This is a genomic window from Sphingobacterium prati (assembly GCF_013167215.1).
Taxonomy (GTDB): domain Bacteria; phylum Bacteroidota; class Bacteroidia; order Sphingobacteriales; family Sphingobacteriaceae; genus Sphingobacterium; species Sphingobacterium prati.
On record NZ_JABJWY010000016.1, the window covers coordinates 134 to 57,804 of the forward strand.

A 57,671-nucleotide genomic window follows, 5' to 3' on the forward strand; every position below is an offset into this window, starting at 1 on the left:
CTGGAAACAGTCAAGGGCTTCTTGCGTTTGCATACTTTTTTAGATTTCTTTTCAGAAGAGACACCGGGTCGGAACGATGGAAAAGATCTGCTCGGTTCACTTAACTCCTGCAACATTATTATTGGACAATCGTTTGCATTTCGCAATCCCTTTTTTACTTGGATTTACTATTGTATTATTGTTATGTTAATTTAACGGCATTTTGCCAGCGTCTTAAGGATGAAAATGCAGCAATGCTATTTATTATTATAAATCATACACATGAGGATATCTTTTTGGAGTACAAAGGCGCAGTTTAGTTTATTGGTGGGATTGGCTTCTCCGTTTATTTTTCAATTGAATAAGGCCAGTGCGACGACTCATCTGACTGCTAATTATAAGATAGAACAAACTGCTGCTGTTAGTAAAATTATTGCTGTACAGCAAATTAATCCAACAACAGTGGAGATTGTATATGAAAACAACCAAAGAGTCACATTGGATTTCTATGGAGATCATATTTTCAGAATGTTTCAGGATATACACGGTGGTATTGTCCGTGATCCGGAAGCAAAACCTGATGCGAAAATCCTTGTTGAACAACCTCGCAAAGCAGTGAATGAGCTGAAGGTAAAAGACGAAGGAAATCGTGCTACAATAACAACCAAAGACATTGTGTTCGCTATAGATAAACAGACGTCTTATTTTAGTATCATAAACCTTAAGACCAATAAAGTTGTCGTAGAAAGTTTAAAACCTATTGTTTTTGAACCTAAACAGGTAACCTTAGAATTGAAAGAAAATAAGGATGAGTACTTTTTCGGCGGGGGCGTTCAAAATGGGCGGTTCTCCCATAAAGGAAAGACAATCGCAATCGAAAATCAAAATAGCTGGACTGACGGTGGGGTCGCATCGCCTACACCTTATTTTTGGTCAACCAATGGCTATGGGTTTATGTGGCATACATTCAAAAAAGGGAATTACGCTTTTGGAGCGAAGACGAAAGGTACCGTAAGATTATCTCATGAAACCGATTATCTGGATGTCTTTTTTATGATTGATGATGGTATGGTACCCTTACTCAATGATTTTTACCAGTTAACCGGTAATCCAATACTTCTGCCAAAATTTGGCTTGTATGAGGGGCACCTCAATGCATATAATAGAGATTTTTGGCAGGAGGATGAAAAGGGGATTCTGTTTGAGGATGGAAAACGCTATAAAGAAAGTCAAAAAGAAAATGGTGGCACAAAAGAATCCTTGAATGGCGAAAAGGGAAATTACCAATTTTCGGCCCGTGCTGTTATAGATCGCTATAAAGCGCATGATATGCCTTTGGGTTGGATTCTACCAAATGATGGCTATGGTGCGGGCTATGGTCAGACTGAAACATTGGATGGTAACATTAGGAACCTCAAAGAATTTGGCGATTACGCTCGTAAAAATGGCGTGGAAATTGGTTTATGGACGCAGTCTGACTTGCATCCTAAAGACAGTATTAGTGCATTACTGCAAAGAGATATTGTAAAGGAAGTACGTGATGCGGGTGTCCGGGTATTAAAGACAGACGTCGCCTGGGTGGGGCCTGGTTATTCCTTCGGCTTAAATGGTGTTGCTGATGTGGGCCATACAATGCCTTATTATGGTAACAATGCACGACCGTTTATTATTTCATTGGATGGTTGGGCAGGAACACAACGCTATGCCAGTATTTGGTCGGGAGATCAGACTGGCGGGGTTTGGGAATATATTCGATTCCATATTCCGACGTATATTGGTTCAGGACTTTCCGGACAACCAAATATCACTTCGGACATGGATGGAATCTTTGGTGGAAAAAACTTTAAGGTGAACATTCGGGACTTTCAATGGAAAACCTGGACACCGATGGAATTGAATATGGATGGCTGGGGATCCAACGAAAAGTATCCACATGCTTTGGGAGAACCTGCGACTTCCATCAACCGTCTTTACCTGAAACTGAAATCTCAATTAGTTCCTTATAGCTATAGTATAGCCAAACAAGCCGTCGATGGCCTGCCGATAATTCGTGCGATGTTTTTGGAGCAGGCAAATCAGTACACACTTGGAAAGGCGACACAATATCAGTATTTGTATGGGCCGAACTTTTTGGTAGCACCGATCTATCAGGAGACTCGTGTAGATGAGAAAGGCAATGACATCCGAAACGGTATCTATTTACCTGACGGAGAATGGATAGATTACTTCAGCGGTGAAAAATATACCGGTGGACGTATCATCAATAATTTTGATGTACCAATTTGGAAACTACCGGTTTTTGTCAAAAATGGAGCCATTATTCCGGTTACGAACCCGAACAATAACGTGCAGGAAATCAAAAAGGATCAACGTGTTTACGAGATATATCCCTTTGGAAATTCTGAATTCACGGAATATGATGACGATGGAAAAACAGAAGCTTATCGTTATGGAAAAGGCGTCAATACAAAGATTTCTTCCATACAGAAAGACAGCAAAGTGCTGTTTACAATAGCGCCATCAGAGGGTGAATTTGAGGGATTCGAAAAAGTGAAAGGGACCGAAGTTCATTTTAATGTAACCGCTGCTCCGAAGAAAGTGACTGCTAAAGTCAATAAAAAAGCGATAAAACTTCAAGCGGCACATTCACTGGATGAGTTTAAGGCATTGGAAAATGCCTACTTTTATGATGCACAACCCAATCTGAATCAGTTTGCAACAAAAGGATCCGAATTTGAAAAGGTTAACTTGATCAAAAATCCGATGATATTGGTGCGTATCGGTAAGCAGGATGTGTCATCAGCAGCACTTGAAATACAAGTAGATGGATTCAGATTCAAGCCTAATGACACGTATTTGGCACAAACAGGAGCGCTTACACCTCCCACGGCAAAAGTAACGGATAGTAATACCGAAGCCTACACATTAACGCCAACATGGGAGAAGGTTGCCAATGCAGACTATTATGAGATTGGGTTTAATGATCTGATATACTCGACCATTAAAGATAATCAATTGTTGTTTGAAGGGCTGGATGCAGAGACTGAATATAATTTTAAAATTAGATCCGTTAACAAAGCTGGTGTTTCTGATTGGCGTACATTTAGTGCAAAAACAAAAGCTAATCCGTTGGAGTTTGCGATCGAAGGTATTAAAGCAGAGACCTCTGTAGACAATCAAGGGGGGAACGGTATCAATAAACTGTTCAACTATGACGAAGGCGATATATGGCATACCAAATGGGGCCAAACTGCCGTTCCGTTTGATATTACGCTAGATCTGAAATCCGTCAATCAGCTGGATAAGTTCGAGTACCTTCCTCGGACAGATGGTGGTAACGGTATCATTTTAAAAGGTAAAGTATTCTATAGCAACGATAAAGATACCTGGTCTGAGGCTGGAAATTTTGAGTGGAAACGCGATGGTGAAATGAAAGGCTTTAGTTTTGGTCAGCATCCTGTTGCGCGCTTTATTAAGATTTCGGTTTCGGAGGCTGTCGGCGGCTTCGGTTCAGGCCGTGAGCTCTATGTCTTTAAGGTGCCTGGATCGACTAGCTATTTACCCGGCGATATCAACAACGATCGCCTGATCGACCATAATGATCTGACTTCTTATATTAATTATACCGGATTAAGAATGGGGGATGGTGATTTTGAAGGCTATGTGAGTAATGGTGATGTTAATAAAAATAATTTGATTGATGCCTATGATATCTCAAATGTTGCCGTGTCGATCGAAGGCGGGGCCAAATCAGGCAAAGAGGAGAAAGTTGGCGGTAAGCTGAAATTGACGGTATCCAAGACAGCTATGAAATCTGGTGATATCGTTGAAATTGCAGTGAGCGGAGAAAACCTTAAAGCAGTGAATGCGCTTAGCTTCGCATTGCCTTATAATCAGGGTGATTTTGAGTTTATGGGAATAGATGCGCTACATTTGAAGGAAATGAACAACTATACCAATGACCGTCTTCATACAAACGGAAGTAAAGCGTTGTATCCTACTTTTGTGAATTTGGGCAATAAAGAAACACTGAATGGCTCGGAAGTGCTTTTTAAGATCAAATTGAAAGCCAAACGTAATGTTAACTTTAATTTAAAAGCGATAGACGGTATTCTAGTTGATAAAAAACTCAATTCGATCAGTTTTTAAGGTATATTTTGCAATGCGAATAAATGAAAGGGGAATGTTAACATTCCCCTTTCTTATGCAGTAGTAATCCGATCAGCAGCATAGCTTTATTGGGGCTTACTTCTAACCTGACCGATAATAGCTATAAAACGATTCTATCAATGGATATTTTGTAGCTTCAAAACTATTTCATTAATTTAATATCATGTTGAGGTCCATCAGAAGGATTTCAGTATCGGCCGAAGTAGCCGTGAGTTTAATTTCCGAAACATCCCAAATGCCAAAGCCATCTCTCGTCCCCAATTCTTGTCCCGCTACGTTGGCACTTCCGCTGATGACGAAAATATAAACACCATTTCCAGCTTGTTTAACTTTGTAATTTGTTTCGATACCTTTGTCGAAATTACCCATATGAAACCAAGCATCCTGATGTATCCACACGCCTTCATCTGCCGGATCAGGGGAAAGGATCTGTTGAAATTTATTGTGTCTTTGTGATCTATCCAATGTGATCTGATCGTATCGTGGTGCTACATTGCGTTGGTTTGGATATACCCAGATCTGTAGAAATTTAACAATTTGATCAGTGTTTTTATTGTATTCACTATGCATGATGCCTGTTCCCGCACTCATTACCTGAATATCACCTTTCCGGATGATCGCCTGATTGCCCATACTATCTTCATGTTCGAGATCACCTTCCAAAGGGATACTGATGATTTCCATATTGTCGTGCGGGTGCAATCCGAATCCGCGGCCTTCGGCAACAATATCATCATTAAGCACCCGGAGTACACCGAAATGCATACGTTCGGGATTATGGTAATTTGCAAAACTAAAGGTATGGTTACTCTGCAACCAGCCGTGATCTGCATAACCTCGGCTCGTTGCTTTATGTAATACACTATGGTTTTCCAATTGATCTGAATTATAATGTACAGTGTCAGCATCCAGTGTTTCCAAAGGTTGTATTTCGTCGATTTCATTTCTTAGAACACCTGCTGAAGCAGCGCTCGCTGCAAATATTCCGGAACCTAAAAGCCCTTTTTTTATAAAGTTTTGTCTATTCATGGTTTTGCAATTTATGAGTTCAAAATTAGCCTGCTAAGGATTAATTATCATTGAACTAGTTTAATAAATAAGATGTATTGAGAATTTAAAGCTTGCTGTGTTTTACAAAAAGAATAGAGATCGTTAATAATAGCTTTTCTAAAAAAATCGAGCTCTTTTTCTCGAATTCAATTATTTGTTAAGAACCAAATCTGGGAATAAACTATATATTTCGTTTTTTAAAAGCCCGCTTCCACCACCATAATGTTTTATCAAGCCAATTGTATGGTCTAAATAAGCAAGATGATTTACGATTTCAGTTTCATCCTGATCCGATAAACCAGAACTCAACAACAGTATGTCGCTTGGGTAATTGGAGAGGTATTCTTTACAAGTGGCGAGATCCTGATGAATGATGGCCTGCCAACCATTTGTACCCCCTATGATACGCTTCAGCGTTTGGAGAATTTCTTCGTTTTTGCCAAACACAATAATGATTAAATTCTTCATCTGCTAGTTTGTTTTCATGATTGTATTCACAACGGCATTCCCCTTTAATATCTTAGAAATCGGACATTCATCAGCAATTTGTTGTAGTCGTAACACCATGTTTTCTTCTACCGCCTGCCCGAACGAAATTTCTCGTTCAAAATAGGTTACCACTTGCTCCTTTTCAATTCGTAAGTACATATTGGCTGTGACCTGAATTTCATCAATAGGAAGTCCTTTTCTGTCAATATACATCCGTAAGGTTGCCAATGTACAGGAAACGAGGGAAGAAACCAGTAGAGTGTATGGGTCAGGACCGAGATCTTTTCCACCCAATTTTTCCGGTTCATCGGTAATAAATTCGCCGTTGCGCCACAGGATGGTCGTTTTATATTTTTGTCGGCCAATATGACCGCTGACAGGATTCTCTAAGATATATTTCATATGATGTATTCCTTTGATTCTAATACAACAAAATTAAGGTCCATTTGATTCAATTCCATTGATGTAGTTCAAGAAATGTGAAAAGAAGGACTTATTTCACTACCTGAATTTGACAGAATATACTGCATGATGGAACAAAAAATAATAGTATAAAAAATAAAATGGCAATGTAACTTGAATCGCCTAAATTTTCTTAATTTTAGATTGTTTTTATATTTTTTATGATGAAGAGATTTTTACTTCTTGCATGTATAGCCTGTACCGTGCCCTTTGCGGCTTTTTCACAATCTCATGAACTTCGTCTCGGTGTAACTTCTGGTGTCTCCAATTTTACGGGATCTGGAAGCATCGCTAAAAGCACTTTAAATGGTTCTGGTCAGCAGGATTATTATACCAATAATCCTTACGGTAAAAAATATGGAATCAATTTGGGTGGCGCAGTGAATTACCGTTATGTTTTTGCAAATAATTTTCTTTTAGGCGTGGAAGGAGCTTTTGAACGATTGCAAACAAAGGTTGACCTAGAAGGTAGCGAATTTGTAAATGGTAGCCGTGGGCTGACTAAACTCAATCAGCAATTTTTGAATTTTAATCCCTTCCTTGGCTATCGTGTAATATTTGAACCGATGACAATGGATATGCAATTCGGCGTTGATATAGCGAAGACGTTGAGTATCAATGAAGATGGAAGTATTGAGGAAAAGAATGGCGATAAAACAAGTTTTACCCACGATCGAGGGAAGGTAATCGATGTGGATATCCGTCCACGACTACAATTTAATGTTAATTACGAGCACTATACAGTTTTTGCAGGCTATTCTTGGGGCTTGAAGGATTATCACGATGGAATACTTGGCGCCAATCTCGGACCGGCACGATTGAATGTATTTCGTCTAGGTTTGCAATATCAATTTTTAAAACCGATGTATAAAAATGACTAAAAGCCGGCTGGAGGCATTCAGTGATGGTGTGCTGGCCATCATTATTACCATTATGGTACTTGAGCTAAAAGTACCAGAGGGGTACACTTTTGCGAGTTTAAAACCGCTGTTCCCAAAAATCATTTCCTATGTGGTCAGTTTGTCTACGTCGGGTTGTATTGGAATAACCATCATCATTTGTTTCAGATTGTTCAGAAAGTCAATGGGAAAGTACTATGGGGGAATTTACACCTTTTATTTTGGCTCTCCTTGATGCCTGTGACCACCAACTGGATTGGTGAATCCCATTTTGAACGTGATCCAATTATTGCTTATGGAGTTGTATTGATCATGTGTTCCATAGCCTACAATATTGTTGAATATTTTGTGATCCAGACGGAAGGTGAAGAGTACGCTTTAAAACGAGCTGTCAAATCAAAGACCAAAGAAAACATTTCTACAGCATTGTATTTTCTTGGAATCGGCATATCTTTTATAAATCCATACATTAGTCTGCTGATGTACGGTACGGTGGCCGTTATGTGGCTAATTCCAGACCGTCGCATAGAAACGCTAATGAAAGATCAATGACCGACTAACCCGAGCGATTTACATATAAATTGATAACGTTGTTCGACCGTTGTTTTCGGTACTTCTGTGACCTCATATCCAAGTCGCTTATATACACTTTTCATCTGTTTGAATGCCGCTTCAGCTTCTTCCCAGGTTTGTTTTCGCTCATGATCAGTTTCATAAATTTCTTGCCATGGCGGAAGGATAAAGATTTTTTTATGATAACGATATGTTCTAGCCTCTTCAAGTAGTGGTGCTGCAACAGTAAGGTTCTCCATTTCGATATAGGCCAGTGTATCAGGAATACCACGGTCAAAAAAAACATACTGTTGCTGTTGGGCGTTTTCTGTTATTTCATTCCGAAAACTAGCATTGGATGCAATCAGCATGAGTGTGGCATAGTATTGCTTATTTTTCCAAGGTAAGCCATCGCTATTGCTCTGCGATTGTTCTCGAATGATTCTACGTGCTTCTTCGGGCACGGTTCTATAGCCTTCTTTTTGTAGTTTATTGAGTAAGGTGGTTTTGCCGACACCGGGCCCTCCGGTTAGGACAATAAAATAGTTTGTCTGATCCATATAAAAAATGTCATGGTCCTGCAATGCTCCAATAAAGGTGCTTAATTGAAGGATGTAAAGATTGAAAATGATTATGTGTATTGCTTGGCGATTTTCTTCTCGGGTTCTACATATAGCATATAGAGAAAGAAGAGAAAAATGTATTCCAGTGGTTTCATTGCCCTATATGTTAGGTTTGATGCCCAGGTAGAGTTGATTTTAATGGAGATGTTATATCCGTATCTGTCGTAAAAATAACGTACATAACGATGCAAGCTTGGGGATAGATCACTTAAAATCTCTTCAAAGGCGTTGGCTATCAATAGTTGACGGTTAACGATGATCGTATTCCCGTGCCGTTTGCCCAAACGCAACGGTTTTACAATTGTTGGATTACCTTGTGCAGCTACGGTACAGAGGTAATGTCCACGGTGATCTAACACTGGTGGGTGCATTTTTTGAGAAAAAGCCCAGGTGGTGGTTTCTGTAAATACTTTGGCCATTGAGTCGCTGTCCTGACCAAATAGGATCAGAAGAGCGGTCATGATGGCAAAACAAGGAACGAGCAAGATCAGCGCCCATACAGGATAGTCGAGCTTGGATGCAAGCTGCTCATTGACCTTGTTTAGTATAGGATTTCGATAAGTTCTGTGGATCGCTGTTGCCTTCTCCTCCTGAATGATCTTCCAGATAAAACCTATACCAAAGCAGAAGCAGAAAAGTGGTGTGAAAATAAAATAGAATGTTCCTTCATTACCGACATAACTACTCAAGGTGGATGTATCGTGATAGCTCACCTGAGTCAGTACAAAGATACTGATTATAGATCCTAACATCAAAATAATAAGGGCCAGGACTAAAGGAATCGGAGGTATTTTTCGGCCTTTTATCCAAATAGCGAGTATAGCGACGTTGAAAGCAACAAAATAGATAAACAATGATAAGGCATGTTTTCCACCGAAAGGTAAGTAACAGTCGCCATCAACAGGATCGACAGCCTCATGAAATTGACTGGAATGTGTGAACAGACCAGCTCCAAAGAGCGCCATGGACAGGATGTAGCCAATGATCACAGTATATTCAACAGAAGATATCTTTTTATGTTGTTTTTTGATAGCGGAACGAAGTAAATAATTTAATCCTGCGAAAAAAGCAACGATTAGGACAAAGGCAATGTACATGGCAGTAAATAAAATTATTGGACGAAAATAATCAAATCATTGTTTTTAATTCACGTTCAAGGCGATCAAAGTTTTCTTCATTTTTATTGATAACAAAGCTTTTGATCTTGTTGCATTCTTGTGGGCTATCAAAGATCATTCGGAAGCCGAATTTCGTTTTACCCGGAGCAATATCAGATAGGGAGAGCTCCATTCGAAAAAGAGGTTTAGATAGCCGATCCCAGGTAATTAATTTGGGGTAAATGATTTCTGAAAAAATACATTCATTTTGATAGTTTCCATTATCGGGGGCATGCATGATAAATTTCCATCGCCCACCAGGCCTAAAGTCAAATTCTTCAAACGTATTGGTAAATCCGTCCGGGCCCCACCAATTTTCCAAATGAACGGGATTGGCGCATGCCTCAAAGACCTTGTCTATCGCTGCATGTACGATCCTGGAGCTGACGATTTCATTGTCAGGTGAATGTGTGGCAGGAATTTGGCTCATCGTTTCTTTTTGTGCTAATATTAACCAAATAATCGTTTCCAAAAGTTTTCCTTTTTGGCGACTCTAGTTGTCTTCTGTGTATCGGATTCTAGCGGTTCTACGTGTACCTTTTCGATTTTTACATTGTGCAAGACTTCATTTTCGGGGAGACCATCACGCTGTTCGATGTTTTTGATCTGTTCGTATGCTGCTGTTTGATAGAGTAGCGGGCCTTCTTTATCGCAGTTAAAAAGATTAGAATAGCTTTTAGACTCATTTAGATCAAAAGGCTGAGGCTCCACAACTTCTGTAGCTTCCAGGAGGCCTAGACCACGCTCTTTGGCAAAATTCAATGCCTTTAAAAAAATGACAATGCGCCCCTCAGAAAATAATTGATCCAATTCCGATTTAATTTCTGGATTGTGCTGATAGTCATCTAATAAGCGCACTACCTGATCGGCAGCAATATACACACCTGAGCAATAATTTTCAACCAGCCTATTTTGTATTTTTGTTGTGAGTGATTCTACTGGAATAAATTCTTCCCATCTTTTGTAATAGGAATCTAGCTGTTTATTCGCCGAGAAAGATAATGCGCTGCCGCGGACATAAAAGTAAGTTTCGAAAAAACCTTGAACAATGGCGATAAAGAAACCGTGTGTCTTGTCGAAATAATCATTTTGATCCGTTTCCCGACCGGCATTTACTGTATCCTGAAATTTTGTTTTATAGAAATCCTCAATTTGATACTCGGATGCTAGCTTTTCTATTTTTTCTGGATTTGCAATCAATTCAAAGTACCAGGCATTAATCTGTTCTTCAGAAATAGGATGGTAACTAATATCAAAGCCCATAATCAGCGGTTTTTAATCTGTTGTTCTCTCATTGCTAAAATATTAAAAATTAGCGTGTTGGTCAAGTGAAATGCAAAAGATAATATCAGGGTTAGCTCGATATATGGTCGTTTTAGCTTATTATGGAGGCAATAGTGAAGCATGGGATGGTTTGCCGGTTTAAGTAATATTAGGTAATTTCGGACAAAATAAAAATTTATATGAAGCACTTACTATTTGTTATTTTCATGTCGGCGAGTCTATTATTTACCGCTTGTCAGGCTCCAAACCCAGAAAATTTTTTCGGAAAAGTTGTTCTAAATACCAATCTTGTAGCCGATTTTGCTCCTGACCGTTTTGGTAAACGCCTCGAACAGGAGACCGTTGAATTTGCCGACATCCCCTCAAGTAAAAAAACAGGTGATGAGGCGCAAAAATCCGTAGACATAAAGATCCAAACAGTAGAAAAAGCATTAAAAGACATCAATGCACTCAATGTTTCGGATGATGATGCAAAAGCACTAAAAGAAAAATCTATTGCCTTATTTGAAAAGGTGCTGCCAGTCTATAAAAATGAGTATACTGCATATGCTAAACTTTGTGATACAAAGGGATCTGCTGAAAAAAAGCAGGAGTTGCTTCAGAAAATACAACAAGATTACATGCCCGGGATTGATAAAACATTTGACGAAGTATATGTTTTAGGAAAAGCCTATGCTGAAAAACATAATCTCAATGTAAACTGGGGCAACTAAGATGGATCAGGAGACTAACTTATATAGAAATAGAAGCAAAACTGCTAAGCTTCTAAGTATGTCCGGTGTAATTTGTATCGTTCTTTTATTGATCTTGTTGTACTGTATTGGACTCTTTGACGGTGAATTAAAAGTTAAACCCGCTGTATTTTCGGGCGGAGCATTGCTTATTATGCTAATCCTTTTGGTGAGCAGCTTATTAAACCTTCGAGACAAGTCCGCTCAGATTACATTAAATAAAAGTCATTTCTCAGGAAAAACAACTCCATTGGCAAAAGCATTCGGTATAGGAAATTGGCATGATGTCACAGGGATAAACTTACAGAAAGTGGGGGGAGATACCTTAGTGGTTGTCACATTAGATAATGCTCCGAATTATAAAGACCGGCTTCCATCCTTGTTATGGAAGATGGCTTATGAGGCAGCATCACAACAGCTAAATATCATGTACTCAGCTTCTGTCATAGCGATCGAACCTAACGAACTTTATGATTTATTTATAACCTATTGGCAAAGCTCCAAAGAGAGCCGCTGATTGGCTGACTGTCGGCTTAGCCGAGTTGAAAGTGTATAGCAATCGCGAACTTCAAAGCATAGCGATCTTGCGTTGGATAGTTTCCTGTTCCAGGGAGTTTTTTGCCAATGCCTGTGCGCGCTGAAAGTTCGCGATTGCTTTTTGTCGATCTATATCTTTATAAAGTTCTCCTAAGAGTGCGAAATAAAAGTGGCTGTCTGCTAGATTTAACTTTTTGGCTTCGGCCAACGCAGTTTTTGCACCTTTCGCTTTAGATAAGGCAAATAGTCTGTTGAGTGCGGCGCTAGGCGAGTAATTGACCAATAGCAAACGATCATACAGTTGAAGGATTTCGCTCCATTTTTCCACCGTATCTGCTTTTGCACAATGCCATTGCGCAATTTTTGCTTCGATATGGTACGAGGTCAGCTGATCTCCAATGGCGGACTGATTCAAAAAATAAATTCCCTGATTGATTAACGCTTGATTCCAAAGCTTCTCATTTTGCTGTTCATACAGAATAAATTCACCGTCATTACTGTGCCGGGCATCGAAGCGTGAAGAGTGAAAACAGATTAAGGCGATGAGCGCGTTTGTTTTTGGGACATTCGTCTTTTCATATGCGGCCAACATTAACGCCAGGCGCAATGCTTCTATACAAAGATCTTTTCTTAGAATCTGATTCTGGGTCTTGGAGTAGTACCCTTCGTTAAACAGGAGGTATATAATATGCAATACGTTGTCCAGCCTTTGGATGATTTCCTGTTCTGATGGCAGTTCAAGCTGGATTTTTTCTGTGCGAAGTTTCTCCTTTGCCCTAAACAACCGCTTGTTGATGGTTTCTTTGTTTGAAAGAAAGGCTTCGGCAATTTCTTCAATACCAAAACCGCAAAGAATCCGCAGTGCCAGACCTATTTGGGCCTCACTTGCAATCGCAGGTGTACAGATAGCAAATAACATCTTTAATTGACTGTCTTTGATGTTTTCCTGCGTGAAACTAAATTCATCGGTATAATCCACGGCAATCTGATTTTGATGTATTTCCGGAACTACCTTGTCATCGAAAATTTTATTCCGTCTAAAGTGACTTAAGGTTTTTTGTTTGGCTACTGTGTAAAGCCAAGCGGTTGGGTTTGCAGGCAAACCCTTTGCCTGCCATGATTCCGTAGCCAGCAAAAAAGTCTCACTGACAATATCTTCGGCAATTTCAATATGTTGTAGGCCAAAGCCCTTTGAAATCACAGCAACAATTTTGGTGAATTCTTGCTGAAAAAGCTGTTTTAAAAAGTTGGAGTCCATTATGCAAAATAAGGCAGTTGTATCTTATACAACTGCCTAGCTTTTTTTAAACCAAAAGTGCCCTGATTTCAACACTGCCGCTAGATTCTAAAATGGGACAACCATGTGCCAACGTTGTCGCTTCTTCAAGATTTTCTGCGGATATAACAATAAATCCACCCAGACTTTCTCTAATCTCTACAAAAGGACCATCTGTAATAACTCCACCCGGTTTTAATACCTTTCCAGTTTTTTCGAGCCTTGAACCATGGTCGGACAGTTTGCCCTGTGCTTCAATCTCACCGATCCAATCCTGCCATTTTTTGTTTATTTTGGAAATCTCTTCCTCGGTCAAAAGAGCTTGTTCATTGCCTGCCTGCCGAAATAATAAGATGAAATCTTTCATGCTTAACGTTTAATTTGTTAAATAAATTTATTTACCTCTTGTTATGTTGTCTGCACTTTATGTTGGCCGACCTTGTACCCACCGGCCTCTGTACGGAACGAAATATTAAAACGATTGTATGCATTGATTGTTGTTATGGCCAAAGTCAGGTCTATGAGTTCTTCTTCAGAAAACTCCTGGTTAGCAATAGCATAAACCTCGTCAGGTACATCGCCATTCGTTATTTTTGTTACTGCTTCGGCCCATTCCAAGGCAGCACATTCGCGTGCGCTGTAGAGTGGTGCTTCACGCCAAGCGTCTAATAAAAATAGACGTTGTGGATTTTCGCCAGTGGCAAGCAGATCTTTTGAATGCATATCCAGGCAGTAAGCACAACCATTAATCTGTGATACTCTAAAATAAACGAGGTGCAAAAGCTCTTGCTCGATTGCACATTTACCTAAATAAGCACCCAATCCAAACATAGCTTTCATAGCATTTTGGCCTTTCGCGAAAAAATTGATCCGTTGTTTCATTTTAATTATTGTTTTAAGTGTAACTGTTTTACACTACAATAATGATTGAAGTTAAAGAAATTGGACATAAGGCTTTAAATATTTTTTCATTTCTTTATAAATATCTGTTTATTAGTTGTTTATGTTTTATTTTTTTTATAAAATTCTAATAATTTATGAGATCTTCAAGATCTATCCGAAGGCGACTATAACCTTTGCAGCTTGAAATTGGCGATGGAGCTGCTAGACACATCTTTTTGTTGGTCAGTGGGGTATCTTTTTGTCAATCGAAACAATACTGCTGTTGTGGTTAATTGTAAAATCCTTGAGGTGATTGATCAACAGTCAACAACAATTGCTATTTTTAATCAAATTACTCCAATGAAACTGATAATATATACGTTTACTATCCTGAGTTTTGGAATCCTGGCATCCTGTGGGTCGGGGTCCAATACCCAAAAAAAACTTGCGGATACCAGCTCCAATGCGAATTTTAAAGCTTATGAAGATCGATTCATCGAGCAGCTCTGGAAAGAAAATCCAGAATGGGCTACACAGGTAGGTTTTCATCGATATGATTCGCTGTTAACGATACCCGATGCAAAAAGCAGAACACTACGTTTGGAATTTTCGAAACAACAGCTCGATCAGCTGAAAAGTTTTGACTTGAAGGATCTGAATCTCTCGCAACAGACAGATTATCATTTGATCCAGAATTATCTGGAATCCAATGTATGGTCAATCGAAAAGGAAAAGGCGTACGAATGGAACCCTTCTGCTTATAATGTAAGCGGAACCATCGCCTTTATGCTGGCAGAGAACTATGCTCCACTACACGACCGCCTTCATGCTATTGAACAGCGTATGGCGAAAATTCCGGCCTATTATGAAGCCGCGAAAGGACAGATCAAGAATCCAGCTTTAGTACTGACAGATCTAGCCATACAGCAAAATTTGGGCGGATTATCTGTATTTGAAACGGATCTGCGGGATTCTTTAAAAAAATCTAGTCTTCCAGCAGCTGAAAAAGCAGCTATTCAAGCGAAAGCCGATCAGGCTGTAAAGGCAATCAATGGATTTGTCACATTTTTAAAAACGAATCCGAATCCATCACCGCGAAGTTTTAGGTTGGGTCAGGAGTTATACGATCAAAAGTTTAAGTTTGACATCCAGTCGGGATCTACCGCGGCAGAGATTTACGATGCGGCTGTGGCACGTAAGCATTATTTACATGCCGAAATGTATAAAATCAGTAAGGAACTATGGCCAACGTATTTTGGAAAAACGGTACAGCCCACAGATAGTTTGGTGCTGATCCGCAAGATGATCGATACCTTGTCAGTCAACCACGTCAAAGCAGAAGATTTTCAGTCTGCTATTGAAGCGCAGATACCAAAATTGGTGGAATTTGTGAAAAAGAAGGATCTCCTATACATAGACGATAGCAAACCTTTGGTTGTGCGGAAAGAACCTGCCTACATGGCTGGTGTGGCCGGAGCCTCTATTAGCGCTCCAGGTCCCTATGATAAAGGAGGGAACACATACTACAATGTTGGTAGTCTTGCTGGATGGACCAAAGAAGCTGCAGAAAGTTATTTGCGGGAATACAATCACTATATTTTGCAGATTTTGAATATTCACGAGGCGATTCCTGGGCATTATACGCAACTGGTGTATGCCAATCAATCGCCTAGCTTAATCAAGAGTGTTTTAGGCAACGGCGCGATGATCGAGGGCTGGGCGGTATATACCGAACAGATGATGTTGGAAAATGGTTATGGCGACAATGCGCCTGAAATGTGGCTAATGTGGTATAAATGGCATCTGCGTACTGTATGTAATGCGATATTGGATTATAGTGTACATGTGAAGAATATGAGTGAGCAGGATGCCATGCACCTGCTAGTCAACGAAGCGTTTCAACAACAGGCAGAAGCTGCTGGAAAGTGGAAAAGAGTATCGGTTAGCAGTGTGCAGCTCACATCCTATTTTACGGGATATAAAGAAATCTATGATTTAAGAGAAGCTGTTAAAAAGGAGGAGGGTGCTCAATTTAAACTGAAAGCCTTTAATGAGAAATTTTTAAGTTTTGGCAACTCCCCCGTAAAGTACATACGGGAAATGATGTTGAAGAAGTAAGTATAAAGCGCATTCAGCAGCAGCAAGCCACACGACAATTGTGTGGCTTGTTGTTTTTTGTTCCTATGTCATGGCGTTATTTTTTTGCTGTTAAATTTCCTCTCCTAGGCGACTTTAGCAAATTTATTCCGATACTCTATGGGGGTAAGGCCTGTTATTTTTTTGAAGATATCCCTAAAGGCTTTGGTGTCTGTGTAGCCGACATCATACATCACCTGGGAGACGTTTTTCCTTGACGCCTCAAAGTATTTCTTGGCGGCCTCTATCCGCACACGCTGGATATACTCTACCGGTGTATTGTTTGTCGCTTCTTTAAACCTACGTTCGAAAGTCCTGCGGCCAATGTTTACAAAATTAGCAAGGTCCTCAACAATAATTCTTTCCTCATATTTCAGTTCGATGTAATCCTGTGCTTTCTGGATATCCACATCATCGTGATTTCGCTGTCCACGGAATATGGCAAATTGAGACTGACTGTCCCGACTGATATCCAGCGCAAAATATTTAGCGATCATAATAGCCGTTTCACGGTCAGAAAACTTTTCGACCAGATACAGAATCAAATTCCAAAGGCTGCTGGCACCACCACTGCTGTAAATATTATCGTTTTCGGTAATAACGGCGCCATCTTCGATTTCTATTTCGGGGTATTTTTCCTTAAATTCACTGATATAAGCCCAATGGGTCGAGCATTTTTTTCCATTTAACAGCCCTGTTTCAGCCAGAAGAAATGCTCCTACGCATAAGCTAGCCAAACGGGTACCTCTTAAGTGAAGTTTTCTAAAATAGGGTATTGCTTCGGCATTGTCCCTTATACCAGCGTCTATATCACCAAAAGTAGGGGGTATGATCAGTAAATCGGTACGTTCAACATCTTGCAGTAAACGGTTCGTTTTTATGGTGTACTCGCCACTATTGGCCGGCACATATTCACTAAGACCTACATACTCAACGTTGAATATCGGTTTTTTTCCAAAAGCCGATAGAAATTCATTGGCTGTATGAAAGGTTCTAAATGCTGGCGTAATGCCTTCAATAGTACCGTATTGGGGAACAAAAACAGAGATTTGCATATCTTTTTGGTTTATGTGATAAAGGTACAAATTGTTTTTGTCGTAATCCACCCCTAAAGTTGTCGGTTTTACAATACGCCGGCCTTTAAAATCCTTTGCATCTTTGCTATATCATTATAGACAAAGAAAAAGAAATCATGGAAAGACAAACAAAAATCAAGGTGGAAGCCATAATCAATGCACCAGTAGAGAAAGTGTGGCAGCAATGGAACGCACCTGCAGATATCATGCAATGGAATACTGCAGATCCAAGCTGGCATTGTCCGAGCAGTCAAAACGACTTGCGTGTGAATGGCACTTTTAAAAATCGCATGGAAGCGAAGGATGGTAGTTTTGGGTTTAATTTTGAAGGAACTTACGATAAGGTTGAGTTGCATCGGAAAATCGCTTATACCATGTCAGATGGTCGCACAGTAAGCACGCTTTTTTCTGAAGTAGATGGAAAGACAATCATGAGCACTACGTTCGACGCAGAACAAATGAATGATCCTGAATTACAGCAACAAGGCTGGCAGTCAATCCTTAATAATTTTGTAAAACATGTTGAATCAACGAATTAATCACCTTAAAATATCAACATCATGAAAAAGAAAAAAATTATCTTCTGGATAGCGACGATATTTATTGTTATCTGGGAAGGCGCTATGCCACTGGGCACATTACTATTTGCGCCGCAATACGTGAATGCAGGAACCAAACCTTTAGGTTACCCGGATTATTTTGCTTATACCCTTATTATCTGTAAAGTGCTCGGAGTCATTGCCATTGCCATTCCACAGTTTCACGCTAAATTAAAAGAATGGGCTTATGCAGGATTAACATTCAGTTTGTTATTTGCCTTTATCAGTCATGCCTGCGTGGATAAAAATATAACCTATATGTTATTGCCTCTTATTGTACTGGGTATCCTGATGTTATCTTATGTCTATCGGTCAAAGATAGTTGGTACAAATCGTGCCACACAGCAGAATACCTATACAGGCGCATCCGCGATATCCTAATATCATAGTGTTCCCATCGGAAAGGATAGGTTATTGAAAATTATTAGAAAGAACAAAAAGGTAATATTATCTATTTACATTATAAACAATCAATAACGATGAAAACAAATTCAGTTTCTCTACATCGAGTTATTCAGGCAAGTCCTGAAAAAATCTTCCGTGCATTCGCGGATCCAGTAGCACATGCCACTTGGTTACCTCCTTATGGTTTTGTCTGTACTGTACAGCAAATGGATTTTAAAGTAGGCGGTCAATTCAAGATGACGTTTATTAATTTTGGAACGGGTAATGGTCATTCCTTTGGTGGTGAATATTTGGAAATTACACCCAATGAATTTATCAAGTATGTTGACCGTTTTGATGATCCCAGCCTGCCAGGGGAAATGACGACAACAGTTTCACTGCGTGCAGTCAGCTGCGGTACTGAACTTAAGATAGAGCAAATAGGTATTCCTGAAATTATCCCCCCTGAAATGTGTTACCTTGGATGGCAGGAATCGTTAGAAAAAATGAAAAAGCTTGTAGAACCCGTAATACCAGACGCATAATTAATTTGTTTAGGATATGGAGCGGTTAAAAAGCGGGGTTTTTATCACTTTTTCAGGGAATTGTAGAGCGGCACTTACGTTTTATCAGTCGTGTTTTGGCGGGAGCCTACATTTTGACAAGATGGATAGAAAGATAGAAGGGTATTCAGAGCTACCTATTGTAAGTGCCGCGCTTACTTCTCCCAGTGTGGTCATCTATGGTTCGGATTTGGTGCATGATGATGGACGAAAAATCGGAAATTATCTTTCCGTATTTTTGTCATGTATGGATGTGATGGACCGTGGCAGGCTTGTGGCCAAGCTGGCAGCCAGTGATGGTCAATCTGTATTGGGTAATAATGAGACAGATCCATTGGTGGAAGTGGTTGATATTTTCGACGTCAGGTGGATATTGGGGCTTGCTCCACAATAACTGTTTTTATTTCGGGATTCATTGAAAAAATGGGTCACTCTACCTAATTTCTGACGAACTTTTGTTATATTGTTGTAACAAATTGTCGTTTCGGTATACTAACGAATTATTAACAGTTAAACTTATTTATGAATTTATCAATAGAAAGCCTCAGTAAAACCTATCCTAATGGTGTAAAAGCCCTAGACGAAGTAAATTTGGAAATAAAACCGGGTATGTTTGGTCTCCTCGGCCCAAATGGAGCTGGGAAATCCTCCCTGATGCGCACTATAGCAACCCTTCAGAAGCCTGATCATGGCCGCATTACTTTTGGCGACATTGATGTGCTCGGAAAGCAGATGGAGTTGCGAAAAGTTTTAGGTTACCTACCACAGGAATTTGGTGTTTATCCGAATCTTTCTGCGACGGATTTGTTGCAATATTTTGCAAAACTCAAAGGGATTAAAACCAGTGCCGACCGACAGGCTATCATCAAGCGCGTACTTGAGGTAACTAATCTTTGGGATGTACGTAATAAAAGTGTCAGCGGCTATTCGGGAGGGATGAAACAACGCTTTGGTATTGCGCAGTTATTATTGAATGACCCAAAATTAATTATTGTTGATGAGCCCACAGCTGGACTGGACCCGGCCGAAAGACATCGTTTCTTAAACGTATTGCGAGAGATCGGTACCAATCATACCGTTATTTTCTCCACACATATTGTGGATGATGTACGTGAGCTATGCCATGAGCTGGCCATTCTCAATGGGGGTAAAATATTGTTGCGTGGCACACCCAAGGAAACGATAGAACAATTGGAGGGCAAAATCTGGGTGCGTATTATTAGCCGGGATCAATTGGATGAATATACTCAGAAGTATAATGTCATTTCTACGAATTACAATCAGGACAATACGCTTAATATTCGAGTTTATAGTTATGAGCGGCCAGATGAGTCCTTTGTAAATGCGCAAGGCCAACTGGAAGATGTCTATTTTGTCGCATTAAAAAACGACCAGCGCCATGTTTAGTTCAATTTTTAATTTTGAGTTTACGCGTTGGTTTAAGAGCGCTGTCATTTATATCTACATGGCTTTATTCTTTGTGCTGGCGTTGTTCATCATGCTTTCGTCTTTGGGGATATTTGACGGTGTCACGGCGACCACTTCATCCAACACCATTAGAAATTCGCCTTGGGCTATTAACGAGATGATCAATGGGATGTCTTCCATTATTTATTTCTTAATACCCTCTATAGTGGGCGCCTGTGTTTATCGGGATTTTCAGTATAATGTACACACTATTCTTTTTAGTTATCCCTTTACCAAAACCGATTATCTGTTGGGTAAGTTTTTTGGATCAATAGCTGTCGTACTCATCATCGTATTGTCCTCCACTTTAGGTATAGTTGTCGCACAGTTTATCCCTGGGATCAACCCAGATTTATTGGGGCCAGTACATGTTTCAGCCTACTTTCAGACCTATCTCATTCAGGTTATTCCTAACCTGGTTATTCTTAGCGCGATTATTTTCGTCTTAGTCACTTTTACCCGCAATGTCTATGTAGGTGTTGTTGCGGTGCTGGTACTGATTATATTACAGATACTTGTTCAAAACCTGACTACAGATGCCGATAACCGTTATCTCGGCGCACTGATAGATCCTTTTGGTGATAGCGCGATTTCGTACTATACGCAATATTGGTCTCCCGAAGAAAAAAACACAAACAATCTACCCTTTCTCGGAGCGATTATCTATAACCGACTGATATGGCTCGCTGTAGCGGCATTGTTTATTGGTGGCTTTTACCTGCTATTTTCTTTCTCACAGGATTCTATTTCGGTAAAAACGGGTAAGAAAGGAAAACGATTGACAAAAAATAACTTTGATAGCGTTTTTCGCCTTAACCTACCAAAAGTAAGTTACGATTTTTCAATCAGCCATTACTTAAAGACGACTTGGACACTGGCTCGCTATGACTATCGTTATATTGTTAAGAATCCAGTGTTTTTGATTCTGACTTTGGTAGGTGTACTATTTATCCTTTTGATGGCGAGTACAATTGGTGCTATTTTCGGCACCTCGACTTATCCCGTTACCTGGAAAATGCTGATGATACCCGGGACAACCTTTAAATTCTTTTTGTTGATCTTGACCTTCCTCTTTACCGGTTTATTGGTTCACCGTGGTAGCATCACACGTATGGGAGGATTATTGGATGCGACGCCAGTCCCGAATTGGACGCTTATGGGGTCCAAAATCATCGCGATCATTATGATGCAGCTTACCCTGCTTGCTGTCGTCATGCTCACCTGTATGGCATTTCAGGTCTATCATCAGTATTATAATTTCGAATTAGGGCAGTACTTCATGCACTTAATGGTGTATGGTATGTTGGCCAATATCGTTTGGCTTTTTGTGGCCATGTTTGTGCATACACTCTTTAAGAATTATCTGGCTGGTTTTTTTATTCTATTAACTTTATTTATCGGATTGCCATTTTTGTCTTTGGTAGGTGTGGAGCAGGCCATTTATCAGTTTAACCAGGGGCCCGGTCTTGATTATTCCGACATGGATGGTTTTGGCTATATCTTACCTTTTTTGACCTATAGAACATATTGGTTGCTGTTCGCGGTGTTCTTTCTTACGATAGCGCTTTTGTTATGGCGTAGAGGTGGATTCTCAGGAGCGAAGGAACGTTGGGCCATATTAAAAAGAAACCTGAGCCCCAGCAGTATAACTGTACTTATCGTGAGTTTTATCGGTTTTGTAGGAATTGGGGCTGGTATATATTATGAGAACCACATCAAAAATCCATATTATACGAGCCTTGATCATGAAAAACAATCCGTGGAATGGGAAAAGAAATATAAAAAATATCAATTTCGGCCCCAACCCAGGGTTGTCGATATCAAGTTTAATATGGATATCTACCCCTCTGCACGCAGTTTTAAAGCACGGGCTTTTTATGTATTAAAGAATAAAACTGCAGTCGCAATAGATTCCATTTTTGTTAATTATAATGATTATGACTATACCTTTTCGTTCAATGTTCCTCATAAGCTGATTTCTGTCGATGATATTTATAATTTCAATATCTACAAACTTGACAAGCCAATGGCACCGGGAGATTCCATCGTCTTAAGTTTTAGTACAGTCAGTCCAGCCAACACTTGGGTAAATGAGAAATCTCCCGTGAAAGGCAATGGAACATTTATCAACAATATGCAGTTTCCAAATATTGGTTATATAGATCGGGGCGAACTGGTGGATAATGATATTCGCAAGAAATATGGATTGCCGTATCGAGACCGTATGGCCTCACCTACTGATTCCAATGCAAGGAAAAATAATTACATTTCAAATGATGCGGACTGGATTCGGTTTGAGGCAACTGTGAGTACAGATGCCGATCAGTTGGCCATCGCTCCGGGATATTTGACGACGCAATGGGAGAAAGGTGGAAGGAAATATTACCAATATAAAATGGACTCGGCTATCCTGAATTTCTTTGCTTTTAATTCGGCTCGGTATGAAATAAAAAAAGATCGATGGAATGGTGTCAATTTGGAAATCTACTACCACAAAGGACATACCTACAATCTCGATCGGATGATGGCGTCAAGCAAGGCTTCTCTAGCCTATTATACCAAAGAATATAGTCCGTATCAGCACCGACAGCTTCGTATTGTGGAATTTCCTCGAACAGCAGGAACTTTCGCACAGTCATTTGCCAATACGATTCCTTTTTCCGAAGCCATAGGTTTTATAGCGGATGTGGATGAGAAAGAAGATGATGCGGTGGATTATCCATATGCTGTCACAGCACACGAAATAGCACACCAGTGGTGGGCTCATCAAGTTGTGGGTGCCAATGCTCAAGGAGCCACATTGATGTCTGAAAGTATGTCGGAGTATTCCTCCTTAAAAGTACTGGAAAAAAGATATGGAAAAGGACAGATGCGCAAGTTTCTCAAAGAAGCACTGGATGGCTATCTGACAGGAAGAAGTGCGGAGAAATTAGGTGAACGGCCATTGATGTACAACGAAAACCAAATGTATATCCATTATCAAAAGGGTTCGTTGGTGTTATATGCCCTGAGCGATTATCTGGGGGAGCAGGTTTTCAATCAAACAGCAAAAGCCTATCTGGAGAAGACAGCCTTCCAAAACCCACCTTATACAACATCTTTGGAATTTGTGGATTACATTCGAGCGGCCACACCCGATTCATTGCGCTATCTGATCAAAGACATGTTCGAAACAATCACCCTGTACAATAATAAAGTGGAGAAGGTGAGCACTAAAAAGTTAAAAAATGGAAAATATCAGGTCGATATTCAATTTGAAGTTGCCAAGTATCGCGTGGATGCCAATGGAAAAAAGAGTTATAATGATCAAGGGGATAAACCGCTATTATTTAAAAAATCGGATCAGGTGACATTGAAATCCTTGCCTTTGAAAGATTATATCGAGGTTGGGGTTTTTTCAAAATCCACAGATAAGAACAATGGCAAGCCCCATGAGCTTTACCTGAAAAAGCATCGCATTGATCAGATCAACAATAAGCTCACGTTGGTTGTTGATCAAAAACCTATTCAGGTTGGCATAGACCCCTATAATAAACTGATTGATATCGATTCTGATGATAATAGAAAAGATATTTAACGCTGTTTCCTGAATGAACGCATAGCTGAAGCAGATCATCCTTCTTAGGCTGTATAGGCAACATATTTTCATTTGTTGGCTATTCAGCCTCCTCTGCTGCTCTTATCCGTATTATTAGTTTGTGCATCGTTTTGATGAATCGCGAAATAGTCCTACAGGATTACCAGGACGGCTACACCAATAGGTGGGTATTTTATTCAAGAAAACAGTAATAGCAATTCTTAACTGCTTATTGAATAAAAAAGTCGCTTTCCTGTATAGGAAAGCGACTTTTTTGTTTTGTGCTCCCACCTGGGCTCGAACCAGGGACCAAAAGATTATGAGTCTTCTACTCTAACCGACTGAGCTATAGGAGCAGGTCATTTGTTTCGTCAATTTCGGCATTAGTTATGCCCTTTTGACGATGCAATTATCGATATTTGTATCGGTATTTCAAAATAATTCGATGGAAAAAATTAAAAATATTGTTCTTGATTATGGGAATGTAATCTTCATGATCGACTTTGTAAAGTTGAAAGTTGCTTTTACTCAGTTAGGTATAGAAAATGTAGACGAAGTTTTTGGGCATCATGGACAAAGTGCACTGTTTGACGATTTTGACAAGGGAAAAATTGATGCAGCACAATTTAGGGATGGGATTCGGGAAATTACTAAGAATCCAGAATTGGCCGATACGCAAATTGATGCTGCCTGGAATAGTTTGTTGATTGGGGTCCCGGAAGGACATCATGAGTTATTATTGCAATTGAAAGATAAGTACCGTACATTTTTGTTGAGCAATAACAATGCTATCCATTACGCTTATTGTATGAATGCTATCCATGAAAAATATGCTGTTGCTGATAATGAAGGATTTTTTGAAAAAACCTATTATTCGCATTTAGTTGGTATGCGCAAGCCGGACACCGAAATTTTTGAACTCGTTATGAACGAGCAGCGGTTGAATCCAGCAGAGACATTGTTTATTGACGATAGCCCACAACATTTGGCTACGGCAAAACAATTGGGCTGGAATATTGCATTGTGTACCAAGGAGAAACCCCTGAAAGTCATATTGGAAGAATTTGGATTAGTATAAAATTTATTTTTCTTTTCTTATTCAATGGAATATCGTACCTTTGTCCCACTTTAAATTTTAAAAGCGACGAAAGGAGGTATATACAACGCATGATTATCGTAAATGTAAAAGAAGGAGAATCTTTAGATAGAGCATTGAAACGTTTCAAGAAGAAATTCGAGAAAACTGGAGTTTTAAGAGAGTTGCGTTCACGTCAAGCTTATGAAAAGAGATCTGTGACTCGTCGCATTCAAGTGAAAAAAGCGATTTACAAACAATCTTTGAATCAAGATGTGGCTAACTAATTGATTCGCTGAGAATTTAAAAATATAAAGGGAAAAGCATTGCTTTTCCCTTTTTTTTGTGCTTTTAAGTTTGTAATTTAAGGATAGTATAGCGAGGGAAATTATGTTGGAAAAGGAGTTCATCAGGTATTTACAGATTGAAAAAAGGTATTCGGAACATACCGTGGTTGCCTACCGTCATGAATTGGAAATGTTTCAGTCATTTTTAAATGTAGAGGGACTTGTATTATCGGACATTGGCTATCGGGATTTACGTCATTACTTCGCTCAAATGATGGAAGCCGGTAAAAACGCCAGTTCTGTCAATCGGAGTATGTCATCTCTACGAACCTATTTTAAGTTTCTTCAACGTGAAGAACATTTGGATAAAAATCCGATGACTCTTATTAAGGCACTAAAAACAGCAAAGAAACTGCCCATAGTTGTGGAGAAAGATAAATTGGTTCGTTTGTTGGATCACTTGGAGCAAGAGCATAATGATTTTGAGTCATGCCGGAATTATATCGTGATGGAATTACTTTTTGGAACAGGAATCCGTCTGGCGGAACTGTTGAAAATTAAAGAACAGGATATAGATTTTTTTAATAAAAATATTCTTATATTGGGTAAAAGGAGCAAAGAACGACTTGTTCCAATAAATAGTCTCTTAGTAAAAGAATTGAAAAACTATTTGCAACAAAAAGCATCGCAATTTGTTGATACTAATAACAGCTTACTGATCGTTACAAAAGAAGGAAAACCAGCGTACGCCAAGCTCATTTATGATGTTGTACATCGGTATTTAACACTAATTTCCACACAAGGTAAGCGAAGTCCTCATGTTTTGAGGCACACGTTCGCAACGTCCCTATTGGATAATGGGGCTGATTTAAATGCAATTAAAGAACTGTTGGGGCATGCAGGACTAGCGGCAACGCAGGTTTATACACATAACTCAGCAGAACGATTGAAGTCTATTTATAAACAAGCTCATCCAAAAGCTTAAAAAAAGGAGGAAAAATGAACATTACTGTGCAATCCATTCGATTTAATGCGGATCAAAAGTTAATCGAATTCATTAAAAAGAAAACAGGAAAATTAGAGCAGTTTTTGGATTCAATTATCGGTGGTGAATGCTACCTGCGATTGGAAAATGTCGATGACGAGGCAAATAAGATTTCAGAAATAAAACTGAATATTCCAGGTAGCCAACTTTTCGCAAAAGGGCAGGCGAAGAGTTTTGAAGAGGCAACGGATATTGCCGTAGAATCCTTACGTAGACAGATTAACAAACATAAAACAAAAACAAAGAATACAGTTATTAGTAATCGCAAAGAAGTACTTTCTGTAACGGAAGAAGAAGAGGAAGAATACGATTAAAATATTATTCATTTTTATTTAGAAAAGGAGGTCGACATAAATTCGACCTCCTTTTTTTTGAAACTGTCGTACCTTGCTTATTCTTACAACAGCAAGGCCAGTGCGACTGGGAGAACGATAGCGATACAGCACGATCTGTCGCATTTTCTATGAAGAGGTAGCGAGGGTGGCCGAGATAGTAAATATATGATAAGATGGTTTATTTATATTAAATCAAAATAATCAGCTATTTTACTTGGATTGATTATAAATAATATTTATTTTTGATCAGTTTAAAAAAGAAGGTTATAAAAATGTCAAAATTGGTTTGTCCATTAGCGCAGGTCGAAGAAGTGTTTTCCACTACAGCTGGTACGGTTTATCAGTGTAGTCGTAAAAATTGCTTTTGGTTGGAGTATAATAATGAAACAACATCATTTTCAGTATCAGACTTTTTGAAATTTAAGAAGCGTATGGATGCCATTGACGTTGAACGCATGTTGAATGATACAACACGTGCATACGATTTTGAAATTATTATGCCTTTTCGTACGGAAAGATGTTTTATTCTTGCTGTAGAGGATGTACTTCAGCTTCGCGAACTGCTTGATGGAGCTAAATTTATGATGGAGTTGAATTCAGTCATCAGAACCTGTCTACGAGTATCTCCAATTGCTGTTTTGGCATAAAAGGAGTATATTATATCACAATATAACAACAAAAGCGGTGTATCTAAAAACAAGATACACCGCTTTTATTGTTATGCTTAACACTTATTTAAATTAAAATTAAATAAGTGTCTTTTTTATCGGTTTAATAGGTGTAGAAAATCGGTGATTATCAAAGATTATAGGATTCCATTATTTAAATTTATAGGGTATTGAAAGTATCAATGGAAGGTATTTGTAATTGTATTGATTCTAAACAAGTTGTGTTTTATTTGTCTAATTTAGACTGAATTTGTATTGCATATTGTTTATACAGATTTTCTAAATCCGATGTATCTTTGTAATGTAATCGGGTGATGAGGTAAATCGCCTGACATTGTTTTAGAAATTAAACTTAAGGTAAATATGAAAGATTTATTGAAATTAAAATCTTCTTTGAAGGAAGAAATCGAAAATATACTGAATGCACAAATCAAAGTTGAAGCGCACTCTTCAGCATTATATCTGGCAATGTCTTCTTGGTGTGATGACCAAGGTCTGGAAAATGCTTCCGAGTTTTTTGCAAAACAATCTAATGAAGAACGCGAGCACATGTTGAAACTTTTCAACTACATTAACAACCGTGGTGGACGTGCTATTTCACCAGAAATCACTGGTATTCCACAAGATTTTGAATCATTCCGTGGTGTATTTGAGCAAACGTTGGAACAAGAAATGTTTGTAACAGAGCAATTTAACAATATTGCTGATAAATGTGCAAAAGCAAAGGATTATGTGACTTTCAACTTTGTACAATGGTTCTTGGAAGAGCAAGTAGAGGAGGAATTTGTTGCAAGACGTATACTAGAATTATTTGATGTCATTGGTGAAGATGGTACTGGCCGTTGGGAAATCGACAAACATCTTGTTAAAGTCAGCTTCGGCGGTGAGTAAAAAATTATAAAAAATTAGTTGAAAGAACGAGTTGTTTTCCTGACAACTCGTTTTTTTTTATACAAAATCACAACTTTTTACGTTAATAGCTTAAGAATTCTTATATTGAATTGTATTATTGCAAAGTCTGTTTGATGAAACTAAGGGGCGGGAATATAATCCGGTTTATACTTTTGTTATCCATTATAAGCTTGTTTTTTCTGCCTAAAAATACTTTTGGTCAGGCGACAAAAAAAGAGGTTTATGGAATTGTTGTAGATACTGCAGGCAATCCTCTGAAAGGCGTCAGTGTGCATTTGACGAGCTCTCGGGACACACTGTTTTCATCAACTTCGGCTACAGGATATTTCCATTTTGTGCGCGTTTTGGGTAACGATATTCGAATAAGCTGCAGTCAACTAGGGTTGAGTATTCTCGAACGGAGTTATCCACTGTATAATAGCAGCACTGCTAAATTAGATGTGGGAAAATTGACAATGTTTCCACATGTTTCCTTATTAAAGGAAATTGTTATCCAAAAATATAAGCCCATCGTCTATAAGCAAGACACTGTTCAGTTTAATTTAGATGCCTTTCAATTTGATCGGCGGGCACTTTTGGAGGAGGCACTCAAAGCCTTGCCAAACGTACAGGTGTCCAGAGATGGCTCTGTCTATGCATTTGGAAAAGCTGTGTCATCAGTAAAAGTTGATGGTAAGAAGTTCTTTGGCGGAGATGTACTGACTGCTACACGAAACCTTCCTGCGGATTTTGTAAAAAGTGTACAGGTCATTGATTTTTATGGAGATGAAGCAACGGCCAAAGGAGTAAAAAGTACCGAATCTGAAAAAATATTGAATATTGTCCTTAAAGAAGATAAGAAAAAAATCACCTTTGGACAGGCAACATTGGGAGGAGGTTCTGCCGAGCGTTACCTAGGTAGCGTGGGTGTAAATAGATTTGACAATGGAAAGGAATATTCTATCGTATCTTCCATGAATAATACAAACACCAATCTCTTTTCATTTGGTTCTCCAAATGGGGGGGAGCGTGAGCGGGAAATGGGGGAGTTGGCGGATTTCGCTGATCCAACTGATGGTGTTAATAAGATAAGTTCTATTGGAGCCAGTTTTTCCAGCCCACTTTCCAAAACAGTGAATGCAAGTGGAAAATATTCCTTTACCCAACGAAACAACTATACTAAAGGAAACTCCTTTTTGCAATCGATCTATGGATCTGGAAAAGGGATTAATAATTCGATCAGTAATTACGAAGATTACAAAATAAAGTCAGTTGACAGGACACATAAAATGGATTGGGATTTTGATATGAAACTATCAAAAAGAGACCAATTGAAGATATCACCAAAATTTTCTTGGAGCAATGCTTCGAGCCAAACCCTGAAAGATAGGCAGATCAGAAATAATAAACTGAGCAGCACGGGTAACTATGGTGCAGTTAACAACAGTGAGAGCCCGAGTGCAGCCCTCGATCTTTTCTATGTACGTAGTTTTGAAAAACCCGGTCGGAAAATATTGTATACTTTTCATGCTGACTTTAACGCATTGGATAAAGATGACGAGGTGAGGGATGCTAACATTGCCGTGGATAGTAGTGTCACCCCGCCAGCTACAACGAAAACTTCCCTACATCAAAAGATTGAATCGGATAATGAGAATAAAAATATCCAAAGCCGTTTGTCTCTTGTTGAACCGGTGGATCTGGGGGGCGTACTGGAAATCAATTATGACTTCGATTATACGAAGATAGGAGCCAAGCGTCGGACTACAGATATACTTCAAGATATACTTATAGATTCGCTCAGCCTAAAATACGATTATTCGTTTGCAAGCAATAAGATCGGTATGATCTACCGTCAGGATATAGGAAAAAATGTTAAAGTAAATTTTGGATTTGCTGTGCAGCCTTCGGAACTGGCTGGAAGTTCCACCGATAAATCCATACGGACTTCTTATTCCAATGTGAATCTCGTTCCTTCTGCTGGATTGAAATGGAAATTTACAAAAGAGGAGGACCTATCGATAGATTATTATGGGCGTAACAATCAACCTAGTTTCTATCAGATCCAGCCGGTAGTAGACAATACAAATACACAAAATATTATCGTCGGAAACAAGGATCTGAAATCTGAATTTGCACATAGCATTGTTTCAAAATACCGTAAGTCGATGACACGTAAGGGGCAGTATCTTGAGGCTAGTCTTGCATATAATTTGGTTAATGACAAGATTGTGGCAAACCGTACAATAGCCCCTAATTCGACCGTACAGAAAACAAGCTATATCAATACCGAAGGCTATTATGACATCAAGAGTTACTACCTATTTACAGCGTCGCTTTTTTCGGATAACTTACAGCTGAGTTTAAACGGGAATGCTGATTACTACAACAATATCTCGTATGTCAACGATAAGAAAAGCTTTGGGGGCCATTTTTTATTCACACAGGCTATTCAATTTCGATATGCCTGGAATGATATCTTTGAAGCAGAATTAAATGGGAATTATTCATTGAATAGAGCAACTTTTGACTGGCCGGTTCAAGATAATATCACGGCACATTCGGGCATTGTGGGGCTGGGTTCAAAAGCCTATTTGGGGAAACATTTTACCATGGGATTGGAGGTGTCCCAAAAGTTTAATGCGGGGTATTCGAGTTCTTGGAGTAATATCAATCCGACAATCATTAATGCCTATCTGGAATATACGTTTGGACGAAATAATCTTGGTATGCTACGGTTTCAAGGCTTTGATTTAACGAATCAGAATACGGGAATTTCACGTGCTGTTGTGGGAAACGATATATTGGATGTTCAAAATAATCGTTTGGCTCGTTATTTTATGCTTTCACTCAATATACGGCTACAGAAATATCCAAAGAAATCATGATGAGCTGTCCCTGTCGACATATCATCTGTACGAGCTGGGTGATAGAAATTAAATAGATCATCTCCCTTCGAAAGAGGAGAAAAAATAGGAATATCGCTATACACTTATTAAAGCGTAAAAAAATATTTACAGATGAAAGCAGTTGTTATATCCGAGCCAGGGGCTCCTGAAGTATTGCAGGTCGAAGAGCTTGACCAGCCCCAGGTTGGGGACCTAGATGTGTTAATCGCGGTTAGGGCCGCAGGAGTGAATAGACCTGATGTCTTCCAGCGAAAAGGAAATTACCCAGCTCCCGCTGGTGTCGATCCGCGTATTCCGGGACTAGAAGTGGCGGGTGTCATCGTGGAAAAAGGACGTTTGGTCGATAATTGGAACATTGGTGATTCAGTATGCGCATTGGTTGCTGGAGGTGGATATGCTAGCTACGTTTCCGTCTATCAAGGCCATTGTCTTCCTATTCCGCCCAATTTAACTTTTGAAGAAGCTGCCGCACTCCCAGAAACGGTCTTCACGGTCTGGGACAATGTTTTTCGCCGGGGAAAACTGCGGTCCGGAGAGCATTTTCTGGTACATGGTGGAGCGGGCGGGATTGGCAGTACTGCTATTCAATTGGGGGCCTTGTTCGGAGCAGAGGTTTATACAACCATCAGTTCGACAGAAAAAGGTCTTTTTTGCCAGTCCTTGGGTGCTTCAAAAACGATAGACTATACAAAAGAGGACTTCCAACAAGTATTGGCTGACCGGGGAGTTGATGTGATTTTGGATAGCATAGGCGGTGATTATTTCGAAAAAAATATTAATCTGTTGAATCCAGATGGCCGGCTGGTTTACATTAATGCCATGCAAGGCGCTAAAGCAGAATTAAACTTGCTTAAATTGATGCAAAAACGGATTGTATTAACCGGAAGTACCCTAAGAGCGAGAGATCATCAATTTAAAGAAACGTTACGGAATGAGATTTGGACAGAAGTCTGGCCCAAAATTATTTCTGGCGATTTTAAGCCAAGGTTATTCCAAGTGTTTCCTTTTTATGAAGTAGCAATAGCACATCAAGCCATGGAAGATTCGGCTTTGTTGGGGAAAATTGTACTAACTTTTTGATTTTTGATAACTTAGAGGGGTAGTACCCGTAATATTCTTGAAATATTTATGAAAGCTCGAGAAATTTTGGAATCCAGATTCGAAGCAGATCTGCTTGATCGTCTGTTTATTTTCCAATAATAGATTACAAGCGGTTTTTACACGCATTTCGATAAGAAATTGAAAGAGTGTTTTTCCGATTTGTGATTTAAAATAACGGCAAAATGAATTAGGTGTCATTCCTGTCAATGAAGCGAGCTCCTGCAAACGGATTTGATCCCGATAATTTTCACCGATATAATGCATAGCAATGCGCATACGGTCAGCGTCCTGATCTTGTGACTGAATTGTAAAGCTTGCACTCGTTAAGAGGTCATGTCGATCATCAGCTGCAATGCACATCAGGATTTGTAAGAGATGAATAATTCGCGAAGTACCCGAACAATTGAGTACCGTATCGATATGTACGCTGGCCTCAGCTCTACATGATTGAGAAAGCGCAATTCCCCGTTTTGAAATCCGCATCAGATCTTTGATATTTTTGTTTTCAGGAAGGTTGATAAATTCGTTGCCCCAAAAGTTTTCTTTAAAATGCAGCACCCGTATATCTGCGGCTTGTGGGTTATTTTTCTGCAGGTAGATTTCGTCAAACAACCAATAATGTGGAAGATTCGAGCCTACCAATGTAATATCTCCAGATTCAAAACGTCGTACACTGTCGCCAATAAATTGTGTACCAGACCCTGCTGCAAAATAAATTAATTCAAGCTCTTCGTGATAATGCCAGATATTGTGGTATTGAGGGGTATTGTCCCTTCTTGCGTTAAATGAATGGGTAAGGTCGTTGTTCAAATGCAGTAATTGTGCTTTCATGACTATGAAATATATGCATTAAAGTTACATATTTTAGTTTATGTATGGTAATATAGCTTAATAAATTGATAATATACTTGAATATTGTCTAGCTTTTTTAGGCTTATTTTACATAAAATAACTACTTATAACCATTTGATAATATGACTAACAAAAAGAGTTACACATTTGCCTTGATTTTGGTGACCTCCTTGTTCTTCTTTTGGGGATTTATCCATAATCTTGATCCGATCTTGATTCCACATTTGAGGAATGCGTTCAGTTTATCGCATTTCCAGGCCTCTTTGGTTGATTCAGCGGTATTTATCGCTTATTTTGTGATGGCGATTCCGGCAGGAATTATTATGAAACGTTATGGTTATAAGGCCGGCATTCTGATCGGATTGCTATTTTTTGCTTTGGGCTGCTTTTTGTTTGTCCCCGCTGCGAATACGATCAGTTATGTTTTCTTTTTGGGGGCTTTGTTTGTTGTCGCCTGCGGTTTAACCATCTTAGAAACGGCAGCAAATCCCTATGTAGCGATATTGGGTGATCCATCCACATCTGCACAGCGGCTTAATTTTGCACAGTCATTCAATGGACTTGCAGCCTTTTTGGCACCTATATTCGGCGGGAAATTTATTTTGTCACACGAACCCAAATCGCAGGAAGAACTTGCGCAAATGGCGGAACAAGCAAAACTAGCCTACATTCAGTCCGAGACAGCATCTGTAAAATTGCCCTATCTCGTTTTGGGCATATTGATTTTATTGATTGCGGCTTTGTTTTTCTTTACCAAATTACCTGATATCAAAGATGATGAGGAAGAAGGAAAGGCGGGCTTTTTTCATGCTTTGAGACATAAAAATGTAAGATGGGCGGTAGTTGCACAGTTTTTTTATGTGGGCGCGCAAGTCTGTATTCTAAGCTTTTTGGTACTATACGCAACTGAAGTAGCTGGGATATCAGGTAAAGATGGAGCAGACTATGCTGGTTTTGCGGGACTGGCATTTATGTTGGGCCGATTTATCGGGACTTTCTTTATGCGTTTTGTGTCTGCATCCAAGCTGTTGATCAGCTACTCCTTTGTGACGATCGCATTGTCACTGTTCGTTATTTTTGGGACCGGCGTACAAACACTATATGCCTTGATTGGAATCGCATTTTTTATGTCTATTATGTTTCCGACCATATTTGCTTTTGGTGTACAAGGTATAGGAGCGGATACCAAATCTGCTTCCAGTCTGATTGTTATGTCTATTGTAGGCGGTGCATTATTACCCCCACTTTTGGGCTTAATATCTGATAAAACAGGCCATTTTCAGTACGGCTATTTTGTCCCTTTAGTCTGTTTTATTGTGGTATTGATTTTCGCCTATCAAAATAGAAACGTAAATATCGACGAAACTGAAAATCTTAAATCACATTAATAGTTAGCAATGAAAAAGTATGTCATGGCCTTGGATCTTGTCAACGATCCACAATTGATCAAAGAATATGAAGATTACCACCGTGCGGTGTGGCCAGAAATCAAACGTTCGATCCTGGATGCTGGGGTAACGCAAATGGAGATCTATCGTTTTGAGAATAGACTGTTTATGAATATGGAAGTGAGTGAGGATTTTTCATTTGAAAAGAAAGCCGCAATGGATGCAGCCAATGAAAAGGTGCAGGAATGGGAGCAACTGATGTGGAAATATCAGGCTGCGATCCCGGGAGCCAAACCGGGAGAGAAATGGGTAATGATGAATAAAATATTTGAATTAGTTTAAATTATGGCCATACAACGCTATTTACAGATCCATCCGATGGATAATGTCCTGGTTGCCTTACAAGATCTGGCCGAAGGGACAACAATTGCTTTTGAAGGTAGAGCGTTTACCTTAAAGCAAGCCGTTGCGGCGAAACATAAGTTTACAATTCAGCCGATGAAGCAAGATGCCGAAATATTGATGTATGGTGTCTTAGTGGGTAAGTTGAATGGTGATTTAAGTGAAGGTGAATTGATTACGACGGAAAATCTACGCCATGCATCCGAAGACTTTAGAATGGGGGATCGCAAGACTGTATGGACCAAACCGGATGTAACGGCATTTAAAAATAAAACATTCAACGGATTTCATCGCTCAAATGGTACAGTGGGGACTGCAAATTATTGGTTGGTCATTCCTTTGGTATTTTGCGAAAATCGAAATGTATTGACGTTGAAAGCCGCTTTCGAAGAAAAGCTAGGCTATAAGGTGAAAGCCAACGATTATATCGCTGAAGTAGAAGATTTGATTGGGTTATATAAATCTGGTGCCGATGTAAATCAAATTCTTGGTCAGGATTTATCGGGCAATTCGTCTTCCAATGAGCAGGAGCGTCTGTTTAAAAACGTCGATGGGATCAAGTTTTTAAATCATGAAATGGGATGTGGTGGTACTCGTATGGATTCCGATGCCTTATGTGGTCTATTGGCTGGGTATATAACTCATCCAAACGTAGCGGGAGCCACTGTATTGAGCTTGGGCTGTCAACACGCGCAGGCGTCGATTCTAAGAGCTGAGATAGCAAAAAGAAATCCTGACTTTGACCGTCCCTTGTACATTTTTGAACAACAAAAGGAAGGGACCGAAAAAGAATTGATGCAAAAGGCGATAAAAGCGACTTTTGCTGGTATGATGCAAGCTGATAAAAATGAACGCAAACCGGCTACTTTGGATAAACTGTGTATTGGTTTGGAATGTGGCGGTTCAGATGGCTTCTCAGGTATCTCGGCCAATCCGGCATTAGGTTTTGTTTCGGATATCCTGGTCAGTTTGGGTGGTTCGGTTATTTTAGCTGAATTTCCTGAATTATGTGGGGTAGAGCAAGAACTTAGTGACCGTTGTGTGGACGAGCCTACTGCAGAGAAATTTATGAGCCTAATGCGAACTTACAATGCGAAAGCAGAAGCGGACGGTTCAGGCTTTTACATGAATCCATCACCGGGCAATATCCGTGACGGTCTGATAACAGATGCGATAAAATCTGCTGGAGCTGCCAAAAAAGGGGGTACCTCGCCTGTGACGGCCGTAGTTGACTATCCTGAATTAGCTAATGGGCCAGGGTTAAACTTGTTGTGTACACCCGGTAACGACGTGGAAAGCACCACTGCAGAGGTCGCAGCTGGCGCTAATATCGTTCTCTTTACAACGGGGCTAGGCACGCCGACAGGAAATCCGATTACACCCGTGGTAAAATTATCGACCAATACCAAAACTTTTGAAAAAATGCCTGATATCATAGATCTCAATTGTGGGACTATCATTGAAGGAACGGAGACTATAGAGCAAGCAGCGCATCGTATCCTTGATTATGTGATTCAAGTTGCGTCGGGTGAGGTCAGGCCTAAAGCGGTATTGTTGGGGCAGGATGATTTTATTCCTTGGCGGAGAGGTGTTTCGTTGTAAATAAGCAAACTAACGAACATCGTCAAATAGCCGGACTAAAAATAGCACAAATAGCGATGGATATCCGTGTATCATCTTAGTAAAGACAAACATGCTTGCGCGTTCATGAATGGCACTGGAAACGAATAAATAATAGTCACATATGAAACTAAAACATGTCATCTGCAGTCTGGTCTTGTTCATAGGTTTAGTCGCCTATGGTTATGGCCAACAACATTATCAACCAAGCCCTGAAAATTTAAAAAATAGGGAGTGGTTTGAACAATCTCGATTCGGGGTCTTTATCCATTGGGGAGTATATAGTGTGTTAGGGGATGGTGAATGGGTCATGAACAACCAGAATATCAGTTTGGAGGAATATGCATTGTTGCCTAAATTTTTTAATCCCATTGCTTTTAATGCAAACGAATGGGCAAAGCTATTTAAACAGGCTGGAGCAAAATACATCACCTTCACAACCAGGCATCACGATGGTTTCGCTATGTGGGATAGCCAAACTTCGGAATACAATATTGTAAAGAAATCGCCATTCAAACGTGATATTGTAAAAGAGTTGGTGACAGCCTGTCGTGCAGAAGGAATAAAAGTCATGTTTTATTATTCGCTATTGGATTGGAATCGGAACGACTACCTGCCTGCAGGTAAAACAGGCCGCGGCATTGCCGGACGTGATTCTACAAAAGGTGATTGGAATCATTATGTGCAATTTATGAAAAATCAGTTGACCGAGTTGCTTACGAGTTATGGCCAAATTGATGGAATTTGGTTTGATGGTCATTGGGACAAACCCAAAGAAGACTGGCATTTTAAAGAGATCTACGAATTGATCCACAAGTTACAACCACACTGTTTGGTTGGTAACAATCACCATTTAGCACCATTTGAAGGGGAGGATTTTCAAATGTTTGAGCGTGATCTGCCCGGAGAGAACACTACTGGGTTTGGAACAAGCGCGCATGATGTTGGCAAATTGCCAAAGGAGGTTTGTGGTACTATCGCTGGATCTTGGGGTTTTGAACTGAAAGATCGGACGCGCAAATCGTTCAAAGAAGTATTGGCGTATTTGGTTAAGGCGGCAGGGCATGGTTCAAACCTTTTACTGAATGTAGGGCCGATGCCGAACGGCGAGATTCAGGACTATCAGCAGGATCGGCTAAAAGATCTCGGACAATGGTTGGCTATTTATGGCGAGACAATTTATGGTACCCAAGCAGGCGGAATACCGCCTACGGATGACTATGCGTTGACGCGAAAAGGAAATCAGGTATACCTGCATATTCTTAAGGCTGAAAAAAAGGAATTGTATATCGAAAAACTCCCTTATCGAGTTAAGAAAGTGAAAACATTTATCGGAAATAAGGAGGTTAAATTTAGTAGTAAAGACAATGGTTTACGACTGGATCTGCCCGCATCTACGGATGAGGCTGATCTAGTTTTGACACTAACAATAGAATAACAATGGGAAAATTAGAACAAAAAGTTGCTGTTATTACAGGCGGAGGTAGTGGAATCGGTCGTGCTATCAGTGTGCAATTTGCTCAAGAAGGAGCGAAAGTCCATATATTGGATTTAAATGAGGAAGGTGGAAATGCTGTAGTAGAAGAAATTTTGGCGCTGGGCGGGCAGGCTGTATTCAATCGTTGCAATGTAACCGATCAACAAGAGATTAGTGAAATAGCTCAAAATATCGGGAAAATTGATATTTTAGTGAATAACGCAGGCATTGCCCACGTTGGGAATTTAGAAAATTGTAAATCCGAAGATTTTGAACGTGTTTTTAATGTGAATGTAAAGGGTGCCTACAATGCGTTATATGCAATTGTGCCAATCATGAAAGCACAAGGCTCAGGTGCTATCCTGAATCTCGCTTCGATTGCTGCCTGGGTGGGGATTACGGATCGTTTTGCCTATTCGATGAGCAAAGGTGCGATCTATGCGATGTCTATGTCGGTAGCGCGTGATTACATGGCTTTTGGTATCCGTTGCAACAGTATTTCGCCAGCACGTGTACATACACCTTTTGTGGATGGCTTTATTGCGAAGAACTACCCTGGACAGGAGCAGGAAATGTTTGAAAAACTTTCTGCAAGCCAACCGATAGGCCGTATGGCACAACCGGAAGAAATTGCTAAATTGGCGCTTTTCCTCTGTAGTGACGATGCTGGTTTTATTACTGGTAACGATTATCCTATTGATGGTGGTTTTATTAAATTGAATAATTAAATGTTAGATACGAGACCTCTATCTCATATCTCAAATCTATAACAATATGAAATTAATACGTTTTGGAGCCTTCGGCAAAGAAAAAATCGGTGTTCAAATTGACGGTGTAAATTACGATGTAAGTGCATTTGGCGGTGATTACAATGAGCAATTTTTTGCGGAAGATGGGTTGGCACGGTTGGACGAATTTGTGAAGGCCAATAGCGGTAAGCTGGTTGAAGTCCCACAGGGCGAGCGTATCGGTGCACCTTTTGCGCGCCCATCTAAAATTGTCTGCATCGGATTGAATTATATGGATCATGCTAAGGAAACAAATGCACCGATTCCTGCTGAACCGATCATTTTTATGAAATCCACGACTTCTTTAGTAGGGCCATACGATAATGTGATGATTCCTAAGGACTCCGTAAAAACGGATTGGGAAGTTGAGTTCTGTATTGTCATTGGTAAAAAGGCTTCTTATGTAGAAGAGCATGAAGCTTTGGATTATGTTGCTGGTTATGTACTTCACAATGATGTGTCCGAGCGTGAGTATCAATTGGAACGCGGGGGAACCTGGGATAAAGGGAAAGGCTGTGATACTTTCGCACCGATGGGCCCATTTATGGCGACCAAAGAAGAGATCAAGGATATTAACAATGTACGCATTTGGCTTAAAGTGAACGGAAAAACCTATCAGGATGGAAATACCAAAGATCTAATTTTTTCGATCGCACATGTGGTTTCGTACGTTTCAAGATTTATGACCTTATTGCCAGGAGACGTCATTTCGACGGGAACGCCTGCGGGTGTAGGACTTGGATTCAATCCTCCTATTTACTTAAAAGCAGGTGATGTGATCGAATTGGGGGCAGAGGGGCTTGGCGAATCGCGGCAGACTGTGGTTGGTTATTCAAGAAGTTAATTTTATCCACTATTTTAGGTTTTATTATGCGCATAGATACCCACCAGCATTTTTGGCAATTTGATCCGGTTAGAGACAGTTGGATTACCGACGAGATGCATGTCATTAAGCGAGATTTTACCCCGCTGGATATTCAGTTTGTCCTAGAACGGAATGGAATTGCAGGTACTGTCGCTGTTCAGGCCGATCAATCTGACGCGGAAACAAATTATTTGGTGCAACTGTCTAAAAGCTACTCCTTTATCAAAGGTGTTGTTGGCTGGATTGACTTGCAGGCCGAAGATATCGAACAACAGTTGACTCACTATAAAGAATTATCGGTAATCAAAGGGTTCCGTCATGTGGTTGAAGCAGAACTGGATCCAGACTTTTTGATTCGACCGGCTGTATTGAATGGCTTGAAAGCATTGGCAGCCTTTGGTTATACCTACGATTTACTGATCCGTCCAAGGCACTATGAGGCCACATTGGAATGTGTAAGGCAAAATCCAAACCTTCAGTTTGTATTGGACCATATTGCCAAACCTCCCATTAAATCAAAGGAATTTGATGAGTGGGCAACATTTATTGACAAACTTGCTAGCTTTTCAAATGTCGTATGTAAGGTATCGGGATTGGCCACAGAAGCGGATTGGTCTGGCTGGAAATTGGACGATTTCAAACAATATGTCGACCATATTTTTCTGCGTTTTGGAAAAGAAAGGATTATGTTTGGATCGGATTGGCCAGTATGTCTTTTGGCAGCTTCTTATGAGGAAAGTATCGCCATTGTAGCGGATAAATTGGGCGACTTTACCGAAAAGGAAAAAAAAGCTTTTTGGGCGGAGAATGCCATACGTGTATATAACCTATAATTGAAAGCTTCAATATGCATGAAAGGGAAAGTGTGCATATTGAAGCTATTAATAGCAGTTAAAAATTGAGCCCAACCAGCTATATGCTGCCCAAATAGGCTTTAAATAATAACCAGTGAAACGAGTTTATTGATGCGGACAAATTACGCATCAATGAAACACACAATTCAATAAAAGTAATATGGATCTTCATTTAAAAGATAAAGTTGTTATCGTTACAGGCGGGGCCAAAGGAATAGGGCGTGCTGTCGTGCATGCTTTGGCCAAAGAACAGGCTATTCCTGTTATTGTTGGACGTAAACAGGCCGATAATGAAAAAGTCAGGGAAGAGATAAAACAGTTTGGGATTGATGCCTTGTGTATTGAGGCTGAACTGTCCAAACCTGAAGATTGTAAAAAAGCGGTGCTTAAAACGCTGGAGGTATATGGTCGTATAAATGGTTTGGTGAACAATGCTGGACAGAATGATGGGGTAGGCCTAGCTTCGGGTGATTACGAAAAATTTGTAGCCTCATTACATAAAAACCTCATCCATTATTACCTGATGGCGCATCATGCGTTGGACGCGCTAAAAGCATCCAAAGGCAGTATTGTCAATATCTCTTCCAAAACGGGTGAAACAGGACAGGGGAATACATCTGCTTATGCTGCTTCAAATGGTGGACGTAATGCATTAACACGTGAATGGGCTGTAGAGCTATTGCCATATTCCATCCGTGTAAATGCGATTATTGTTGCTGAATGCGCAACGCCACAATACGACACCTGGATCCAAACGCTTTCTAATCCGGAAGAAACATTGAAAAAAATTACGGATCGTATTCCTTTAGAACACCGGATGACGACAGCGGAAGAAATAGCAGATACCACCGTGTTTTTGCTGTCAGACAAATCAAGCCATACTACAGGACAATTGATCCACGTTGATGGCGGTTATGTACATTTGGACCGTTCCATTATTGCGGAACAATAACAAATAAAAGTCTGATGTATTTGCCATCAGCAATTTATAGATCCGCGAACTGCAAAAAACATAGGGCCCTGTCTGTCAAGCCGAAAGAATTACTCTTTCGGCTTTTTTCATAACATAAAAAAAGCCGATTGCTGATACTAAGAAAATAAACGAATAGTATGTTTTGATGTTAACATGTTGATAATTTTATCGTTAACAAAAAAGATACAATTTTTTATTTACTTATTTAATCGATTAAGTCTATACTTGTATAGCTGATAATAAACTTAAGACAAGCTGAGGGAGCCCTTCCTGCATAACTGATTGTAGGAAATAAGTTCCAGATAACAATAACGTGGATGATCAACCGCTCATGTTTAATATTTCAATTTCAGGGACTAATTGGATGCGATTTTTTAATAGAAAACTCCCATTGAATTGATAAAGAAAAGCGAATAGGGAATTCATTTAAACCGTTGGAAATATACACTCTAAAAATAATTAATTACAGCATATGAAAAGATTTATGTTTCTATGGTGTGTAGTCATGTTTGGTTATACATCTTTTGCTCAAAATTCAAGCGGATTAAGTAATCTATCCAAACTGTCTGATGCTAAAACAAGGTCAATCAGCCCTGAAAATTTTAGCGGTAGAAAAGGTAAAGGGGGGATGGCTGTCCCAAATGAAAAGGAGGGCGCGCGTAACCAGGCAAATGCATCTAGGGCTGCCCGTGAATTGGGGGTAGGCTGGAAAGTTAACCCTTATGTTCATATCGGTGCTGGTGAAACATTTACGCTGGCCGAAATAGACGGGTCGGGAATCATTCAGCATATTTGGATGACACCTACTGGCAACTGGAGTCAATCCATTATCAGATTTTATTGGGATGGGGAAACAGAACCTTCTGTCGAAGCTCCCGTCGGAGCTTTTTTTGGAATGGGCTGGAATAAATATGCGCCCTTAAATTCACTTGCGATGACAGTTAATCCAGGTAGCGCATTTAATTCCTATTGGCAGATGCCCTTTCGCAAAAAATGCAAAATAACCATGGAAAATGTGAGCATTCATCCCATGGTACTCTATTATCAAATCAACTATGCAGAGACCGAAGTCGGTAATGATGAAGCCTACTTCCATGCACAGTATCGCAGGTCTCATCCCACCGAAGGTTCCTTACATACTATTCTGGATGGTGTCAAGGGTAAGGGACATTATGTAGGAACCTATTTAGCTGTTGGTGTTAACAACACCGGCTGGTGGGGTGAGGGTGAGGTTAAATTCTTCCTGGATGGTGATAAAGAATTTGCGACTATTGTGACAACAGGCCTGGAAGATTATTTCTGCGGATCCTACAATTTTGAAAATAAAGAAACACGGCGTTATCAGGAATTTACTACCCCTTATGCTGGGCTACATCAGGTGATTCGGCCGGATGGCATATACGATTCACAGCAGCGATTTGGAATGTATCGATGGCATATTCTAGACCCTGTACGTTTTGATAGCGACCTAAAGGTGACCGTTCAAGATCTGGGTTGGCGCTCTGAAGACCGATATTTACCACAGAAATCTGATATTATTTCCGTAGCCTACTGGTACCAGACAGAACCCCATGGGAAGTTTAAAGCACTTCCAGGAAAGAATGGGATAGAAATCAACTAAGTTGTCCATGAAAAAGAATTTTGGGGTACAAAGCTGGATAAACAAAAAAAGCTTGTTCAATTGAACAAGCTTTTTTTGTGGTGCCACCTGGGTTCGAACCAGGGACACAAGGATTTTCAGTCCTTTGCTCTACCAGCTGAGCTATGGCACCAGTTGACCTTTTATTTAAATCTGTGATCATCAGATTGAAGCGTGGTGCCACCTGGGTTCGAACCAGGGACACAAGGATTTTCAGTCCTTTGCTCTACCAGCTGAGCTATGGCACCGCTTTTTGCTATGGGTTTGTTCCCCTATTGCGATGCAAATATAGTGTGATAATTTGAATTCTAAAATTTTTATGTGGATTATTTTTGCTCTTTTTTCGAAAGTGTTGATTTTGATCGAGATAAAATTACAAGAAACTAACATAGAGAAAAAGGAATAAGCTGTATCTTTGCATTTCAATAAATAGCGATGAGTAAAAGAGGAAGAGTTTTAGTTGCAATGAGTGGAGGGGTCGATAGCTCCGTTGCTTCTGTCATGCTCCACGAACAAGGATATGAGGTCATAGGTATCACGATGAAAACTTGGGATTATGCATCCGCAGGTGGTTCGTCGAAGGAGACTGGCTGTTGTAGTCTCGACAGTATCAATGACGCTCGTACATTAGCTGTAAACTATGGTTTCCCTCATTATATATTGGATATACGCGATGAGTTTGGGGACTTTGTAATTGATAATTTTGTAGAGGAATATATTGCTGGGCGTACACCCAATCCATGTGTTCTTTGTAATACCCACATCAAATGGGAAGCTTTGATGAAGCGTGCCGATAAACTGGATTGTGAATTTATCGCTACAGGACACTATGCTAATATTCGTATGCACGATAATGGCCGTTATGTCATATCGAAGGGTAAGGATGAAAATAAGGATCAATCCTACGTTCTATGGGGAGTATCGCAGGAAAATCTTGCGCGGACGCAGTTCCCATTAGGATCCTTTACGAAAAAGGAAATCCGTCAGATGGCGTTGGATATGGGACAGAAAGAGCTTGCCAATAAATCGGAAAGCTACGAAATCTGCTTTGTGCCAGATAACGACTACCGTGCGTTCCTAAGACATAAGGTACCAACATTAGATCAGCAAATCGGCCCTGGCAATTTTATTCTTTCAGATGGAACAGTTGTGGGTAAACATATTGGTTATCCTTATTTCACCATCGGCCAACGTAAAGGCTTAGGCATAGCCTTGGGCAAGCCGATGTTTGTGATCGAAATTCTTCCTGAAAGTAATACAGTGGTATTGGGTGAGGAGCATGAACTTGAAAAGTCACACGCGTACGTTCGTAATGTAAACTTTGTCAAATATGCTGGACTCGATCAACCGATGGAAGCTATTTCCAAAGTACGTTATAAAGACTCAGGCGCCTTGTCGACCATCTCCCAGGAAGGCGATAAAGTGCGTATTGACTTCGTTCATAATGTAAAAGGTATTGCACCCGGACAATCGGCTGTATTCTACGAAGGAAATGATCTCTTAGGAGGTGGCTTCTTGATGAAATAATAAAGCTGATCTGAAATTAAGAATTCTAATCCCTATACTGTAGCTACAATATAGGGATTTTTTGTCATTAAGAATTTCTGAGATTGTGAGTGGCGATGATGCCTGCCGGATTTAGATCGATCGAATTGAGAAGAAAGGCTTATCTATCTGTTTTGTCGAGATAGATAGGCAAATAGCAATTTTGTTCGGTATTTAATAAAATGTGGTCTCTTTTTTTTATTTGTAATAATAGAATAAACCAAGTGCGCTTCCAATCGTCTATCTAAGTAAAGCCTCTGTTTATATGAAAAAGATTCTAGTTGCGTTAACTTTAATATTATTATCAACTTATTTATTCGCACAGCGCGGAGATATAAATACCGATATTTTTGGCAATCTCCAATTTAAATCTACTGATGGACAGTATACAGCTAGCTTAGAGCAGCGTATCTTTGATGAACTTATTTTTTCGGACAGCCATAAGAATAAAGTGGAATTTGAGAAGAAATATCTTGATAAGATAGCGCCTGGTTTGCAGGGGAATAAGGAGTCTCAAATCAGGATGATGAAAAGGTTAATACGCGAAAACCGGCGACGTTCAAATTATAAGGCCACTTTCAAGATCGACATTTTTGATAAGATAATTGTTGAGGACAACAAAGGCTATAAATTAGAAGAAGGGAAGGATATATTCGGCAATATGGATGTAAAAGAGGAGTTCGACGGTAGCAAATCGCAGCTTAAACGAAATATGCGCGGCGGACTGGAATACACGCGTGATAATAACAATGCTTCTCTTGAAAAAGATATCTTTGACAAGTGGATTTATAAGGATACTTTCGGTAACGAGATTCAATTTAATAAGGTGGTCTGGAATCGTGTCGTGAAGCAATACGGAAGTGAAGAAAACTTTTTTTGGAGACTTCTGGATCAATATTTTTATTAAAACCTGTTATCAGCTTGTGTGTTAATTTTTGAATTTGTTTGTTGCTTAATCTCTTTTGTGTACCAATTTAAATGGGAAGATAGAATGACATATTATTATCAAAATTACTAATTATTTTAGTAATTTTGATTTATGGATCCATCAGAATCATACTTTAAAGGGAGAGGGGCGCAGATCAATCCCAACAACAAATTTTTTGCCAATCAATACGTACAAGAACATATTGAGGGGCTGGATGAGGAATTTCTTGGTGTCGAAAAAACACAATTTATTCCGACGCATCCGAAGTCCATTATCTCCAAATCTAATAGCCCGGACCTGCGCTTTGAAAGGTCTATTAATCCCTATCAGGGCTGCGAGCATGGTTGTATTTACTGCTATGCACGCAATTCGCATGAATACTGGGGCTTTAGTGCAGGACTGGATTTTGAGCGCAAAATCCTGGTCAAGCATAATGCCGCCCAGCTCCTGGAGCATGAGTTTCGCAAGTCAAGTTATCAGCCTGATTTGATCATGTTATCCGGCAATACGGATTGCTACCAACCTATTGAACGAAAATTGGGGATTACACGCTCGCTTTTAGAATTGATGCTTAAATACAGGAATCCAGTTTCCATCATAAGCAAAAATGTATTGATGCGAAGGGATTTTGACCTCTTACGTGAGCTTGCAGCACTAAATCTGGTGTCCGTTGCGGTAACTATCAATTCGCTACGGGAGGAGGTACGTCAAAAGATGGAGCCTAGGACCGCTACAGCTTCGGCCCGTTTAAAACTCATTGAGGGATTGACGGGGATAGGTGTACCCGTGATGCTGATGATGGCACCGATTGTGCCCGGAATTAACAGCGATGAGATTTCAGATTTGATTCGTTCGGCAGCAGATGCAGGAGCAATTACAGCCTCCTATACCATTGTGAGACTCAATGGACAAATTGGTGGTATCTTTAAAGATTGGCTGTATCAGAATTATCCCGATCGTGCCGAGAAGGTTCTACATTGGATTGAAGCTTGTCATGGTGGAAAGATTAATGATACTGATTTCGGACGGCGGATAAAAGGGGATGGTAATATGGCGGAGAGCCTGCAACATCTGTTTAAGCTTTCTGTGAAGAAATATATGAATAACGGGACGCTTCCGCCCCTAAGAAGGGATCTTTTCCGCTTGCCCGATGCGGGCAAGCAGCTGGGATTGTTTTAGTAAAATAAAGGGCCAGATTCATTTAGGAGTCTGGCCCTTTATTTCGTAACAGAGACCGATGGCTCCAGAATTATGAGGCTGATAAAATTGATTTACAATACCTACTTTTTTCTTTTGATCAGTATATAGCTGATGTATAACAATACTAACCAGGCCGGGATCAGTTCAACGGGCAATTTCATGCCTGTTACCCACATGATACCCAATACAGCAATCAGAAAGATCAGACAGATGTAATTGCTCAATGGATAGAGAAACGAAGGGAATTTCGTTTTTACATGTACATTGAGTTTGTTTTTTCTAAAATATAGGTGTGTGATTGAAATCATTACCCAATTGATGATCAGGGAAGATACAACCAGCGACATCAGGATCTCTAATGCATTCTTAGGTGCAACGTAATTGATAAAGACACAGATCGCAGCAAACACTGCTGAAACCAAAATAGCATTTATAGGTGCATGGTTTTTGTTTAGCTTAGACAAAAACCTAGGTGCGTTACCCTGCTCAGCGAGTCCAAAGAGCATCCTGCTATTGCTATATACACTACTGTTATAGACAGATAACGCCGCAGTAAGAACAATTAGGTTGAGTGCGTTGGCTATAATTTTTGTGAACTGGAATGTTTTTCCGAATAGGGTAAACTCAAAACCATTGAGTTTGTCAAAGACCAGAACAAAGGGGCTGGTATCGGCTGTGATATTTGTCCACGGTGTGAGCGAAAATAGGATAATTAGCGCACCGACGTAAAAGATTAGGATTCGATAGATCACCTGATTGGTGGCTTTTGGGATATTTTTTTCAGGGTGTTCAGCTTCTGCTGCAGTGATACCGACCAATTCTAGTCCTCCAAAGGAAAACATGATCAGTGCCATGGCCGATAGCAGTCCTTCATAGCTTCCATCACTCGTCTGGTTAAACCAGCCTTTGGGAAAGAAGCCGCCATGAGATGTCAGGTTGCTAAGGCTTGCCTGCTCCCCACCTGTGCCACTGACCAAGAGGTAGACACCAAATACAATCATAGCGATAATGGCAGCAACCTTAATGATCGAAAACCAAAATTCGGTCTCACCATAAATTTTTACAGAAGCAAGGTTCAACGCATTAATGGCAAAGAAGAAAAATAAACTCGATCCCCATAATGGGATTTCCGGCCACCAGAATTGGACATATACACCGATAGCGGTTAACTCAGCCATGCTCACTAAAATGTAAAGCACCCAGTAGTTCCAGCCGGAAGCATAACCGGCAAAAGACCCCCAATATTTATTGGCGAAGTAACTAAAGCTTCCCGAAACTGGTTCCTCAACGACCATTTCTCCCAATTGCCGCATAATGAAAAAAGCTATTATTCCTGCAAAGGCATAACCAAGTATTACTGCTGGACCCGCGAGAGTCGCTGCTTTTCCGATTCCTAGGAATAGTCCAGTCCCTATGGCGCCGCCCAGCGCGATCAGCTGAATATGTCTATTTTGAAGTCCCCTTTTTAATTGTTTCGAATCCTTGTTATCCTGTTTCTCCATGTGTATGGTTAATACGGTTACTTATTTAGTTTCGACCAGTCTGGCCCTGAATATTGTACATCGGTGTTTCCCACCTGGGATCAAGATGCAAAGCAGTTTAGCTGCAAAGTACCACAAATTATTGCTTTTGTTACTATGGTATTTTGACCAAGCGCATAAAGTTAATAAAACACTTAGGTATTTTATGCACCTTCGGCTTTGCTTTTTGCTGAAATCGGGAGGTAAAGTTTATTTATTCTGTTGAAAGATGCTTTTTAATGGAAAACGCTACCATGAGAATGATAGCGTTTCTTTTGTTCGTAGCTAGTGTGATTTTCGGCCACTCTACCTGAGAACGAAATTTTGTTTGTAAATGATACAGTAAAAGGTAAATTAATTTGCTTTTTGTGGTTTTTCCACCGTTCCGCAGCTGCATCCACAACCCTTGGAACAACTTGATTTACCTTTCAGCGATTTGCGGACATTTCTAACGACATACCATACAGCCGCTAACACCAAAATTCCAACGATGAGATATTGTACTGTTAAATTATCCATGATCTTTGATTTTTAAGGTTATGAAAGTTTTAATCGATAGATAGCCCTTGCACAACGTGTCAATTTATTTTAATAGTTGATACGCAATCAAGGCACTGAAATAAGCCAGGCCCGTCATAAAACCAACTTGAATTAAGGTCCATTTCCACGAACCTGTTTCTCTTTTTACCGCTGCTATTGTACTCATGCACTGCATGGCAAATGCATAGAATAACAGCAATGATATTCCGGAAGCAAAATTATAGGCCGGTAAGCCCGTATTCCGGTTAATTTCGCTTCGCATTTTGCTCAATACGGTTGTCTTGGTTGCTTCATCTTCGATATCAACTTCGTCTCCAAGGCTATATACAGTGGCCATTGTTCCCACGAAAACTTCCCTTGCCGCAAATGAGGAGATCAAACCAATTCCCATTTTCCAGTCATATCCCAGGGGTGCTACGACAGGTTCAATTGCCATGCCAAGATAACCTAGGAAGGAATGCTCCAGGCGGAAAGAAGATATCTCATGGTCAAGATCTTCGACCGAAAGGTTAGGGTTGTTTTGGGTCACATATGCTTCTGCATTGCTGAATTTGTCGTTTGGACCAAAGCTGCCCAGTGCCCAAAGGATAACCGAGATCGCCAAGATGATTTTACCTGCGCCGAACACAAAACTTGCCGTTTTCTCCCATACATTCAAAGCGACATTTTTCCAGTCCGGAGACTTATAGGTTGGAAGCTCAAATATGAGGAAGGACTTGTGTTTGGATTTAATAATTTTAGTCAACAGGATAGCTGAAAACAATGCGGCAAATATCCCCAGGAGATACATGACAAATAAAACCATACCCTGCAATTGAAATCCGGCATATTTGGTGTCAGGGATAACCAATCCGATCAATACGATGTAAATGGGGAGTCGAGCGGAACAAGTCATGAATGGTGTAACCAGTATCGTGACCAGTCGTTCCTTGGCATTTTCAATATTACGTGCGGACATGACCGCCGGTACCGCACAGGCGACACCAGAAATCAGCGGAATGACCGATTTTCCATTTAATCCAAAAGGTCTGAGCCAACGATCCATGAGGAAAACCACACGGCTCATATAGCCAGTTTCTTCCATAATGGAAATAAAAATATAGAGAATAACAATCTGGGGAATAAAGATAACGATACCACCGATACCTTTGATGATACCATTGCTCAACAGATCCGTCAGGGGACCTGCTGGCAAAATCGTTTGGGTATACGCCGCAAGATCACCAAAAAGACCATCAATAAAGTCCATGGCTGGCCCTGACCAGGTATAAATTGCCTGGAAAATCAAGAAGAGGATGCCAAAGAAGATCAGGTAACCGAAGATTGGGTGCAATAATATCCTGTCGATTGCGTTGGTTTTATTTTTGTTGAAAGCATCGTCCTTGGTATAAATTTCGGATAAGCTATGATCTAAGGATTTGCTCCGAAGGATAGCCTCTTCTTTTTGAAGTTTCTCCGCTTTTAGCTGGTACTTGTCACGAATTTGCTGAATTGCAAGGTTCTTTTCTTTGGATAAAAACGAAACCTCACCTTTAGCCAGATACTGCCAAGTATGGTATTCTGTATCTAGAGGAAACAGCCTTTTGGTTTCATCCAAGGCCTCATTGGCTATTGTCGGCAACTGAAACTTACTGATATACATTGGTGGTACAGCATCAAAGTTTTTGATCAGCTGGTCTATCCCCTGTCCTGTGCGCGCATTTGTTTCGTATACTTTTGTATTGAGTAGCTGCTCGAGCTTTGCGATATCTATGCTTATTCCTTTTTCTTTGGCCTCATCGATCATATTAATGACAAAGATGGCCGGAAGTCCAAGCTCGCGTGCCTGTTGATATAAGATGATCGACCTTTTTAGGTTGGTCGGTTCGGCGACGACGACAACGAGATTCGGCCTAAAGCTATTTTCTTTGTTGACCAGGGTATTGAAGACGACTTCTTCATCCATTGAGCTAGGAAACAAGGTGTAAGTCCCCGGAAGGTCGATAATGCGATAGGTCCTGTTGTTAGCTTTAACTTGTCCTTCACGTTTTTCTACGGTGATGCCAGGATAGTTTCCTACTTTCTGATTTAATTTTGTAATCCGGTTAAAAAGAGAGGTTTTACCCACATTTGGATTACCCAAAAGTGCAATAATCGGGTTATTCATTATTTCTGATCGATAAGGATGACTTTAGCTTCTGATTTGCGAATGGCAATCAAGGCGTTATTAGCAATAATATTTAAACATATAGGACCATCTAAAGGTGCGATATGTTTCACTTCTACTTCTGTACCAGGCACAAAGCCGAGTTCGAAAAATTTGGCTGGAATATCGTGCGAATCAAAATCAATAATCACCGCTTTTTCCCCTTTTTTGAGCTTATCTAAGCTACTTTTATTACGCATCTACCTATTTTTTAATATCCTTCAAATATACAGATTTTCTGTCATTTAGAATGATTCTAATGTCATAGTTATGTATTTAGCGCAAAAATCAGCTATCTTTACGATTAAAAAGGGATTAATTATCAACCAAAATGAAAATCGAGGACGAAATCAAAGCAAGTAAATTCAGTAATGAATGGCATCGTTGTACAGTGAACATCCTATACACGTACAATTGGTTAAATAATGAACTTGAACAAAGGGCAGCCGCAGAGGGGATCACATTGAAACAATTTAATGTCTTGCGTATCCTACGGGGTCAATACCCAAAACCGGCAACCAACAACCTGATTAAATCCAGAATGTTGAGCACAACGCCAGATATCTCCCGGATGATGGATCGAATGGTTACCAAAGGACTTGTGTCCCGCTGTCAATCCGATGGTGATAAACGTGCTGTTGATCTGTTTATTACAGATAAAGGCTTGAAGATACTTGAGAATCTAGAGGAACCGATGTTGATGACGGATATCTTATCCGATAGAATCACAGCAGATGAAGCCATACAACTCAGCGCTTTATTGGACAAACTCAGAGGCTAACTAGTGTGCATGGTCATGATGTTCATGATCATGCAGCTCTTGATGGTCTCCTTCGCCATGACCATGCGCATGATCGTGTTCACCGGCGAATGCAAAGCTTGCCAAGGCAATGGCTACCCCGGTAATCACTGCAATCATTTTCTTTTTGTTGAATTTATGATGATCGATAGATCCGGACTCAAACAATATGGTCGTGGATATATGAAGAAATATACCGATAACCACAGCCATAATCTTATCAAAATACTGCTGTATATTACCCACCTCACCAGCGCTAATGGCTTTACTCAATAGAAATCCAAATGGCGTCATCGCTGCAAATAAGGCAAGTGTGATAATAATTGTATTTTTTTTCAGGTGTGTGCTAATCAGGATACTGCCTAAGGCAAATGCTGCCGGAATATGATGGATTGAAATACCCAATGCGAGTTCGGTTTGATGTGTTGCTGCTAGCGGCATTCCCTCCAAAAAGGCATGGAGGCATAGGCTAAACATAATACCGATCGGAAAACTATGGCTGTGATGACCATGCTCGTTTTCGGTATGGATATGTCCATGTTCAATTCCCTGAGAAAATTGTTCCAGGAATAACTGGAACAAAAAGCCAGCGAGTACATAGATGCCCAATATCTCGGGTGAAGTATTCGTCGACTGATAAACATGTGGAATTAAATGCAATACCGTAATGGAGAATAAATAAGCTCCACTAAAAGAAAGGATCAATTTTAAAAAATTTGTTCCTTTTTTCTGTACGAAAAAAACAGCGATTCCACTTGCAAATGCAGGTATGAATAAAATTAAAATCAATAAAATTGAATTCATTATACTTGTTCAGTTTTAAAAAAGCTTGGTACAAACCGCTTAAACAAATAGCCTGTAGCCAGTCCGACCAGGATGCCCAGCGCTGAGCCACAGAGTATGTCAAAAGGGTAGTGAACACCAACATAGATTTGCGAGACCGAAATTAGGAATGCCCAGGCAATACAGAGCCAAAGGACGTATTTCCATCTTCTGCGGAAAAGTACGATCCAGAAGAAAGCCAAGGAGAAATGATTGGCCGCGTGTGAGGAGGTAAAGCTAAACCCCGAGCCGCAACGTACCCGGATATTGACATTCTCCTTAAACTCCACATCATTGCAGGGCCTGATTCTCTTAACTGTCTTTTTGATCAAATGAGATGAAATACCGTCGGATATACCAAAAGTAATCAAGGTCATTGCTACAATCAGTATACCCGTTTTTCCATACGTTTTGATGAAAAAAATGATCAGGAAAAGATATAAGGGAGCCCAGGTATATGGATTACGCAATATAGGCAACAGCCAATCGAATACGGGGTTACTCAAGCCCTGGTTGATGGCAAGAAAAATCTCTTGATCGATGTGTACTAATTGTTGAATCATAAATGTTGTTGATTACAATGAAATTCCCAAACTTTTAAAAACTCGCTTTTCAAAAGTAAAAATAATTTCATTGCAAACGATTGTTTCTTTTAAAAACAACTTTGTTGCAACAAAGATACATTAAATATTCAATAATTATAATTTTAATTCGATATTTTATTGCCATAATGCTAAATTTACACGTTAATCAATTCAAAGGAAATGACTTTAATTAAATCAATCTCAGGAATACGTGGTACGATAGGCGGTCGTGCAGGAGAAGGGCTTACGCCAATCGATATTGTTAAATTTACAGCTGCGTACGGAACAATCATTGTCAAGCAAAGTGGAATCAAGAAAATTGTGGTCGGAAGAGATGCCCGCATTTCTGGCGAAATGGTCAGCAATCTGGTTATCGGAACCTTACAAAGTATCGGTGTCGATGTGATTGATTTGGGATTGTCGACAACACCTACAGTCGAGATTGCTGTTCCCTTGGAAAAAGCCGCTGGCGGTATTATTCTGACAGCTTCGCATAATCCAGGGCAATGGAATGCACTTAAACTGTTAAATGCTAAGGGTGAATTTATTTCGGATGCGGAAGGTCAGGAAGTATTGGCCCTCGGAGAATCCCTGGATTTTGATTTTTCAGCAGTAGAAGCACTTGGTTCAGTACACAAAGACTATTCCTACTTACAAAAACATATAGATGCTGTATTAGCCTTGGAATACGTCGATAAAGAGGCAATCAAAGCAGCCAACTTCAAAGTAGCTTTGGATGCGGTAAATAGTACTGGTGGAACATTTATTCCTGCATTGTTAGATGCTCTTGGTGTACAGACAATCTATAAAATCCATTGTGAGCCCAATGGTAATTTTCCACATAACCCTGAGCCGTTAAAAGAACATTTGACCGATTTATCTGCTGCTGTAATCGAAAATAAAGCTGATTTAGGCATTGCTGTCGATCCAGATGTGGATCGTTTGGTATTTATGATGGAAGACGGTGAGCTATTTGGTGAGGAATATACACTGGTGGCGGTTGCGGATTATCTCTTACAGCATAAAAAGGGTAATACTGTTTCCAATTTATCCTCTACACGTGCCTTGCGTGATGTGACCAAAGCGCATGGCGGCGAATATTATGCTGCAGCTGTTGGTGAAGTCAATGTGGTTACTAAAATGAAGGAAGTGGATGCGGTGATTGGTGGTGAAGGCAATGGTGGTGTCATTTATCCCGCATCGCATTATGGCCGCGACGCCTTGGTAGGTGTGGCTATTTTCTTGACGCACTTGGCTAAATTGGGCAAGAAAGCTTCGGAGTACCGAGCTTCACTACCACAATATTTCATGTCCAAAAATAAGATCACGTTGACACCGGAGTTGGATATTGATCATCTATTGGCTAAAATGGAAGAGAAATATCAAAACGAAGAGCACAGTACAATTGATGGCCTGAAGATAGACTTTGAAAATGAATGGGTGCATTTACGTAAATCCAATACCGAGCCAATCATTCGGATCTACTCCGAAGGCCCGACGCCCGAAGCTGCTGAGCAGATTGCACAAAAGATTATTCGCGAGATCGAAGAAATAATTAAATAAAAACAAAAAGCTGCATCTGCAGCTTTTTGTTTTATGATCTAAATGGAAATATATTTCCACAAATTAAAACATGTTATCATAATTTATGATTAAAAAGACTTTTATTGCGATTTATTGTTTTTTTTGTCTGGTGTTATTTACAGTTCCTTTAAAGGCGCAGGGGCCGGTAGATACGATCAATGCGACTTTGGATGCCTGGCATAAATCTTCTGGTGAAGTGAAGTTTGGTCCTTTTGTCAACTCGCTGGCAGCGGATGCAGTGATATTGGGCACAGACCGGCAAGAACGTTGGGATAAAAACCATAGCGACGCTTTCTCAGAACGGTATTTTAATCCTAAATACGGATGGAACTATACTTATCAGCATAGGGATATCCGTTTTAATGCCGATAGTACGGTTGCCTGGTTTGATGAAACCTTTAACATCAATACCAAATTCTTTCGCGGCACTGGTGTCATGAGCAAGATTGCTGGTGATTGGAAGATCAGGCAGTATAGCCTATCGCTGCTTACACCTTATCAGGATGTTAAATCTGCCGTAGATGGAAAGCTGGGACAAAAGATACATAATAACCTACTGCTGGTCATGGTGCTGTTTTTCTTTATGGCGATGTTATTTGTACTCAGCCAACGGTTAAAGATATCTTATCCCATCTTATTGGTTATTGGCGGCTTGGGTATTTCCCTCATTCCTGGAGCACCGGTAATCAGTATAGATCCTGATATTGTTTTTTTGGTATTTTTACCGCCATTACTCTTTGAAGCAGCCTGGTATACCAATTGGGGGAATTTTTTGAAATGGCGCCGGTCTATTTTTATTATGGGATTCGGCCTCGTGTTTTTCACTTCCTTGGCGATTGCCTATTTTTCCGTAAGTATTATTCCGGGATTTACCTTAGCGCTGGGCTTTTTGCTGGGTGGTATAATTTCTCCACCAGATGCCGTCGCTGCAAGTTCGGTGTTAAAGGGAGTGAGTATACCTAAACGCGGCATTGCGATCCTGGAAGGAGAGAGCCTGGTTAATGATGCGGCCTCTTTGACGGTGTTTCGGTTTGCGTCTATCGCTATTCTAACGGGCCAATTTGCAATGGGAACAGCAACAACGCAATTTCTTGTCCTGTCCGTCATGGGTGTTGTTGTTGGACTTGTCATTGGCCATATCTTATACTTCTTTTTGCGTTACGTAGCTAAGTCCTCCAGCATATCAACGCCCATTACCTTGATTGCCCCATACTTGATGTATATCGTCGCCGAGCATTTTGAGTGGTCAGGAGTTCTGGCAGTCGTCAGTGGCGGCTTATTCCTTTCCTTCCGGGCAGGTGACTACTTGAACTATCATACCCGTATTCAAACCAAGGAGGTATGGGCAACTGTGGGCTTTTTGTTAAATGGCTTTGTTTTTATCCTAATCGGGCTCGAACTTCCCGTCATCATTAATGGCCTGGGTGAATATTCCATGGAAGAAGCCATCGATTATTCCCTAGCGATCTGCGTTATTGTCATTGTACTACGTTTGGTAGCGGTCTATCTTTCTGCCTTTGTGCCACGCTTATTGTTCAAACGTGTCCGGACCAAAGAAAAGGGGCCTGGATGGAAGCTGCCTTTGGTCGTAGGTTGGGCCGGTATGCGGGGCGTTGTTTCGCTTGCCTCAGCCCTGGCCATTCCCCTGACCTTATATGACGGTACAGCTTTTCCTCATCGTAACCTTATTTTGTTTATCACTTTTGTGGTGATCCTGGTCACGTTGGTCTTTCAAGGGCTTACATTGCCCCTGTTGATTAAATTAATAAAAATTGATGAAGTTGATGAGCAGGTGTCAGTCGAAGAACAGATTGACGAGATCCGTGTCAGGCTTGGTAAGGATTGTATTGCTTATCTCGACAAGCATTATGCCAAGGAAATGATGGAGTCTGAAACCATAGCACGGGTGAAAGAGCAGCTTATCCGTAGTGTGAATGCTTCCGAACGTGCGAAGGAAGAGGATACCCGGGCGCAACTCTCAGCTGTACGGGGGTTATATAACAAAATTATGCTGGAAATTCTTGCTTTGCGTCGCGATGGATTAGCGAAGATGAAAGAGAGCAAAGAATATGATAGCGATGTAATCAAAGAACTGGAATATTCTTTAGATCTGGAAGAGTCGCGGCTGTCACGCAGATAAGCTGATTAACCGGAAAAAAGACTTCAGGTACCTCACATTCGGTACCAAAAGCAGGAAGCTCAAAAAATAGCAAGGTTGACCTATTGGACCAACCTTGCTATTTTTCCTTTATCCCCGGCCAGAAAAACAGCTTTCCCTTTTTTTGCTTTTTGTACCGCATTGTAGCTTTCTGGGGAAATGTTATGCCATGTTTTTCCCTGATCATCTGATAGGTCAGTTCCAGAGGTTCCGGTGCAGATAAGCTGTTTGCTTGAAAGATAAATCACTGCTGACTTAAAGCCCGATATAGGCTGACTTGATGCCTGCCAGGTTTTGCCACCATCATGGGTCAGAAAACAGGCTTTTTCGCTGTTTCTGTCATTCCGGTAATCTCCACCGACGACGATGCCGTTTTTTTGCGAACGAAATGCAATGGAAAAAGGTCCGGTAGTATTTTGTCCCTGCACGATTGGGCAGCTGTAACGCTGCCAGGTCTCGCCTTGATCGCTGCTGCTGTAAATATTTGACACCGTTCCGCCTGTTGCGATCCAGAAATCCCCCGTCGGCAGACTAAAGATAGAGGTACCGCTGGCTGCAAAACCAGCCTCGCCATCCGCGATGGTGTATGTTAGGTTGACGGATATATCCTTCCAGGTCTGTCCAAAATCTATCGTCTTCAATAGCGGCATCTTTCCATTGATAGCATCACCAAATGCGATTCCAATACCTTTGGAAGTGAAGGAGAATCCATCGTAGAATATTTCGGGACGAGTATCTTTCAGA

General features: G+C 40.2%; 54 protein-coding genes, 3 tRNA genes and 1 pseudogene (1 of these 58 cut by a window edge). 36 read left to right on the plus strand and 22 right to left on the minus strand.

Annotation, left to right across the window (positions count from 1 at the left end; translation table 11 throughout):
• A partial coding sequence (locus HPC41_RS25025) for a hypothetical protein (RefSeq protein ID WP_216660651.1) occupies positions 1-195 on the plus strand: 195 nt, incomplete at its 5' end.
• A 66-nt stretch (positions 196-261) separates the two neighbouring features.
• Positions 262-4,128, plus strand: a complete 3,867-nt coding sequence (locus HPC41_RS03740) for a TIM-barrel domain-containing protein (protein WP_172392642.1) — start codon at positions 262-264, stop codon at positions 4,126-4,128.
• A gap of 171 nt (positions 4,129-4,299) precedes the next feature.
• Here the strand turns inward: HPC41_RS03740 and HPC41_RS03745 are convergent, their stop codons facing one another.
• The 3 genes from HPC41_RS03745 to HPC41_RS03755 all read right to left on the minus strand — a co-directional run bounded on the left by HPC41_RS03745 (position 4,300) and on the right by HPC41_RS03755 (position 6,090).
• A complete protein-coding gene (locus HPC41_RS03745) occupies positions 4,300-5,178 on the minus strand; it encodes a pirin family protein (protein WP_172392643.1) in 879 nt (292 codons plus the stop codon).
• Positions 5,179-5,349: 171 nt separating this feature from the next.
• Positions 5,350-5,667: a hypothetical protein gene (locus HPC41_RS03750; protein WP_172392644.1), complete on the minus strand. Its 318-nt coding sequence runs from the start codon at positions 5,665-5,667 to the stop codon at positions 5,350-5,352.
• Between the two features lie 3 nt (positions 5,668-5,670).
• Positions 5,671-6,090, minus strand: a complete 420-nt coding sequence (locus HPC41_RS03755; RefSeq protein ID WP_172392645.1) for an OsmC family protein — start codon at positions 6,088-6,090, stop codon at positions 5,671-5,673.
• Between the two features lie 221 nt (positions 6,091-6,311).
• Between HPC41_RS03755 and HPC41_RS03760 the strand changes: the two genes are divergently transcribed.
• Together HPC41_RS03760 and HPC41_RS03765 are read left to right on the plus strand one after the other, a co-directional pair.
• The gene (locus HPC41_RS03760; RefSeq protein WP_172392646.1) at positions 6,312-7,031 is read left to right on the plus strand and encodes an outer membrane beta-barrel protein; all 720 of its coding nucleotides are present in this window, start codon (positions 6,312-6,314) and stop codon (positions 7,029-7,031) included.
• A 52-nt stretch (positions 7,032-7,083) separates the two neighbouring features.
• Positions 7,084-7,601: pseudogene (locus tag HPC41_RS03765) on the plus strand (TMEM175 family protein).
• Here HPC41_RS03765 and HPC41_RS03770 read toward each other — a convergent pair.
• From HPC41_RS03770 to HPC41_RS03785, 4 genes are all read right to left on the minus strand, one after another.
• Positions 7,595-8,161, minus strand: coding sequence for an AAA family ATPase (locus HPC41_RS03770; RefSeq protein ID WP_172392647.1), 567 nt, complete (start codon positions 8,159-8,161; stop codon positions 7,595-7,597). The pseudogene HPC41_RS03765 and the gene HPC41_RS03770 sit on opposite strands and share 7 nt — an antisense overlap.
• A gap of 71 nt (positions 8,162-8,232) precedes the next feature.
• Entirely contained in the window at positions 8,233-9,339 is a 1,107-nt protein-coding gene (locus HPC41_RS03775; protein ID WP_474754050.1) for a DUF6688 domain-containing protein, read from the minus strand.
• 13 nt (positions 9,340-9,352) lie between these two features.
• A complete protein-coding gene (locus HPC41_RS03780; RefSeq protein ID WP_172392649.1) occupies positions 9,353-9,811 on the minus strand; it encodes an SRPBCC family protein in 459 nt (152 codons plus the stop codon).
• 20 nt (positions 9,812-9,831) lie between these two features.
• On the minus strand, positions 9,832-10,644 hold the full coding sequence (locus HPC41_RS03785; RefSeq protein WP_172392650.1) for a hypothetical protein: 813 nt from the start codon (positions 10,642-10,644) through the stop codon (positions 9,832-9,834).
• Positions 10,645-10,844: 200 nt separating this feature from the next.
• Here HPC41_RS03785 and HPC41_RS03790 point away from each other — a divergent pair, with 200 nt between their 5' ends.
• Both HPC41_RS03790 and HPC41_RS03795 read left to right on the plus strand, forming a co-directional pair.
• A complete protein-coding gene (locus tag HPC41_RS03790) occupies positions 10,845-11,378 on the plus strand; it encodes a hypothetical protein (RefSeq protein WP_172392651.1) in 534 nt (177 codons plus the stop codon).
• A gap of 58 nt (positions 11,379-11,436) precedes the next feature.
• The gene (locus tag HPC41_RS03795; RefSeq protein ID WP_172392652.1) at positions 11,437-11,913 is read left to right on the plus strand and encodes a hypothetical protein; all 477 of its coding nucleotides are present in this window, start codon (positions 11,437-11,439) and stop codon (positions 11,911-11,913) included.
• A 51-nt stretch (positions 11,914-11,964) separates the two neighbouring features.
• On the opposite strand, the gene HPC41_RS03800 is transcribed toward HPC41_RS03795, so the two are convergent.
• From HPC41_RS03800 to HPC41_RS03810, 3 genes are read right to left on the minus strand one after another with little or no spacing between them, the layout of a single operon-like run.
• Positions 11,965-13,191, minus strand: a complete 1,227-nt coding sequence (locus HPC41_RS03800) for an RNA polymerase sigma factor (RefSeq protein WP_172392653.1) — start codon at positions 13,189-13,191, stop codon at positions 11,965-11,967.
• Between the two features lie 46 nt (positions 13,192-13,237).
• Positions 13,238-13,576 carry a YciI family protein gene (locus HPC41_RS03805; RefSeq protein ID WP_172392654.1) on the minus strand — a complete coding sequence of 113 codons (339 nt, stop codon included), beginning with the start codon at positions 13,574-13,576 and terminating at the stop codon, positions 13,238-13,240.
• 41 nt (positions 13,577-13,617) lie between these two features.
• Positions 13,618-14,091 carry a carboxymuconolactone decarboxylase family protein gene (locus HPC41_RS03810; protein ID WP_172392655.1) on the minus strand — a complete coding sequence of 158 codons (474 nt, stop codon included), beginning with the start codon at positions 14,089-14,091 and terminating at the stop codon, positions 13,618-13,620.
• A 360-nt stretch (positions 14,092-14,451) separates the two neighbouring features.
• Between HPC41_RS03810 and HPC41_RS03815 the strand changes: the two genes are divergently transcribed.
• Positions 14,452-16,209, plus strand: coding sequence for a DUF885 domain-containing protein (locus tag HPC41_RS03815; protein WP_172392656.1), 1,758 nt, complete (start codon positions 14,452-14,454; stop codon positions 16,207-16,209).
• A 104-nt stretch (positions 16,210-16,313) separates the two neighbouring features.
• On the opposite strand, the gene HPC41_RS03820 is transcribed toward HPC41_RS03815, so the two are convergent.
• On the minus strand, positions 16,314-17,282 hold the full coding sequence (locus HPC41_RS03820) for a GlxA family transcriptional regulator (RefSeq protein ID WP_172392657.1): 969 nt from the start codon (positions 17,280-17,282) through the stop codon (positions 16,314-16,316).
• Positions 17,283-17,419: 137 nt separating this feature from the next.
• Here HPC41_RS03820 and HPC41_RS03825 point away from each other — a divergent pair, with 137 nt between their 5' ends.
• The 6 genes from HPC41_RS03825 (at position 17,420) to HPC41_RS03850 (ending at position 23,893) form a co-directional block, all read left to right on the plus strand.
• On the plus strand, positions 17,420-17,842 hold the full coding sequence (locus HPC41_RS03825; protein ID WP_172392658.1) for an SRPBCC family protein: 423 nt from the start codon (positions 17,420-17,422) through the stop codon (positions 17,840-17,842).
• A 21-nt stretch (positions 17,843-17,863) separates the two neighbouring features.
• Positions 17,864-18,283: a DoxX family protein gene (locus HPC41_RS03830; RefSeq protein WP_172392659.1), complete on the plus strand. Its 420-nt coding sequence runs from the start codon at positions 17,864-17,866 to the stop codon at positions 18,281-18,283.
• 98 nt (positions 18,284-18,381) lie between these two features.
• Positions 18,382-18,831, plus strand: a complete 450-nt coding sequence (locus HPC41_RS03835; RefSeq protein WP_172392660.1) for an SRPBCC family protein — start codon at positions 18,382-18,384, stop codon at positions 18,829-18,831.
• A gap of 121 nt (positions 18,832-18,952) precedes the next feature.
• A complete protein-coding gene (locus HPC41_RS03840) occupies positions 18,953-19,243 on the plus strand; it encodes a hypothetical protein (RefSeq protein ID WP_246250368.1) in 291 nt (96 codons plus the stop codon).
• Between the two features lie 128 nt (positions 19,244-19,371).
• On the plus strand, positions 19,372-20,256 hold the full coding sequence (locus tag HPC41_RS03845; protein ID WP_172392662.1) for an ABC transporter ATP-binding protein: 885 nt from the start codon (positions 19,372-19,374) through the stop codon (positions 20,254-20,256).
• Positions 20,249-23,893: a M1 family aminopeptidase gene (locus HPC41_RS03850; RefSeq protein ID WP_172392663.1), complete on the plus strand. Its 3,645-nt coding sequence runs from the start codon at positions 20,249-20,251 to the stop codon at positions 23,891-23,893. Before HPC41_RS03845 ends, HPC41_RS03850 begins: the two co-directional genes overlap by 8 nt.
• A gap of 282 nt (positions 23,894-24,175) precedes the next feature.
• Here HPC41_RS03850 and HPC41_RS03855 read toward each other — a convergent pair.
• A tRNA-Ile gene (locus HPC41_RS03855) sits at positions 24,176-24,249 on the minus strand.
• 89 nt (positions 24,250-24,338) lie between these two features.
• Between HPC41_RS03855 and HPC41_RS03860 the strand changes: the two genes are divergently transcribed.
• From HPC41_RS03860 to HPC41_RS03895, 8 genes are all read left to right on the plus strand, one after another.
• Positions 24,339-24,971, plus strand: a complete 633-nt coding sequence (locus HPC41_RS03860; RefSeq protein ID WP_246250371.1) for an HAD family hydrolase — start codon at positions 24,339-24,341, stop codon at positions 24,969-24,971.
• 89 nt (positions 24,972-25,060) lie between these two features.
• Positions 25,061-25,255 (plus strand): 30S ribosomal protein S21, encoded by a 195-nt coding sequence (rpsU, locus tag HPC41_RS03865; RefSeq protein WP_046672133.1) that lies wholly within the window; start codon positions 25,061-25,063, stop codon positions 25,253-25,255.
• A 103-nt stretch (positions 25,256-25,358) separates the two neighbouring features.
• Positions 25,359-26,240: a tyrosine-type recombinase/integrase gene (locus tag HPC41_RS03870; RefSeq protein ID WP_172392665.1), complete on the plus strand. Its 882-nt coding sequence runs from the start codon at positions 25,359-25,361 to the stop codon at positions 26,238-26,240.
• 14 nt (positions 26,241-26,254) lie between these two features.
• Positions 26,255-26,614, plus strand: a complete 360-nt coding sequence (hpf, locus tag HPC41_RS03875; protein WP_172392666.1) for a ribosome hibernation-promoting factor, HPF/YfiA family — start codon at positions 26,255-26,257, stop codon at positions 26,612-26,614.
• 293 nt (positions 26,615-26,907) lie between these two features.
• On the plus strand, positions 26,908-27,282 hold the full coding sequence (locus HPC41_RS03880; RefSeq protein WP_172392667.1) for a DUF6686 family protein: 375 nt from the start codon (positions 26,908-26,910) through the stop codon (positions 27,280-27,282).
• A 384-nt stretch (positions 27,283-27,666) separates the two neighbouring features.
• A complete protein-coding gene (locus HPC41_RS03885; protein WP_172392668.1) occupies positions 27,667-28,194 on the plus strand; it encodes a ferritin in 528 nt (175 codons plus the stop codon).
• Positions 28,195-28,328: 134 nt separating this feature from the next.
• Positions 28,329-31,082 carry a TonB-dependent receptor gene (locus HPC41_RS03890; protein WP_172392669.1) on the plus strand — a complete coding sequence of 918 codons (2,754 nt, stop codon included), beginning with the start codon at positions 28,329-28,331 and terminating at the stop codon, positions 31,080-31,082.
• Between the two features lie 132 nt (positions 31,083-31,214).
• The gene (locus HPC41_RS03895) at positions 31,215-32,183 is read left to right on the plus strand and encodes an NAD(P)H-quinone oxidoreductase (RefSeq protein ID WP_172392670.1); all 969 of its coding nucleotides are present in this window, start codon (positions 31,215-31,217) and stop codon (positions 32,181-32,183) included.
• Here the strand turns inward: HPC41_RS03895 and HPC41_RS03900 are convergent.
• A complete protein-coding gene (locus HPC41_RS03900; RefSeq protein WP_172392671.1) occupies positions 32,172-33,035 on the minus strand; it encodes an AraC family transcriptional regulator in 864 nt (287 codons plus the stop codon). The two genes, HPC41_RS03895 and HPC41_RS03900, sit on opposite strands and share 12 nt — an antisense overlap.
• 143 nt (positions 33,036-33,178) lie before the next feature.
• Here HPC41_RS03900 and fucP point away from each other — a divergent pair, with 143 nt between their 5' ends.
• From fucP to HPC41_RS03945, 9 genes are all read left to right on the plus strand, one after another.
• Positions 33,179-34,444: an L-fucose:H+ symporter permease gene (gene fucP / locus HPC41_RS03905; protein ID WP_172392672.1), complete on the plus strand. Its 1,266-nt coding sequence runs from the start codon at positions 33,179-33,181 to the stop codon at positions 34,442-34,444.
• Positions 34,445-34,453: 9 nt separating this feature from the next.
• Positions 34,454-34,786 (plus strand): L-rhamnose mutarotase, encoded by a 333-nt coding sequence (locus tag HPC41_RS03910; protein WP_172392673.1) that lies wholly within the window; start codon positions 34,454-34,456, stop codon positions 34,784-34,786.
• 3 nt (positions 34,787-34,789) lie between these two features.
• Entirely contained in the window at positions 34,790-36,448 is a 1,659-nt protein-coding gene (locus tag HPC41_RS03915) for a UxaA family hydrolase (protein ID WP_172392674.1), read from the plus strand.
• 142 nt (positions 36,449-36,590) lie between these two features.
• On the plus strand, positions 36,591-37,904 hold the full coding sequence (locus HPC41_RS03920) for an alpha-L-fucosidase (RefSeq protein ID WP_172392675.1): 1,314 nt from the start codon (positions 36,591-36,593) through the stop codon (positions 37,902-37,904).
• Between the two features lie 2 nt (positions 37,905-37,906).
• Positions 37,907-38,671, plus strand: coding sequence for an SDR family NAD(P)-dependent oxidoreductase (locus tag HPC41_RS03925; RefSeq protein ID WP_172392676.1), 765 nt, complete (start codon positions 37,907-37,909; stop codon positions 38,669-38,671).
• Between the two features lie 46 nt (positions 38,672-38,717).
• Complete coding sequence (locus HPC41_RS03930; RefSeq protein WP_172392677.1) at positions 38,718-39,575, plus strand: fumarylacetoacetate hydrolase family protein; 858 nt, start codon at positions 38,718-38,720, stop codon at positions 39,573-39,575.
• A 26-nt stretch (positions 39,576-39,601) separates the two neighbouring features.
• On the plus strand, positions 39,602-40,429 hold the full coding sequence (locus HPC41_RS03935; protein WP_172392678.1) for an amidohydrolase family protein: 828 nt from the start codon (positions 39,602-39,604) through the stop codon (positions 40,427-40,429).
• A 181-nt stretch (positions 40,430-40,610) separates the two neighbouring features.
• On the plus strand, positions 40,611-41,402 hold the full coding sequence (locus HPC41_RS03940) for an L-fucose dehydrogenase (RefSeq protein WP_172392679.1): 792 nt from the start codon (positions 40,611-40,613) through the stop codon (positions 41,400-41,402).
• A gap of 493 nt (positions 41,403-41,895) precedes the next feature.
• The gene (locus HPC41_RS03945; protein WP_172392680.1) at positions 41,896-43,044 is read left to right on the plus strand and encodes a glycoside hydrolase family 172 protein; all 1,149 of its coding nucleotides are present in this window, start codon (positions 41,896-41,898) and stop codon (positions 43,042-43,044) included.
• Positions 43,045-43,122: 78 nt separating this feature from the next.
• On the opposite strand, the gene HPC41_RS03950 is transcribed toward HPC41_RS03945, so the two are convergent.
• Positions 43,123-43,195, minus strand: a tRNA-Phe gene (locus tag HPC41_RS03950).
• A gap of 42 nt (positions 43,196-43,237) precedes the next feature.
• Positions 43,238-43,310, minus strand: a tRNA-Phe gene (locus tag HPC41_RS03955).
• Between the two features lie 187 nt (positions 43,311-43,497).
• Between HPC41_RS03955 and mnmA the strand changes: the two genes are divergently transcribed.
• From mnmA to HPC41_RS03970, 3 genes are all read left to right on the plus strand, one after another.
• Positions 43,498-44,589 (plus strand): tRNA 2-thiouridine(34) synthase MnmA, encoded by a 1,092-nt coding sequence (gene mnmA, locus HPC41_RS03960; RefSeq protein ID WP_046672147.1) that lies wholly within the window; start codon positions 43,498-43,500, stop codon positions 44,587-44,589.
• Positions 44,590-44,872: 283 nt separating this feature from the next.
• Complete coding sequence (locus HPC41_RS03965) at positions 44,873-45,514, plus strand: hypothetical protein (protein ID WP_172392681.1); 642 nt, start codon at positions 44,873-44,875, stop codon at positions 45,512-45,514.
• 132 nt (positions 45,515-45,646) lie between these two features.
• Positions 45,647-46,714 carry a PA0069 family radical SAM protein gene (locus tag HPC41_RS03970; protein ID WP_172392682.1) on the plus strand — a complete coding sequence of 356 codons (1,068 nt, stop codon included), beginning with the start codon at positions 45,647-45,649 and terminating at the stop codon, positions 46,712-46,714.
• A 101-nt stretch (positions 46,715-46,815) separates the two neighbouring features.
• Here HPC41_RS03970 and HPC41_RS03975 read toward each other — a convergent pair whose 3' ends face one another.
• From HPC41_RS03975 to HPC41_RS03990, 4 genes are all read right to left on the minus strand, one after another.
• On the minus strand, positions 46,816-48,237 hold the full coding sequence (locus HPC41_RS03975) for an amino acid permease (RefSeq protein ID WP_172392683.1): 1,422 nt from the start codon (positions 48,235-48,237) through the stop codon (positions 46,816-46,818).
• Between the two features lie 372 nt (positions 48,238-48,609).
• Positions 48,610-48,774, minus strand: a complete 165-nt coding sequence (locus HPC41_RS03980; RefSeq protein WP_172392684.1) for a FeoB-associated Cys-rich membrane protein — start codon at positions 48,772-48,774, stop codon at positions 48,610-48,612.
• Positions 48,775-48,838: 64 nt separating this feature from the next.
• A complete protein-coding gene (feoB, locus tag HPC41_RS03985) occupies positions 48,839-50,941 on the minus strand; it encodes a ferrous iron transport protein B (RefSeq protein ID WP_172392685.1) in 2,103 nt (700 codons plus the stop codon).
• Positions 50,941-51,180, minus strand: coding sequence for a FeoA family protein (locus HPC41_RS03990; protein ID WP_165305813.1), 240 nt, complete (start codon positions 51,178-51,180; stop codon positions 50,941-50,943). The genes feoB and HPC41_RS03990 overlap by 1 nt, the downstream gene beginning before the upstream one ends.
• 131 nt (positions 51,181-51,311) lie before the next feature.
• On the opposite strand from HPC41_RS03990, the gene HPC41_RS03995 reads away from it, so the two are divergent.
• A complete protein-coding gene (locus HPC41_RS03995) occupies positions 51,312-51,761 on the plus strand; it encodes a MarR family winged helix-turn-helix transcriptional regulator (RefSeq protein WP_172392686.1) in 450 nt (149 codons plus the stop codon).
• Here the strand turns inward: HPC41_RS03995 and HPC41_RS04000 are convergent, their stop codons facing one another.
• Positions 51,762-52,583 (minus strand): ZIP family metal transporter, encoded by an 822-nt coding sequence (locus HPC41_RS04000; RefSeq protein ID WP_172392687.1) that lies wholly within the window; start codon positions 52,581-52,583, stop codon positions 51,762-51,764.
• Positions 52,583-53,164 carry a phosphatase PAP2 family protein gene (locus HPC41_RS04005; protein WP_172392688.1) on the minus strand — a complete coding sequence of 194 codons (582 nt, stop codon included), beginning with the start codon at positions 53,162-53,164 and terminating at the stop codon, positions 52,583-52,585. The genes HPC41_RS04000 and HPC41_RS04005 overlap by 1 nt, the downstream gene beginning before the upstream one ends.
• 201 nt (positions 53,165-53,365) lie before the next feature.
• On the opposite strand from HPC41_RS04005, the gene glmM reads away from it, so the two are divergent.
• Positions 53,366-54,748: a phosphoglucosamine mutase gene (gene glmM, locus HPC41_RS04010; protein WP_172392689.1), complete on the plus strand. Its 1,383-nt coding sequence runs from the start codon at positions 53,366-53,368 to the stop codon at positions 54,746-54,748.
• An 85-nt stretch (positions 54,749-54,833) separates the two neighbouring features.
• Positions 54,834-56,909, plus strand: coding sequence for a Na+/H+ antiporter (locus HPC41_RS04015; RefSeq protein ID WP_172392690.1), 2,076 nt, complete (start codon positions 54,834-54,836; stop codon positions 56,907-56,909).
• Positions 56,910-56,989: 80 nt separating this feature from the next.
• On the opposite strand, the gene HPC41_RS04020 is transcribed toward HPC41_RS04015, so the two are convergent.
• A protein-coding gene (locus tag HPC41_RS04020) for a WD40/YVTN/BNR-like repeat-containing protein (RefSeq protein WP_246250374.1) crosses the window boundary here: on the minus strand, positions 56,990-57,671 show its 3' portion. It continues 341 nt past the right edge of the window; only the last 682 of its 1,023 coding nucleotides appear in the window; its start codon lies off the right edge, out of view — the gene reads right to left on this strand; its stop codon occupies positions 56,990-56,992.

Excerpts from the sequence above, each read along its gene's own strand:
- HPC41_RS03740 (WP_172392642.1), top strand. The coding sequence starts at position 262 with ATGAGGATATCTTTTTGGAGTACAAAGGCGCAGTTTAGTTTATTGGTG.
- HPC41_RS03745 (WP_172392643.1), bottom strand. The coding sequence starts at position 5,178 with ATGAATAGACAAAACTTTATAAAAAAAGGGCTTTTAGGTTCCGGAATA.
- HPC41_RS03750 (WP_172392644.1), bottom strand. The coding sequence starts at position 5,667 with ATGAAGAATTTAATCATTATTGTGTTTGGCAAAAACGAAGAAATTCTC.
- HPC41_RS03755 (WP_172392645.1), bottom strand. The coding sequence starts at position 6,090 with ATGAAATATATCTTAGAGAATCCTGTCAGCGGTCATATTGGCCGACAA.
- HPC41_RS03760 (WP_172392646.1), top strand. The coding sequence starts at position 6,312 with ATGATGAAGAGATTTTTACTTCTTGCATGTATAGCCTGTACCGTGCCC.
- HPC41_RS03770 (WP_172392647.1), bottom strand. The coding sequence starts at position 8,161 with ATGGATCAGACAAACTATTTTATTGTCCTAACCGGAGGGCCCGGTGTC.
- HPC41_RS03780 (WP_172392649.1), bottom strand. The coding sequence starts at position 9,811 with ATGAGCCAAATTCCTGCCACACATTCACCTGACAATGAAATCGTCAGC.
- HPC41_RS03785 (WP_172392650.1), bottom strand. The coding sequence starts at position 10,644 with ATGGGCTTTGATATTAGTTACCATCCTATTTCTGAAGAACAGATTAAT.
- HPC41_RS03790 (WP_172392651.1), top strand. The coding sequence starts at position 10,845 with ATGAAGCACTTACTATTTGTTATTTTCATGTCGGCGAGTCTATTATTT.
- HPC41_RS03795 (WP_172392652.1), top strand. The coding sequence starts at position 11,437 with ATGTCCGGTGTAATTTGTATCGTTCTTTTATTGATCTTGTTGTACTGT.
- HPC41_RS03800 (WP_172392653.1), bottom strand. The coding sequence starts at position 13,191 with ATGGACTCCAACTTTTTAAAACAGCTTTTTCAGCAAGAATTCACCAAA.
- HPC41_RS03805 (WP_172392654.1), bottom strand. The coding sequence starts at position 13,576 with ATGAAAGATTTCATCTTATTATTTCGGCAGGCAGGCAATGAACAAGCT.
- HPC41_RS03810 (WP_172392655.1), bottom strand. The coding sequence starts at position 14,091 with ATGAAACAACGGATCAATTTTTTCGCGAAAGGCCAAAATGCTATGAAA.
- HPC41_RS03815 (WP_172392656.1), top strand. The coding sequence starts at position 14,452 with ATGAAACTGATAATATATACGTTTACTATCCTGAGTTTTGGAATCCTG.
- HPC41_RS03820 (WP_172392657.1), bottom strand. The coding sequence starts at position 17,282 with ATGCAAATCTCTGTTTTTGTTCCCCAATACGGTACTATTGAAGGCATT.
- HPC41_RS03825 (WP_172392658.1), top strand. The coding sequence starts at position 17,420 with ATGGAAAGACAAACAAAAATCAAGGTGGAAGCCATAATCAATGCACCA.
- HPC41_RS03830 (WP_172392659.1), top strand. The coding sequence starts at position 17,864 with ATGAAAAAGAAAAAAATTATCTTCTGGATAGCGACGATATTTATTGTT.
- HPC41_RS03835 (WP_172392660.1), top strand. The coding sequence starts at position 18,382 with ATGAAAACAAATTCAGTTTCTCTACATCGAGTTATTCAGGCAAGTCCT.
- HPC41_RS03840 (WP_246250368.1), top strand. The coding sequence starts at position 18,953 with ATGGATAGAAAGATAGAAGGGTATTCAGAGCTACCTATTGTAAGTGCC.
- HPC41_RS03845 (WP_172392662.1), top strand. The coding sequence starts at position 19,372 with ATGAATTTATCAATAGAAAGCCTCAGTAAAACCTATCCTAATGGTGTA.
- HPC41_RS03850 (WP_172392663.1), top strand. The coding sequence starts at position 20,249 with ATGTTTAGTTCAATTTTTAATTTTGAGTTTACGCGTTGGTTTAAGAGC.
- HPC41_RS03860 (WP_246250371.1), top strand. The coding sequence starts at position 24,339 with ATGGAAAAAATTAAAAATATTGTTCTTGATTATGGGAATGTAATCTTC.
- rpsU (WP_046672133.1), top strand. The coding sequence starts at position 25,061 with ATGATTATCGTAAATGTAAAAGAAGGAGAATCTTTAGATAGAGCATTG.
- HPC41_RS03870 (WP_172392665.1), top strand. The coding sequence starts at position 25,359 with ATGTTGGAAAAGGAGTTCATCAGGTATTTACAGATTGAAAAAAGGTAT.
- hpf (WP_172392666.1), top strand. The coding sequence starts at position 26,255 with ATGAACATTACTGTGCAATCCATTCGATTTAATGCGGATCAAAAGTTA.
- HPC41_RS03880 (WP_172392667.1), top strand. The coding sequence starts at position 26,908 with ATGTCAAAATTGGTTTGTCCATTAGCGCAGGTCGAAGAAGTGTTTTCC.
- HPC41_RS03885 (WP_172392668.1), top strand. The coding sequence starts at position 27,667 with ATGAAAGATTTATTGAAATTAAAATCTTCTTTGAAGGAAGAAATCGAA.
- HPC41_RS03890 (WP_172392669.1), top strand. The coding sequence starts at position 28,329 with ATGAAACTAAGGGGCGGGAATATAATCCGGTTTATACTTTTGTTATCC.
- HPC41_RS03895 (WP_172392670.1), top strand. The coding sequence starts at position 31,215 with ATGAAAGCAGTTGTTATATCCGAGCCAGGGGCTCCTGAAGTATTGCAG.
- HPC41_RS03900 (WP_172392671.1), bottom strand. The coding sequence starts at position 33,035 with ATGAAAGCACAATTACTGCATTTGAACAACGACCTTACCCATTCATTT.
- fucP (WP_172392672.1), top strand. The coding sequence starts at position 33,179 with ATGACTAACAAAAAGAGTTACACATTTGCCTTGATTTTGGTGACCTCC.
- HPC41_RS03910 (WP_172392673.1), top strand. The coding sequence starts at position 34,454 with ATGAAAAAGTATGTCATGGCCTTGGATCTTGTCAACGATCCACAATTG.
- HPC41_RS03915 (WP_172392674.1), top strand. The coding sequence starts at position 34,790 with ATGGCCATACAACGCTATTTACAGATCCATCCGATGGATAATGTCCTG.
- HPC41_RS03920 (WP_172392675.1), top strand. The coding sequence starts at position 36,591 with ATGAAACTAAAACATGTCATCTGCAGTCTGGTCTTGTTCATAGGTTTA.
- HPC41_RS03925 (WP_172392676.1), top strand. The coding sequence starts at position 37,907 with ATGGGAAAATTAGAACAAAAAGTTGCTGTTATTACAGGCGGAGGTAGT.
- HPC41_RS03930 (WP_172392677.1), top strand. The coding sequence starts at position 38,718 with ATGAAATTAATACGTTTTGGAGCCTTCGGCAAAGAAAAAATCGGTGTT.
- HPC41_RS03935 (WP_172392678.1), top strand. The coding sequence starts at position 39,602 with ATGCGCATAGATACCCACCAGCATTTTTGGCAATTTGATCCGGTTAGA.
- HPC41_RS03940 (WP_172392679.1), top strand. The coding sequence starts at position 40,611 with ATGGATCTTCATTTAAAAGATAAAGTTGTTATCGTTACAGGCGGGGCC.
- HPC41_RS03945 (WP_172392680.1), top strand. The coding sequence starts at position 41,896 with ATGAAAAGATTTATGTTTCTATGGTGTGTAGTCATGTTTGGTTATACA.
- mnmA (WP_046672147.1), top strand. The coding sequence starts at position 43,498 with ATGAGTAAAAGAGGAAGAGTTTTAGTTGCAATGAGTGGAGGGGTCGAT.
- HPC41_RS03965 (WP_172392681.1), top strand. The coding sequence starts at position 44,873 with ATGAAAAAGATTCTAGTTGCGTTAACTTTAATATTATTATCAACTTAT.
- HPC41_RS03970 (WP_172392682.1), top strand. The coding sequence starts at position 45,647 with ATGGATCCATCAGAATCATACTTTAAAGGGAGAGGGGCGCAGATCAAT.
- HPC41_RS03975 (WP_172392683.1), bottom strand. The coding sequence starts at position 48,237 with ATGGAGAAACAGGATAACAAGGATTCGAAACAATTAAAAAGGGGACTT.
- HPC41_RS03980 (WP_172392684.1), bottom strand. The coding sequence starts at position 48,774 with ATGGATAATTTAACAGTACAATATCTCATCGTTGGAATTTTGGTGTTA.
- feoB (WP_172392685.1), bottom strand. The coding sequence starts at position 50,941 with ATGAATAACCCGATTATTGCACTTTTGGGTAATCCAAATGTGGGTAAA.
- HPC41_RS03990 (WP_165305813.1), bottom strand. The coding sequence starts at position 51,180 with ATGCGTAATAAAAGTAGCTTAGATAAGCTCAAAAAAGGGGAAAAAGCG.
- HPC41_RS03995 (WP_172392686.1), top strand. The coding sequence starts at position 51,312 with ATGAAAATCGAGGACGAAATCAAAGCAAGTAAATTCAGTAATGAATGG.
- HPC41_RS04000 (WP_172392687.1), bottom strand. The coding sequence starts at position 52,583 with ATGAATTCAATTTTATTGATTTTAATTTTATTCATACCTGCATTTGCA.
- HPC41_RS04005 (WP_172392688.1), bottom strand. The coding sequence starts at position 53,164 with ATGATTCAACAATTAGTACACATCGATCAAGAGATTTTTCTTGCCATC.
- glmM (WP_172392689.1), top strand. The coding sequence starts at position 53,366 with ATGACTTTAATTAAATCAATCTCAGGAATACGTGGTACGATAGGCGGT.
- HPC41_RS04015 (WP_172392690.1), top strand. The coding sequence starts at position 54,834 with ATGATTAAAAAGACTTTTATTGCGATTTATTGTTTTTTTTGTCTGGTG.